This is a genomic window from Streptomyces sp. PA03-5A, assembly GCF_033792725.1.
GTDB lineage: Bacteria > Actinomycetota > Actinomycetes > Streptomycetales > Streptomycetaceae > Actinacidiphila.
Window position 1 is genome coordinate 1 of record NZ_JARAVL010000049.1, and the last position, 56,170, is coordinate 56,170.

The 56,170-nt window shown below is 74.0% G+C and carries 52 protein-coding genes and 1 riboswitch (1 of these 53 cut by a window edge); of the genes, 18 read left to right on the forward strand and 34 right to left on the reverse strand.

Annotation, left to right across the window (positions count from 1 at the left end):
• Positions 1 to 131 precede the first annotated feature (131 nt).
• Entirely contained in the window at positions 132 to 1,970 is a 1,839-nt protein-coding gene (locus PV410_RS39345) for a hypothetical protein (RefSeq protein WP_500331188.1), read from the forward strand.
• A gap of 165 nt (positions 1,971 to 2,135) precedes the next feature.
• Complete coding sequence (locus PV410_RS39350) at positions 2,136 to 3,977, forward strand: glycoside hydrolase family 15 protein (RefSeq protein ID WP_500331190.1); 1,842 nt, start codon at positions 2,136 to 2,138, stop codon at positions 3,975 to 3,977.
• On the opposite strand, the gene PV410_RS39355 is transcribed toward PV410_RS39350, so the two are convergent.
• The 3 genes from PV410_RS39355 to pdxR form a co-directional block, all read right to left on the reverse strand.
• Complete coding sequence (locus PV410_RS39355) at positions 3,974 to 4,735, reverse strand: N-acetyltransferase (protein WP_500331191.1); 762 nt, start codon at positions 4,733 to 4,735, stop codon at positions 3,974 to 3,976. The two genes, PV410_RS39350 and PV410_RS39355, sit on opposite strands and share 4 nt — an antisense overlap.
• Before the next feature lie 50 nt (positions 4,736 to 4,785).
• On the reverse strand, positions 4,786 to 6,024 hold the full coding sequence (locus tag PV410_RS39360) for an MFS transporter (RefSeq protein ID WP_500331193.1): 1,239 nt from the start codon (positions 6,022 to 6,024) through the stop codon (positions 4,786 to 4,788).
• 157 nt (positions 6,025 to 6,181) lie between these two features.
• Positions 6,182 to 7,669 carry a MocR-like pyridoxine biosynthesis transcription factor PdxR gene (gene pdxR / locus PV410_RS39365; protein ID WP_500331194.1) on the reverse strand — a complete coding sequence of 496 codons (1,488 nt, stop codon included), beginning with the start codon at positions 7,667 to 7,669 and terminating at the stop codon, positions 6,182 to 6,184.
• A 48-nt stretch (positions 7,670 to 7,717) separates the two neighbouring features.
• Between pdxR and PV410_RS39370 the strand changes: the two genes are divergently transcribed.
• Positions 7,718 to 8,635, forward strand: a complete 918-nt coding sequence (locus tag PV410_RS39370) for an EamA family transporter (RefSeq protein WP_500331196.1) — start codon at positions 7,718 to 7,720, stop codon at positions 8,633 to 8,635.
• 129 nt (positions 8,636 to 8,764) lie between these two features.
• Here the strand turns inward: PV410_RS39370 and PV410_RS39375 are convergent, their stop codons facing one another.
• Entirely contained in the window at positions 8,765 to 10,216 is a 1,452-nt protein-coding gene (locus PV410_RS39375; RefSeq protein ID WP_500331198.1) for an NCS2 family permease, read from the reverse strand.
• 212 nt (positions 10,217 to 10,428) lie between these two features.
• Here PV410_RS39375 and sigJ point away from each other — a divergent pair, with 212 nt between their 5' ends.
• The gene (gene sigJ, locus PV410_RS39380; protein WP_500331199.1) at positions 10,429 to 11,346 is read left to right on the forward strand and encodes an RNA polymerase sigma factor SigJ; all 918 of its coding nucleotides are present in this window, start codon (positions 10,429 to 10,431) and stop codon (positions 11,344 to 11,346) included.
• 201 nt (positions 11,347 to 11,547) lie between these two features.
• Positions 11,548 to 13,371 carry a tetratricopeptide repeat protein gene (locus PV410_RS39385; protein WP_500331201.1) on the forward strand — a complete coding sequence of 608 codons (1,824 nt, stop codon included), beginning with the start codon at positions 11,548 to 11,550 and terminating at the stop codon, positions 13,369 to 13,371.
• Between the two features lie 9 nt (positions 13,372 to 13,380).
• On the opposite strand, the gene PV410_RS39390 is transcribed toward PV410_RS39385, so the two are convergent.
• Positions 13,381 to 14,127, reverse strand: a complete 747-nt coding sequence (locus PV410_RS39390; protein ID WP_500331203.1) for an SDR family oxidoreductase — start codon at positions 14,125 to 14,127, stop codon at positions 13,381 to 13,383.
• 260 nt (positions 14,128 to 14,387) lie between these two features.
• On the opposite strand from PV410_RS39390, the gene PV410_RS39395 reads away from it, so the two are divergent.
• Positions 14,388 to 15,152 carry a GntR family transcriptional regulator gene (locus PV410_RS39395; protein WP_500331205.1) on the forward strand — a complete coding sequence of 255 codons (765 nt, stop codon included), beginning with the start codon at positions 14,388 to 14,390 and terminating at the stop codon, positions 15,150 to 15,152.
• Positions 15,153 to 15,207: 55 nt separating this feature from the next.
• Here PV410_RS39395 and PV410_RS39400 read toward each other — a convergent pair whose 3' ends face one another.
• Both PV410_RS39400 and PV410_RS39405 read right to left on the reverse strand, forming a co-directional pair.
• Positions 15,208 to 16,830: an alpha/beta hydrolase gene (locus tag PV410_RS39400; protein WP_500331206.1), complete on the reverse strand. Its 1,623-nt coding sequence runs from the start codon at positions 16,828 to 16,830 to the stop codon at positions 15,208 to 15,210.
• Between the two features lie 212 nt (positions 16,831 to 17,042).
• On the reverse strand, positions 17,043 to 18,200 hold the full coding sequence (locus PV410_RS39405) for an ROK family transcriptional regulator (protein ID WP_499510395.1): 1,158 nt from the start codon (positions 18,198 to 18,200) through the stop codon (positions 17,043 to 17,045).
• Positions 18,201 to 18,328: 128 nt separating this feature from the next.
• On the opposite strand from PV410_RS39405, the gene PV410_RS39410 reads away from it, so the two are divergent.
• From PV410_RS39410 to PV410_RS39425, 4 genes are all read left to right on the forward strand, one after another.
• Positions 18,329 to 18,775 (forward strand): hypothetical protein, encoded by a 447-nt coding sequence (locus PV410_RS39410; RefSeq protein WP_500331208.1) that lies wholly within the window; start codon positions 18,329 to 18,331, stop codon positions 18,773 to 18,775.
• A 171-nt stretch (positions 18,776 to 18,946) separates the two neighbouring features.
• Positions 18,947 to 20,290 carry a glycoside hydrolase domain-containing protein gene (locus tag PV410_RS39415; RefSeq protein ID WP_500331210.1) on the forward strand — a complete coding sequence of 448 codons (1,344 nt, stop codon included), beginning with the start codon at positions 18,947 to 18,949 and terminating at the stop codon, positions 20,288 to 20,290.
• A 9-nt stretch (positions 20,291 to 20,299) separates the two neighbouring features.
• Positions 20,300 to 20,443, forward strand: coding sequence for a 3,4-dihydroxy-2-butanone-4-phosphate synthase (locus PV410_RS39420; RefSeq protein WP_500331212.1), 144 nt, complete (start codon positions 20,300 to 20,302; stop codon positions 20,441 to 20,443).
• A gap of 4 nt (positions 20,444 to 20,447) precedes the next feature.
• A complete protein-coding gene (locus PV410_RS39425) occupies positions 20,448 to 21,134 on the forward strand; it encodes an HAD family hydrolase (RefSeq protein ID WP_500331213.1) in 687 nt (228 codons plus the stop codon).
• Positions 21,135 to 21,161: 27 nt separating this feature from the next.
• On the opposite strand, the gene PV410_RS39430 is transcribed toward PV410_RS39425, so the two are convergent.
• From PV410_RS39430 to PV410_RS39475, 10 genes are all read right to left on the reverse strand, one after another.
• Entirely contained in the window at positions 21,162 to 21,920 is a 759-nt protein-coding gene (locus tag PV410_RS39430) for a hypothetical protein (protein WP_500331215.1), read from the reverse strand.
• Positions 21,921 to 21,927: 7 nt separating this feature from the next.
• Positions 21,928 to 22,416, reverse strand: a complete 489-nt coding sequence (gene mug, locus PV410_RS39435; protein WP_500331216.1) for a G/U mismatch-specific DNA glycosylase — start codon at positions 22,414 to 22,416, stop codon at positions 21,928 to 21,930.
• A 68-nt stretch (positions 22,417 to 22,484) separates the two neighbouring features.
• Positions 22,485 to 23,918 carry an adenylosuccinate lyase gene (gene purB, locus PV410_RS39440; protein ID WP_500331218.1) on the reverse strand — a complete coding sequence of 478 codons (1,434 nt, stop codon included), beginning with the start codon at positions 23,916 to 23,918 and terminating at the stop codon, positions 22,485 to 22,487.
• Between the two features lie 674 nt (positions 23,919 to 24,592).
• A complete protein-coding gene (locus PV410_RS39445) occupies positions 24,593 to 25,363 on the reverse strand; it encodes an SGNH/GDSL hydrolase family protein (protein WP_500331220.1) in 771 nt (256 codons plus the stop codon).
• Positions 25,364 to 25,400: 37 nt separating this feature from the next.
• Complete coding sequence (locus tag PV410_RS39450; protein WP_500331222.1) at positions 25,401 to 26,426, reverse strand: hemolysin family protein; 1,026 nt, start codon at positions 26,424 to 26,426, stop codon at positions 25,401 to 25,403.
• On the reverse strand, positions 26,423 to 27,787 hold the full coding sequence (locus PV410_RS39455) for a hemolysin family protein (RefSeq protein WP_500331224.1): 1,365 nt from the start codon (positions 27,785 to 27,787) through the stop codon (positions 26,423 to 26,425). Before PV410_RS39455 ends, PV410_RS39450 begins: the two co-directional genes overlap by 4 nt.
• Positions 27,788 to 27,969: 182 nt before the next feature.
• A complete protein-coding gene (locus PV410_RS39460) occupies positions 27,970 to 28,401 on the reverse strand; it encodes a GNAT family N-acetyltransferase (protein WP_500331226.1) in 432 nt (143 codons plus the stop codon).
• An 81-nt stretch (positions 28,402 to 28,482) separates the two neighbouring features.
• Positions 28,483 to 29,442 (reverse strand): TIGR03621 family F420-dependent LLM class oxidoreductase, encoded by a 960-nt coding sequence (locus tag PV410_RS39465; protein ID WP_500331228.1) that lies wholly within the window; start codon positions 29,440 to 29,442, stop codon positions 28,483 to 28,485.
• A 59-nt stretch (positions 29,443 to 29,501) separates the two neighbouring features.
• Entirely contained in the window at positions 29,502 to 32,069 is a 2,568-nt protein-coding gene (locus tag PV410_RS39470; RefSeq protein ID WP_500331230.1) for an ABC transporter permease, read from the reverse strand.
• Positions 32,070 to 32,080: 11 nt separating this feature from the next.
• Positions 32,081 to 32,866, reverse strand: a complete 786-nt coding sequence (locus PV410_RS39475; protein ID WP_500331231.1) for an ABC transporter ATP-binding protein — start codon at positions 32,864 to 32,866, stop codon at positions 32,081 to 32,083.
• 243 nt (positions 32,867 to 33,109) lie between these two features.
• Here PV410_RS39475 and PV410_RS39480 point away from each other — a divergent pair, with 243 nt between their 5' ends.
• The 3 genes from PV410_RS39480 to PV410_RS39490 all read left to right on the forward strand — a co-directional run bounded on the left by PV410_RS39480 (position 33,110) and on the right by PV410_RS39490 (position 34,463).
• A complete protein-coding gene (locus tag PV410_RS39480) occupies positions 33,110 to 33,700 on the forward strand; it encodes a DUF3558 domain-containing protein (protein ID WP_500331232.1) in 591 nt (196 codons plus the stop codon).
• A gap of 167 nt (positions 33,701 to 33,867) precedes the next feature.
• Positions 33,868 to 34,095 carry a toxin-antitoxin system HicB family antitoxin gene (locus PV410_RS39485; RefSeq protein WP_499510378.1) on the forward strand — a complete coding sequence of 76 codons (228 nt, stop codon included), beginning with the start codon at positions 33,868 to 33,870 and terminating at the stop codon, positions 34,093 to 34,095.
• Positions 34,092 to 34,463 (forward strand): fic family toxin-antitoxin system, toxin component, encoded by a 372-nt coding sequence (locus PV410_RS39490; RefSeq protein WP_500331234.1) that lies wholly within the window; start codon positions 34,092 to 34,094, stop codon positions 34,461 to 34,463. The genes PV410_RS39485 and PV410_RS39490 overlap by 4 nt, the downstream gene beginning before the upstream one ends.
• Before the next feature lie 29 nt (positions 34,464 to 34,492).
• Here the strand turns inward: PV410_RS39490 and PV410_RS39495 are convergent, their stop codons facing one another.
• The 11 genes from PV410_RS39495 to bioB form a co-directional block, all read right to left on the reverse strand.
• Complete coding sequence (locus PV410_RS39495; RefSeq protein ID WP_500331236.1) at positions 34,493 to 36,496, reverse strand: YehQ family protein; 2,004 nt, start codon at positions 36,494 to 36,496, stop codon at positions 34,493 to 34,495.
• Positions 36,493 to 37,668 (reverse strand): VWA domain-containing protein, encoded by a 1,176-nt coding sequence (locus PV410_RS39500; RefSeq protein WP_500331237.1) that lies wholly within the window; start codon positions 37,666 to 37,668, stop codon positions 36,493 to 36,495. The genes PV410_RS39495 and PV410_RS39500 overlap by 4 nt, the downstream gene beginning before the upstream one ends.
• Entirely contained in the window at positions 37,665 to 40,034 is a 2,370-nt protein-coding gene (locus PV410_RS39505; RefSeq protein WP_500331239.1) for a DUF5682 family protein, read from the reverse strand. Before PV410_RS39505 ends, PV410_RS39500 begins: the two co-directional genes overlap by 4 nt.
• Positions 40,034 to 41,161 (reverse strand): ATP-binding protein, encoded by a 1,128-nt coding sequence (locus PV410_RS39510; RefSeq protein WP_500331240.1) that lies wholly within the window; start codon positions 41,159 to 41,161, stop codon positions 40,034 to 40,036. Before PV410_RS39510 ends, PV410_RS39505 begins: the two co-directional genes overlap by 1 nt.
• Positions 41,158 to 44,073 carry a DUF4132 domain-containing protein gene (locus tag PV410_RS39515; RefSeq protein ID WP_500331271.1) on the reverse strand — a complete coding sequence of 972 codons (2,916 nt, stop codon included), beginning with the start codon at positions 44,071 to 44,073 and terminating at the stop codon, positions 41,158 to 41,160. Before PV410_RS39515 ends, PV410_RS39510 begins: the two co-directional genes overlap by 4 nt.
• On the reverse strand, positions 44,055 to 44,795 hold the full coding sequence (locus tag PV410_RS39520; RefSeq protein WP_500331242.1) for a WGR domain-containing protein: 741 nt from the start codon (positions 44,793 to 44,795) through the stop codon (positions 44,055 to 44,057). The genes PV410_RS39515 and PV410_RS39520 overlap by 19 nt, the downstream gene beginning before the upstream one ends.
• Positions 44,796 to 44,920: 125 nt before the next feature.
• Entirely contained in the window at positions 44,921 to 45,484 is a 564-nt protein-coding gene (locus PV410_RS39525; RefSeq protein WP_500331244.1) for a TetR/AcrR family transcriptional regulator, read from the reverse strand.
• A gap of 40 nt (positions 45,485 to 45,524) precedes the next feature.
• A complete protein-coding gene (locus PV410_RS39530; RefSeq protein ID WP_500331246.1) occupies positions 45,525 to 46,202 on the reverse strand; it encodes a class I SAM-dependent methyltransferase in 678 nt (225 codons plus the stop codon).
• Between the two features lie 143 nt (positions 46,203 to 46,345).
• The gene (bioD, locus tag PV410_RS39535) at positions 46,346 to 47,077 is read right to left on the reverse strand and encodes a dethiobiotin synthase (RefSeq protein ID WP_500331248.1); all 732 of its coding nucleotides are present in this window, start codon (positions 47,075 to 47,077) and stop codon (positions 46,346 to 46,348) included.
• Positions 47,074 to 48,366 (reverse strand): adenosylmethionine--8-amino-7-oxononanoate transaminase, encoded by a 1,293-nt coding sequence (locus PV410_RS39540; protein ID WP_500331249.1) that lies wholly within the window; start codon positions 48,364 to 48,366, stop codon positions 47,074 to 47,076. Before PV410_RS39540 ends, bioD begins: the two co-directional genes overlap by 4 nt.
• Entirely contained in the window at positions 48,359 to 49,582 is a 1,224-nt protein-coding gene (bioB, locus tag PV410_RS39545; protein ID WP_500331250.1) for a biotin synthase BioB, read from the reverse strand. The genes PV410_RS39540 and bioB overlap by 8 nt, the downstream gene beginning before the upstream one ends.
• 147 nt (positions 49,583 to 49,729) lie before the next feature.
• Here bioB and PV410_RS39550 point away from each other — a divergent pair, with 147 nt between their 5' ends.
• Positions 49,730 to 50,878, forward strand: coding sequence for an 8-amino-7-oxononanoate synthase (locus PV410_RS39550; RefSeq protein WP_500331251.1), 1,149 nt, complete (start codon positions 49,730 to 49,732; stop codon positions 50,876 to 50,878).
• Between the two features lie 2 nt (positions 50,879 to 50,880).
• Here the strand turns inward: PV410_RS39550 and PV410_RS39555 are convergent, their stop codons facing one another.
• Both PV410_RS39555 and PV410_RS39560 read right to left on the reverse strand, forming a co-directional pair.
• Positions 50,881 to 51,132, reverse strand: a complete 252-nt coding sequence (locus PV410_RS39555) for a DUF397 domain-containing protein (protein WP_500331253.1) — start codon at positions 51,130 to 51,132, stop codon at positions 50,881 to 50,883.
• 15 nt (positions 51,133 to 51,147) lie between these two features.
• The gene (locus PV410_RS39560; protein ID WP_499510364.1) at positions 51,148 to 51,999 is read right to left on the reverse strand and encodes a helix-turn-helix domain-containing protein; all 852 of its coding nucleotides are present in this window, start codon (positions 51,997 to 51,999) and stop codon (positions 51,148 to 51,150) included.
• A 288-nt stretch (positions 52,000 to 52,287) separates the two neighbouring features.
• On the opposite strand from PV410_RS39560, the gene PV410_RS39565 reads away from it, so the two are divergent.
• Positions 52,288 to 52,722, forward strand: coding sequence for an ATP-binding protein (locus PV410_RS39565; protein ID WP_500331255.1), 435 nt, complete (start codon positions 52,288 to 52,290; stop codon positions 52,720 to 52,722).
• A gap of 12 nt (positions 52,723 to 52,734) precedes the next feature.
• On the opposite strand, the gene PV410_RS39570 is transcribed toward PV410_RS39565, so the two are convergent.
• From PV410_RS39570 to PV410_RS39585, 4 genes are all read right to left on the reverse strand, one after another.
• Positions 52,735 to 53,379: a GNAT family N-acetyltransferase gene (locus PV410_RS39570; protein ID WP_500331257.1), complete on the reverse strand. Its 645-nt coding sequence runs from the start codon at positions 53,377 to 53,379 to the stop codon at positions 52,735 to 52,737.
• A gap of 77 nt (positions 53,380 to 53,456) precedes the next feature.
• Positions 53,457 to 53,930, reverse strand: a complete 474-nt coding sequence (locus PV410_RS39575; protein ID WP_500331259.1) for a C40 family peptidase — start codon at positions 53,928 to 53,930, stop codon at positions 53,457 to 53,459.
• A 3-nt stretch (positions 53,931 to 53,933) separates the two neighbouring features.
• A riboswitch (cyclic di-AMP (ydaO/yuaA leader) is annotated at positions 53,934 to 54,087 on the reverse strand.
• 348 nt (positions 54,088 to 54,435) lie between these two features.
• A complete protein-coding gene (locus PV410_RS39580) occupies positions 54,436 to 54,741 on the reverse strand; it encodes a hypothetical protein (protein ID WP_500331261.1) in 306 nt (101 codons plus the stop codon).
• Between the two features lie 6 nt (positions 54,742 to 54,747).
• Positions 54,748 to 55,389 (reverse strand): ATP-dependent Clp protease proteolytic subunit, encoded by a 642-nt coding sequence (locus tag PV410_RS39585; RefSeq protein WP_500331263.1) that lies wholly within the window; start codon positions 55,387 to 55,389, stop codon positions 54,748 to 54,750.
• Between the two features lie 84 nt (positions 55,390 to 55,473).
• Between PV410_RS39585 and PV410_RS39590 the strand changes: the two genes are divergently transcribed.
• From PV410_RS39590 to PV410_RS39600, 3 genes are all read left to right on the forward strand, one after another.
• The gene (locus PV410_RS39590; RefSeq protein WP_500331264.1) at positions 55,474 to 55,767 is read left to right on the forward strand and encodes a type II toxin-antitoxin system Phd/YefM family antitoxin; all 294 of its coding nucleotides are present in this window, start codon (positions 55,474 to 55,476) and stop codon (positions 55,765 to 55,767) included.
• Positions 55,768 to 55,870: 103 nt separating this feature from the next.
• Complete coding sequence (locus tag PV410_RS39595) at positions 55,871 to 56,008, forward strand: hypothetical protein (RefSeq protein ID WP_500331267.1); 138 nt, start codon at positions 55,871 to 55,873, stop codon at positions 56,006 to 56,008.
• 115 nt (positions 56,009 to 56,123) lie between these two features.
• Positions 56,124 to 56,170 carry the 5' end (the start) of an urease subunit gamma gene (locus PV410_RS39600; protein ID WP_499510356.1) on the forward strand. The gene runs 256 nt beyond the window's last position, so only the first 47 of its 303 coding nucleotides appear in the window; it begins with the start codon at positions 56,124 to 56,126; its stop codon lies off the right edge, out of view.

Consider the following 56,170-nt stretch of genomic DNA (forward strand, 5'->3'; position numbering starts at 1 on the left):
CGAGTGGGGTGATCCGGTGGACGTATGCCTTCGCCGACCGACCGATGGCCGGGTTCGAGCGGGCATGCGCATTCTAGACGGCGGTCACGGCGACCGAGTTGTCGGAGCCCCGGGGCGACCGGGGTGAGTTCGTGACCCTGCTGCCCGAGACGGGCGACGCGTGTGTGAAGGCGCAGGGTGTCCTGTCCGGTGCCGGCGGCGCTCACCTGGACCTGGCCGCCGAGGACGTCCCCGCGCTGCTCGCCGAGGCCCGCAGGCTCAGCGCCGCCCAGCACCCCGGCGCGGGCGCCGCATGGGCCACCGCGGGCCGTGCCGCGGACAGCACCGGCACCGCCCTGGACGACCTGTCCCGCGCCGAGATCGCCGACCACGCCGGCATCGACGCCTTCACCGACCCCGGCACCGCCGTACCGCTCTTCGACACCGCCGCCGGGCTGTTCGAGGCGGCCGGCAAGCCCGGCGAGGCCGCGGCCTGCCGTGCCCGCGCCGCCTACGCGGTGGCCGTCGCGGAACAGAGCGGCCAGGCCCTGACCGCGCTCGACGCGGCCGTCGATGCCCTGCGCGAGCTGCACGGCACCGGCCGGGCCACCGCCCGCCAGCTCACCGGGGCCTGGCTGGCCCGGCTCCACGTCCGGCCGCCCGGCGCCGAGGGCGAGGCGGAACTGCTGCGGGTCATCGCCTTCGCCGAGGAGCACCGCGACGAGGACCGGATGGCCGGACGGCTCGCCGACGCGATCGCGCTGCACGCCCGGCACACCGCCGCGCGCGGCGACGTCGCGACCTCCGCCGAGCTCTTCGCGCGGGCCGCGCGCCTCCACCACGAGGCCGGAACCCCGTGGCACGCCGCAGAACCCGAGGCGCTCCTCGCCGACCTCTCCCTCCAGAAGGACGACCACACCAGCGCGGAGCGGTCCGCCCGCGCCGCGCTGGAGGACGGCGCCGCGGTCCTGGGCCCCGTGCACCGGGCCCACCTGCACACCGTGCTCGCCGCCGCGCTCGCCGAGCGCGGCGCCGACGCCGAGGCCGCCGACCACGCCCTGGAGGGCGCCCACTGGGCCGACGAGGGCGACATGTCCGAGGAGCTCGGCGCCTGGGCACGGCTCGTGCTCGGCGGGGCGTTGCTGCGCGAGGACAGGTCCGCCGAGGCGGCCACCGTCCTGGAGACCGCCCTGCCCGACCTGGTGCGCGCCCACCACGACGGGCGCGTCGTCCAGGCCCGCTGGTGGCTGGGGGACGCACTGCGCGACCTGGACGAGCCGCGCGTCGCCGCCGAGCAGTTCCTGCTGGCCGCGGAGATCGCTCAGGGCTGGGAGGAGCAGCAGGACCACGCCGTCCTGGCGAACCTCGCCGCCGACTGCCTGGAACGGGCCGGGCTGGCCGGCGAGGCCGCACAGGCGTACACCCGCGCCGGTGAGCTCTGGCGTGCCCTGGAGCGTCCCGTCCCCCTCGTCCGCTCGCTGCGCGCCCGGGCCTGGCTCGCCCTCCACGACGGCCAGGGCGGTCTCGCCGTGGGCCGCTCGGTGATGGCCGAGGCCGTCGCGGTGGCCGAGGAGGCGCTGGCAGCGGCGACGGCGGCCGGTGACGGGGACGCCGCGGCGCACCTGCGCGCCGAACTGGCGGGGACCCACCGGCAGACCGGCGAACTGGTCGTCCGCGCCTGCCCCGGCGAGCCCGGCGAGGACGACACGGACGGTTCGGCGCGCGCCGCGTACGAGGAGGGCCTGGCCTGCGCCGAGCGTGCGGTCGCCGTCTTCGAACCGGGTCCCGCGCGCAGCGCGGCCCAGCTGATGGCCGCCTGGCTCGAGGCCGATCTGGGACGGCACACCGCGGCCGCGGAGCGCGCCCGGGCCGTGATCGCCCTGTACGAGGGCGAGGAGGGCGGCCAGGAGGACGAGGTCGCCCGGCAGCGGCGGGCCGAGGCGCGCTCCGTCCTCGAATACGTCGGCGAGCGGTCCGCCGGACCGGAGTAGGCGGAGGGCGGAGAGGCACACGCCGGGGAAGCGCAGGCCGGGCAGGCACAGGCCGGGCAGGCGTAGGCCCGGCCGCCGGCACGGTCCCGACCGAGAAGGAGCAGGCCATGGAGGGTTAGTCTGAATGGTGGCTTTTGCCGCTTCCCGGTACGCGAGGAGGCCACCGTGACAGCCGAAGCCCTCCGGCCCGAGTTCCCACCGGCCGACGGCCGGTACCTGCCGATCGCCGCCCACGGGCTCATCGGCGACCTGCGCAGCGCCGCGCTCGTCGGCACGAACGGCACCATCGACTGGTACTGCTCCGGGCGCTTCGACGCCCCCAGCATCTTCGCCTCGATCCTCGACGCCGACCGGGGCGGCAGCTTCGAGTTGGCCGCGGACGTGCCCGCGCGCACCAAGCAGTTCTACTTCCCGGACACCAACGTGCTGATCACCCGGTTCTTCGCCGAGGACGGCATGGGCGAGGTGCAGGACTTCATGCCGGTGGTCGACGACTCCCACGAGGCCGACCGGCACCGCCTGATCCGCCGCGTGGTCTGCGTGCGGGGCGTGCTGCCGTTCCGGATGCGGGTGGCGCCGCGCTTCGAGTACGGCAGCGTGCCGCACACCGTCCACATGAACGGGATGCAGGCGCTCTTCGCCACCCCGGCCCAGACCCTCGCCCTCACCTGCTCGGTGCCGCTGGAGAACGACGGCCGGGACGTGTGGGCCGAGTTCAAGCTTTCCGAGGGCGAGACCGCCGTCTTCGCCCTGGACCAGGTCGGCGACGGTGTCGGCCCCCGCGGCTGCCCGCTGACCGAGGCGGAGGACCAGTTCGAGAAGACCGTGCGCTACTGGCGCCACTGGCTCTCCCAGTCGAGGTACCGCGGACGCTGGCGCGAGATGGTGCACCGGTCCGCGCTGACCCTCAAGCTGCTCACCTACGCGCCGACCGGCGCCATCATCGCCGCGCCCACCACCAGCCTGCCCGAGCGCATCGGCGGGGAGCGCAACTGGGACTACCGCTACGTCTGGATCCGCGACGCGGCCTTCTGCGTCTACGCGCTGCTCCGGCTGGGCTTCACCGACGAGGCCGAGGCCTTCATGAACTTCCTGTCGGACCGCATCTGCATGGGGGGACCCCGCTGCACCGCCGGCCCGCTGCAGATCATGTACGGCATCGACGGCCGCTCCGAGCTGCCCGAACGGGAGCTGGACCACCTGGAGGGGTACGCGGGTTCCGCACCGGTCCGGGTGGGCAACAACGCCGTCCACCAACTCCAGCTGGACATCTACGGTGAGCTCATCGACTCCCTGTACCTGTACGACAAGTGGGGCAAGCCGATCTCCAGCAGCCACTGGGACACCGTCTGCGAACTCGTGGACTGGGTCTGCGACAACTGGGACCAGCCCGACGAGGGCATCTGGGAGACCCGCGGCGGCCGCAAGAACTTCCTGTACTCGCGGGTGATGTGCTGGGTGGCGATCGAGCGCGGCATCCGCATGGCGAACCACCGCGGCCTGCCCGCCAACCGCGAGCGCTGGTACGGCGCCCGCGACGCCATCTACCGGCGGATCATGAGGAACGGCTGGTCGCAGGCGCGCGGCGCGTTCACCCAGAGCGAGGGCGAGGACGTGCTGGACGCGTCGGTGCTGATGATGCCGCTGTCCAAGTTCATCTCGCCGACCGACCCCAAGTGGCTCTCGACGCTCGACGCCCTCGGCAAGGACCTCGTCTCCGACTCCCTGGTCTACCGCTACGACCCCCTGTCGAGCCCGGACGGCCTGCCCGGCGACGAGGGCACCTTCTCCATCTGCTCCTTCTGGTACGTCGAGGCCCTCACCCGTGCCGGGCGCGAGGACGAGGCGCGCCTGGCCTTCGAGAAGATGCTCACGTACGGCAACCACCTCGGCCTGTACGCCGAGGAGATCGACCGCGCCGGCGAACTGCGCGGCAACTTCCCGCAGGCCTTCACGCACCTGGCCCTGATCAGCGCCGCCTTCAACCTGGACCGGGCGCTGGGCTAACCGCCCGTTCCGTGCCTGACCCACACGTTGGGCTCCACGTACACGGCGTGGTCGTGCGCGGTGTCGCAGTGCACGGGGACCAGGGCGCCGGGCACCTCGACGGCGCCGTCGCGGTCGAAGGGGAGCCCCGTCCAGCGCCGCCACTGGGCCAGCGTCCCGCTGACCGTCATGGAGGCCGGCGCGACCTTGACGACGACGCCGCCCGCCCTGACGTGCACCCGCAGCCAGGGGTCCTCGGGGAGCCCGTCCTCGCGCAGCAGGCCGACGTACTCGGTCATGGGGAGCCGTGGACGCAGGTGCTTGGCCGTGGGCCGGACCGGGGCGAGCAGCGCGTCGTGGCCCAGGTCCCGTGCGGTGTCGCGCAGCGCGGCCACCATGCGGTGCGACAGGCCGCGCCCCAGGTACCCGGTGTCGATGGTGATCTCCAGCGCGCTGACGGCCGTCGCCGGACGCCCGTCGCGCAGGTCGCCGTACGCCCACATCAGGACGCGGTCCCAGCCCTGGTCGGGCGTCTCCTCGCGGCCCTCGCGGGTGGCGTCGAAGGGGACGGCGAACCCGCGCGCCACGACGCGGTCGCCGTCGGTGGCGACGACGCAGTACCGCGGGAAGTCCTCGGCGACCCGGTGCAACAGGGCCCCGGCGACCGGGTCCTGGGGGACGAAGGCCGGCCAGTTCCCGGTGATCTCCCAGAGCCGGGGGACCAGGGCGGGGCGCTCGGCGAGCGGGGTGATGCGGAGGGTGCCGATGTCGTCGTTCACGAGGTGGCACCCTGCCAGACGCGCCACCGCCCCGGCATCCCGATTTCCCCTCAGGCCGCCCGGCTCACGTCCGAGCGGGCCACGTCCGAGCGGGCCACGACCGCGGCGGCGGCGCGACGGCCGGCCGCCACGGCGCCCCGGCCCCAGGTCCCGGAACCGGCGCCCCGGCCCACCGCGGTGAGCGGTACGGCGGCGAGGAGCAGCAGGCAGCCCAGGACGGCGCCCATCACCGGGAAGCCCAGCCGGGCGCCGAGCAGTGCGCCGGTCAGCGGTCCGCAGGCCACCCCGAGCGAGGACGCGGAACCGGCGTACACCGCCCAGCGGCCGCGCGGGTCGAGCGCGGCGGCCAGGCCGATCAGGTACGAGAGCACCACCGGGTGGACGGTGTTCCACAGCACCTCGCCGACCGCGAAGGCGACCGCGCCGCGGGCCGAGGCGCTGGCCGCCACGCACACGGCGATCACGACCGTGCCCAGGCCGACGGGCACCGCGCGCCCGATGCGGGTCCCGAGGGCCCCCGCGGCCACGACGCCGAGCAGCCCGCCCCCGAGGGCGACCGCGAACACCATGCCCACCGCGGCCTCCGACAGGCCCACGCGGTCCAGCCCGATGCGTCCGCTCACCCCCCACAGCGCGTTCTGGGCCAGTGACCAGCACAGCATCGACGCCGCGAGCACGCTCCCGGCGCCCGGGTGCGGCAGCGGCAGCCCGGTGTGCCGCGCCACGGCCGTGGTCCGCGGGCACGGCCGCGCGGGCAGCCGCCGGGTCAGCGGGAGGACGAGCAGGGCGGTCGCGGCGATGGCCGCGAACGGCAGGGCGTGGCCCCCGCCGAGCCGCGGCAGGACGAGGTACAGCGCCCCGGCCGTCGCCGAGGTGGTCAGCAGCGCGAGCACCGTGACCCGGTGGGGCTCCCGTTCACCGGCGATGCCGACGGCGGCCACCGCGGTCGACGTACCGGACCCGAAGCCGCCGGCGACGCAGCCGAGGACCACCAGGGGCACGTGGCCGGTGGCCGCGGCCGTCGTGAAGCCGCTCGCGATCAGCAGCAGGCCGTACCGGGCCAGCCGCGCCCGGCCGATCCGGTCGACCCGCGAGGCCAGCGTGAACCCGGCGCAGGCCGAGCCGAGCAGCAGCGTGCTGCCGACCGCCCCGGCCTGGGAACCGCTCAGGGCGAGACCGGTGGTGAGACGGCCGACGACGGTCGGCATGAGGTACGGCGCGAGGTAGCCGGCGCAGAAGAGCGCGACGAGCGGCAGCAGGGCGCGCGAGGGCGCGGTCCGCGAAGACATGGGCGTTCCTGGGTGAGGGACGGCCGAAGGCACGGCGAGCAGGTGGGGGGAGTGCGCCCATCGACGGACAGGAACGCGCGGAACCATGTGTATCAAGCAACGAGGCTCGGCGATAAGGGGGTATTCCCCGCTCAAACCTGCTGTTGCCGAATCGAGATCAAACGCTCGCGCGGAGCACACGCACACAGGTCTCGATGTCGCCCGTCGACAGGTGCGCGTAGCCGAGCACGAGCCGTACCAGGCCGTCCTCCTCCGCCTGCCCCGCGCCGGTCCCGGCGGTGTACGACGACAGCGGCCGCAGCGTCACCCCGGCCCGTGCCGCCCGCGCCAGGAACGCCGGCTCGGGGCCGTGGCGTTCGGGCAGCGTGGCCACGACGTGCAGGCCGGCCGCGATCCCCGACACCTCCGCGCCGGGGAAGTGCCGCTCCAACGCCCGCACGAGGACGTTCCGGCGCTCCCGGTACCGCCGCTGGCAGCGCCGCAGATGACGGTCGTACCGACCGGAGCGGACGAACTCGGCGAGCACCGCCTGCTCCGTCACCGGATTGCCCAGGTCCATCGTCCGCTTCCGCGCGGCCGCCTCCTCCGCGACGTCCGGCGGCGCCACCAGCCAGCCCAGCCGCAGGCCCGGTGCCAGCGTCTTGCTGACCGACCCGGCGTAGGCCACACGGTCGGGGGCCAGCCCCTGCAGCGCGCCGACCGGGGCCCGGTCGTAACGGAAGTCGCCGTCGTAGTCGTCCTCGACCAGCAGGCCGTCCACGCGCCGCGCCCACTCCAGCAGTGCGGCCCGCCGCCGCGGCGGACAGGCCGTCCCCGTGGGGAACTGGTGGGACGGCGTCACCACCGCCGCCCGGACGCCGGACGCCGCGAGCGCCACCGGGTCGAGCCCGTCCGCGTCCACCGGGACCGGCACCGCCGTCAGGCCCACGGCCGCGAACAGCGCCGCCTGCTCCGGGCTGCCCGGGTCCTCCACCGCCACCGACCGCACACCGCGCCCGGCGAGCACCAGCCCCAGCAGGGTCAGCGCCTGCGAGACACCTGAGCACACCACGAGCCGCCCCGGTCCTGCCGCCACCCCGCGCCGGCGGGCCAGCAGGTCGGCGAGCGCGCCGCGCAGTTCCGGCAGCCCGCGCGGATCGGGATAGCCCAGCGCCAGGTCCGGCAGCCGCCCGAGCACCCGCCGGTGCGCCGCCGCCCATGCCGCCCGGGGGAACAGCGCCAGGTCCGGCACTCCGGGACGGAAGTCCGCCGGACCGCCCCGCTCGTCCACGGCGGCCCCGTCCGGCACCGTGGCGACGGGCCGCGCCACGGCGCCGGCCACCCACGTTCCCGCACCCTGCCGGCTCAGCAGGTACCCCTCTGCCGTGAGCTGCGCGTACGCGTCCGTGACCAGCCCCCGTGACACCCCCAGATCCGCGGCCAGTTCACGGCTCGACGGCAGCGGCGTGCCCGCGGCGAGCCGCCCCGTGCGGACGGCCTCGCGCAGCGCCGCCTGGAGCACCCGGCCGCGTCGCCGGGCGGGCGCGGCGGCCGTCGGCAGCAGCAACTCCCATGCGGCCGTCCACGGACCGCCGCCTCCGCCGCCCCCACCACCCGTACCGCGCTCGCCGGCGTCCCCGCCCCCACTGGTCCCCGTAACCGTCATCGCATTGGACCTTAAACCGGACCGGCGGACCTTCCTAGCGTGCCTGGCATGGATCTCTCGTACCGCCGCGGGGCGCTGCTCGCGGCCCTCGCCTGCGTCCTGGTCGGCGGCTCCTTCACCGCGTCCGGGATCCTCGTCGGCTACCCCCACGCCGGGGGACAGGCACTGCGCTACGGCCTCGCCTTCCTGCTCCTGCTGCCCGTCGCCCGGCGCGGCGCCGGGCCCCGGCTCCGCGCGCTCGCCCCGCGGCAGTGGGCGCGGCTGGCGCTGCTGGCCGCCACCGGGATGGTGGCCTTCAACCTCGCGGTGCTGGGCGCCGAGCGCACCGCGGAACCCGCCGTGCCCGGGGTGCTGGTGGGCTGCGCGCCCGTCGTCGTCGCCGTCCTGGTGCCCGCCGTGGAGGGCCGGCGCCCCGCGACCCGGGTGACGGCGGCCGCCGTCCTGGTCGCGGCGGGGGCGTTCGTGGTGCAGGGCTGGGGCGCCACCGACGTCGCCGGGCTGCTGTGGTCGCTGGCGGCGCTCGGCGGCGAGGTCGCCTTCGCGGTGCTGGCCGTGCCGGTGCTGCGGCCGCTCGGCCCGAAGCTGCTGTCCGCGTGCGTGTGCGGCATGGCCGCGGCCGAGGCGGCACTGCTCGGCGTGGCCCTCGACGGCGCGGAAGCCCTCCCGGCGCCCACCGGCGCGCAGGCGCTGGCGCTGGGCTGGCAGGCGGCGGTCACCACCGTGATCGGCTTCGTCTGCTGGTACGCGGGCGTCCAGCGGATCGGCGCCGAGCGGGCCACGCTCTTCTCCGGGCTGATCCCGGTCTCCGCCGCGCTGACCGCGCCGCTCGCCGGCGTCGGCACGTACGGCACGGGGCAGCTGGCCGGCAGCCTGCTGGTCGCGGGCGGGGTCGCGCTGGGCGCGGGCGTGGGCCACGTCACACCCGGGGATCCGGAACGGGCGGGAACTCGCGCCCTGCGCCGGTAGTTCGACAGTTACGGGCCGCGTGCGGAGCGCCGGTCCGGCCAGCGGCCCCGACCGGGGGCCCCCGTCCCGGTCGGGGTCTTCATCGTGGGGCCGCGGGAGGCCGCATCGGCCCCCGCGGCCCACTGGGCCCTACTTGACCCCGAGCAACTGTTCGAGCGGGTCGATCGCGAAGTAGACGACGAAGAGCGCCGACACCGCCCACAGCAGCCAGTGCACCTGACGGGCCTTGCCCAGCACGGCCTTGAGCAGCACGAAGGCGATGAATCCGGCACCGATGCCGTTGGTGATCGAGTACGTGAAGGGCATCACGGCGATTGTCAGGAAGGCCGGGATGGCGATCTCGAAGTCGTCCCAGCCGATGTTCTTGACCTGGGTCATCATCAGGAAGCCGACCGCGACCAGCGCCGGCGCCGCCGCCTGGAGCGGCACGATCGTCAGCAGCGGGCTCAGGAAGAGCGCCACCGCGAACAGGCCGCCGGTGACCAGGTTGGCGAAGCCCGTACGCGCCCCCTCGCCGACCCCCGCCGCCGACTCGATGTAGGCCGTGTTCGACGACGAGGAGGCCGCGCCGCCCGCGACCGCCGCGGCACCGTCGATGAGCAGGACCCGGCCCAGGTTCGGGACCTTGCCCTCCTCGTCCAGCAGGCCCGCCTCGGCCGTGATGCCGACGACCGTGCCCATGGTGTCGAAGAAGTCCGACAGGATGAGGGTGAAGACCAGCAGCACCACCGTGATGAAGCTGACCTCGGCGAAGGCGCCGAAGAGGCTGAAGTGACCCAGCAGCCCGAAGTCCGGTGCGGCGAACACGTCGTCGGGCACCTTGGGGGTGGTCAGTCCCCAGCTCTTCACGTCCGCGACGGCGTCGACCACGATCGCCAGCACCGTCATGGCGACGATGCTGATCAGGATCGCGCCCTTCGCCTTCCGGGCCAGCAGGGCGATCGTCAGCAGCACCCCCAGGCAGAAGACGAGCACCGGCCAGCCCGACAACGCCCCGCTGCCGCCCAGTTGCACGGGCACCGTGGTGTTCGCGGCGTCCGGGATGCGGCTGACGAAACCGGCGTCCACGAAGCCGATGAAGGCGATGAACAGGCCGATGCCCACGCTGATCGCCTGCTTCAACGCCTGGGGTATGGCGTGCATCACCGCCTCGCGGAGCCCGGTCACCACCAGGACGCAGATGACCAGGCCCTCGATGACGATCAGGCCCATCGCGTCGTCCCAGCTCATCATGGGCGCGATCTGGAAGGCGACCACCGCGTTGAGGCCGAGGCCCGCCGCGATGGCCAGCGGCAGGTTGCCGCCGACGCCCATGACGATCGTCATGACCGCCGCCACCAGCGCGGTGGCGGTGACCAGTTGACCGGTCGACAGGACGTGGCCGAACTTGTCCTTCGCGCTCCCCAGGATGATCGGGTTCAGCACGAGGATGTAGGCCATCGTGAAGAAGGTGGCGAAACCGCCGCGCACTTCGCGGCCGAAGGTCGACCCGCGCTCCCCGATGCGGAAGTAGCGGTCCAGTGCGTTCTGCGGTGGTGGTGGCGGAGAGCCCTTCGCCACGTCGGTGGCCTGAGCGGACATGGTGCTCCTCGGGGTCGGTACGGCAACCGGATAAAGCTGCTGGAGGCTGGGGGGATTGTGTACGCCGGAACGCCCGCTCGGGTTTTGAATCCGTTTCCTTGTGTTAACGAATCGGCACCGCTGGGCGCCGCACCCGGACTCCGGCGTCGAAACCGGCACGCAGCGGCGTCCTGCCTGGACATGCCCTCCCGCCGTCCGGTGGGATGGGGACCGTGGGCGACCAGGACAGCGCGGCGGAGGAGTTCGAGCGGCACCGGCCCCTGCTCACGGGGATCGCGTACCGCATGCTCGGCCGTTTCGCCGACGCCGAGGACGTCGTGCAGGAGACCTGGCCGCGCTGGGCCGCCGCCGACCGCGCGACCGTACGCGACCCGCGGGCGTTCCTGGTGACCGCCACGACCCGGCTCGCCATCGACCGCCTGCGGCAGGTGCGGTCGCGCCGCGAGTCCTACCCCGGTCCCTGGCTCCCCGAGCCCGTCGCCACCGAATTCGGGCACACCGTGCCCGACGCCGCCGAACGCGTCGTCCTCGCCGAGTCCGTCTCGCTCGCCGTCCTCGTCCTGCTGGAGTCGCTCTCCCCGCTGGAGCGCGCCGTGTTCGTGCTGCGCGAGGCCTTCGCGTTCCCGTACGCGCAGATCGCCGCGGTCCTCGACAGGACCGAGCCCGCGGTACGCCAGCTCGCCGGCCGCGCCCGCCGCCACGTCGAGGACAAGCGCCCCCGCTACGACGCCGACCCCGCCGAGACCGCCCGGGTCACCGAGCGCTTCCTGGCCGCCGCGGTGGGCGGCGACCTCCAGGGGCTGCTCGCCCTGCTCGCCCCCGACGTGCGTCTGCTCGGCGACGGCGGCGGCGTGCAACGCGCCCCGCTCCGGGTCATCGAGACCGCCGGCAAGGTCGGCCGCTTCCTGCACGCCATCGCGCCCACCCCGATCGCCGAACCCGCCTTCGCCTTCCGCGAGGTGAACGGCGTCCCGTCGATCGTCGTCACTTCCCGCGGCCGCCCCCACACCGTGTTCAGCCTGGAGGTCACCGACGGCCTCGTCTCCACGGTCTACCTCCTCACCAACCCCGGCAAGCTCACCGGCGTCGCCACCGCGGCCCCCGTCCTCCGCGACAAGGGCAGGGCCTGACCGCCGGTCCCGCACGCGGCGGCGGTCCTCCCGCAGCCACGTCTCCGTGAACGGGAGGAGAAAGTAATGCGGGGGTCCAGAACATCAGGCCCGCCTCCCCACGGACTTCCCGCCGAGGCACTCCGACAGGCGGTTCGCCGCCGTCGCTTAGGGTGCCCCGGGGGCGGGGGCACCACGAGCGAAGCGAGGCGGGGAGCGGCTGTGCACGATCATCCGGAGGGCCACGAGGACGGGGCGCGCCTGGAGGCGGAGGGCGAAGTGGCCACGGCGCGCATCGCGCTGGCCGGGGGCGACCTCGAGCACGCCGCCCGGCACCTGGAGGACGCGCTGGCGCGTGACCCCGCGCTCCCCGAGACCCACGAGGCCATGGCCGAGTTCGCCGCGAGCGTCGGGGGCGCGGAGGCGGCGCTGACGTACTTCGCCCCCGAGGAGCGGGCGTTCATCGGCACCGTGGCCGCGCGCGGCCACCTCTGCGCGGTCGCGGGCCACTGGGACGAGGCCGTCGGCCTGCTCGCCCAGTGCGCCGGGCACGAGCCGCAGCGGCCCTGGCTGGACGTCGCGTGGCTGCGCCGCCCCGACATCGCGGACCTCGTCGCGCCGGACACCGTGGCCCGGGCGGCCGCGCGCGTCGCGCCGCAACTGCCCGACCCGGTGGAGGAGGAGCGGCGCGGCCCGCTGCTGCCGCTGCTCGACCTGGTCCGCGCGAGCGCCGCGCGCCACCCCGACCACACGATGCTGCTCTGGTGCGGTTCCACGCTCGCCCGCCGCATGGGCGGCTCCGAGGAGGCCGTGGGCTGGGCACGGCGCTCGTACGAGCTCGAACCCTCCCACCCCGCCGCGGTGATGCTCGGTTATGCGCTGCGCAGCGCCGGCCGCCCCGAGCAGGCGCTGGAGGTCTGGCAGCGCGAGGTCGCCCGCGACCCCTCCGACCTCGACCTGTACGTCGACGTCGCCGAGTTGCTGGGGTCGCTCGGCCGTCCCGCCGAGGGCGTGGCGTGGGCCGAGCGGGCGCTGGCCGCCGACCCCGCGCACCCCAAGGCGGGACCCGCGGTGCACGCGCTGCGCCACGCGGTGCGGCCGGACCTGCGGCACCTGGTGGCCCTCGCCGACCATCTGCGGGCCGAACCCGGACACGGCTACGCCGCGGACCTGCTCGCCCGGCTGAGCCAGGGGACGCCGTGGCTGAACTGGATACCCGGCGGCAACGAGGCCGTGGTCAGCCTGCTGCACCAGGCGCTCGGGCAGTCCGTGCCCGCGGACGCCGGACTGACGCTCACCGTCTCCGCCCTGGAGCCGCCGAGCGCGCTGCTCGCGCTGCGCGCCGCGTACCCGAACGCGGTCACCGAGATCCAGTCCGTGCCCGAGCCGGACCTGCGGATCGCCCCGCGCCCCGTCGAGGTCGCGCTCTGGGCCTACGAGGGCACCACCGCGCGGCCCGCCGTCCGTCCGCCGTCCCCGGAGGCGGCCGAAGCGGTGCGCCGCCTGGCCTGGCACGGCTGGCCGCACCTGGTCGCCGCCTACGACGACGCGGTGGCGCTCTCCGGGCTCGACCCCGAGGACCTGCTCGGCGTGCTGGTCCATCCGCCGGCCCCGCGCGAGGACGAGTTGGGCCGCGCGCTCTCCGCCCAGGCCCCCGACCTGTGGATACGGTGCGTGCAGGTGTGGGCGTGCCTGGGCCTGGCGCACCACCGCAGCGACGAGCCCTGGGCCGTCTCGCGGCGCCGTGCGCTCCTCGTGGACGTGCTGGACAACGCCGAGGACTGGGTGTGCGAGGCGGCCGCGCTCGCGATCGTCGCGACCGCCTGGACCGACCCCGCCGTGCGAAAGGACGCGGCAGAACTCGTCGGCCGCCGCCTGCTGGACGCCCTGGAGGCGAGGCGGAGCCGCGTCGTCACCCTGACCTGGTCGATGTGCCACCTCGCCCTCGCCACCCCGGAGCTGATCCCGCAGGTTGCCGCTCTCGCCACCGACGTGCTGCGCACGATCGACGCGGAGGACGACGCGGAGGCCGCCGCCCGGGAGTAGCGGGCGGCGCTACAGGCCGCCGGCGACGCGCAGCACCGCGCCCGTGGTGTACGACGCGTCCGGCGACATCAGCCAGGCCACCGCGCCGGCGACCTCGTCCGGCTCACCGGGCCGCCGCATGGGCACGCGGTCCGGATTGCGCCAGGGCCGCTCGGGGTCGCCCATCGCGGCGTGGATGTCGGTCACGATCATGCCGGGCTGCACGGAGTTGACGCGCACGCCGTCCGGGGCGAGTTCCTTGGCGAGGCCCACGGTCAGCGCGTCGACCGCCGCCTTGCTGGCGGCGTAGTGCACGTACTCCCCGGGGCCGCCGAGCGTCGCGGCACCGGAGGAGATGTTGACGATCGCGCCGCCCTGGCCGCCGTACCGGGTGGACATCCCCAGCGCCGCGCGGCGGGCGCACATGATCGCGCCCATCACGTTGACGTCGATCACCCGGCGCATGACCTCGACCGGGGTCTCGGTGAACCGGCCCAGCGGCCCCGTGACGCCCGCGTTGTTGACCAGGCCGGTCACCGCGCCGAGCTGTTCGCCCACGGTGTCGAAGAGCGTGTCCACCTGTCCGGCGTCGCTGGTGTCGACGCGCACCACGACGCAGCGCGCGCCCGCGTCCCGGACCTTGCGGGCGACGTCCTCGGCGGCGTCGGCGTCCTTCTCGTAACCGATGCCGACGGCGTGCCCCTCGCGGGCCAGCCGCAGCGCGACCGCCGCACCGATGCCGCGGCCGCCTCCGGTGACCACCGTGACCGGACCCATGCCAGCTCCCTCACTCGACGTGATCACGAACGCTACCAGCGCGCGAACGCCCCATGACGGGCCCATGACGGGCGCGAACACCTCGTGAACACCGCGCGACCGTGCCCGCCGGACGCGGCCGGGCCCCTGAGCATTGGTCTTGACCAAGTCGGAGGGCAGCTCTATCGTCGCCTAGTAGTGCAAGAACCTTTAATAAAGAGCCGTTCGGAAACAAGGCTGAACAAACCCCGGACGGCGTCAGGCCGATTGCGGAGGACAGGGTGGGGACCACGCAGCTCGAGAACGTGCCGGAGCCCAAGTACTGGCACCTCAAGACCGTCCTCATCGACGCCCTCGACTCCGAGTTCACGGTCGGTGAGATCCTGCCCAACGAGCGTGAGCTCGCCGCCCGTTTCGGTGTCGCCCGGGCGACCCTGCGCCAGGCCCTGGAGCAGTTGGAGCTGGAGGGCCGCCTGCAGCGCCGCCGCGGTGTCGGCACCACGGTCGCACCGCCGCGCGTGGGCGTCTCGGTCGGCCCGTCGAGCGGCAGCTGGCCCGGCGCCGCGGGTGACGCGTGGCGGACGGTGGGCTGCGTCGAGGCCGTCGCCCCCACCGCGGTCGCCGAGGTGCTGGGCACCGACGCCGACGAGGCGGTGCACACCGTCCGCCGGGTCCGCGCGATGGGCGGCCAGTCCGTCGCCACCGAGCTGCTCTACGTCCCCCGGGCCTCCGTCCCCGGCCTCGCCGGCGACCTGACGCCGGCCGGCCACGCCCCCGCCGTCCTGCGGGAGTTGCACGTCCTCGGGCTCGACGGCGACGACCGGGCCGTGGAGCTGGGCTCGGCCCGCGCCGAGGACGCCAAGCAGCTCGACCGGCTGCCCGGCGCCCCCGTGCTGGTCGTCACCACCCGTTACTTCAGCGGTGGACGTGTCGCGGCCGTTGCCGTCGCCACCTACCGCGCCGACACCTGCCGGCTGACCTTCGGCGACAGCGGCGCGATGGAGATCACCCACCACGGCCAGCAGCGGCACGCCGCCGCGTCGTGAACCCGGCTCCGGCGTCCGTGCCGCCCGGTCCGCCCGGTCCGCCCGGTCCGTCCGGTCAGTAGAAGCGGCCCGTGTTGGCGTCCTCGGCGCCATCACGGCCGGAGGGTGCGGGCAGCGGGTGCCCGGAGCAGCGGATGTCCCGGTCCCCGGTGGCGCCGGAGATCAGGTAGCGGTCGACGCGCGCGGTGACGCACTCGTTCCAGAAGCTGATCAGGCCGTGGGAGCCCCGCCCCTCCTCGGTGATCATCCGGGAGCCCGGCAGCCTGCGATGCAGTTCGACCGCGCCTTCGTACGGTGTGGCCGCGTCCCGCTCCGACTGGACGATCAGCACCGGCGGCAGCCCCGACCCGGGACGCGCCCCGACGTCCACCGCCCGCCCGCCCTGGACCGGCCACGAGGCGCAGGGCAGGTTCAGCCAGGCGTTCGCCCAGGTCTCGAAGGGACGCTGGCGCGCGATCCGTGAGTTGTCGCGGTCCCACACGCTCCAGTCGCGCGGCCATGCCCCGTCCGAGCACTCCACCGCCAGGTAGACCGCCTCGCTGTTCTCCTCGTCCTTGGCCTGCCCGGGGTCCGGGGCGGCCGCGTCGACGAGCGGGTCGTCGTCACCGTGCAGGTAGCGCGAGAGCAGATGGGCGAAGGAGGCCCAGCGCTGGTCGTAGTAGGCGGCCTGCACCGCCGCCGAGTGCAGTTCGCCCGCGCCCACCTTGCCGGCCGGGCGCTTGCCGAGCATCCGCATCGCCCGGTCGAAGCTCGCCTGCACGCGCCCGGGTGTCGCACCGAGGCCGTACACGCGGTCGTGCCCGGCGGCCCAGGTGCGCCAGTCCGCCCAGCGGCGCTCGAAGGCCACGTCCTGCGCGAGGTTGGCGCCGTACCAGACACCGCGCGGGTCGGGGTTGACGACGCTGTCGACGACCATGCGGCGCACGTGCGAGGGGAAGAGGGTGGCGTACACCGCGCCCAGGTACGTCCCGTAGGAGACGCCGTAGTAGTTGAGGCGCGGCTCGCCCAGGGCGGCGCGGATGACGTCGAGGTCCCGTGCCAGGTCCGCGGTGCGCATGTTCCGCAGCAGGGCGCCGCCTCGCGCGCCGCAGTTGTCGGCCGTGCGCCGGGCCTCCGCACGCTTGGCGGCCTTCACCGCGGCGGTGGGCAGTCGCGGATCGGGGCCGGGGGAGCGCTGGTGGCCCGCCGGGTCCTGGCAGGACAGCGGCGCGGAGTGGCCGACCCCGCGGGGGTCGAAGCCCACCAGGTCGTACGTCCTGGCCGCGGTCTCCCAGACCTTGCGGGTGACCGCGCCCACGCCGGGCCGGCCCACCGCCGGGAACCACAGCCCCGACGAGCCGGGGCCGCCCGGGTTGAACACCAGGGCACCCTGGCGCACCGAGGCCGGGCCCGCCGCGCGCAAGCGGCTCACCAGCAGGCCGATCGTCGCGCCGCCCGGCTCCGCGTAGTCCACCGGCACCCGGACGGTGCCGCACTGCACGGGCGCCTTGAGCCCGCTGTCGGCCGGGCACGCCCCGAAGACGATCCTGGTGGCCCCGGCCGTCCGGGCCGCGACCGTGGCCCCCGCCATCCGCAGCTGCTCGGCGACCAGGGGATCCGGGGAGTGCCCGGCGGCCGGGGCGGTCGCCGCGCCGGCCGCCAGCACCAGGGACACTGCCAGGACCACTGCTCGCCGCACGAGGGACGCCCTTTCGCCGGCCGCGCCCGCCGGCGCGGCACGCTCGCCGATGCGACGGATCGTCGGCTGGTCGGACAAACGGGCCAAGCAGGCAGGCCGGTGAGCCGCGGAATTTCGCCCGTATTGCCCTGGCCGGTGGTTCGCGTGGTCGGCGGTGGGGCGGGCCGGTGGGGGCCGGCCGATGGTGGTGCGGCCCGGCTCGCGTCGCGCGCTCAGCGGCCGAGCAGCGAGGTCCTGGCCACCGCGAACAACTGCTCCTCGACGTGGTCCAGCGCGAGCCGCAGGGCCCCCGTGGCCACCGCCTCGTGCCCCAGCGCCGACAGCGCCACCTCCGGCGGCCGCAGGCAGTAGCGCGCCAACTCCGTGCGCAGCGGCTCCAGTACGCCGTCCAGTCCGGCCGCCCAGCCGCCGATCACCACCAGTTCCGGGTCTATCGCCTGCACCAGCGCCGCCACGTCGTGCACCAGGCGCTGCAGGAACCGGTCGAAGGCCTCCCGCGCCTGGACGTCGCCCGACCTCGCGAGCGCGAACACCTCGGCCACCGCGGACTCGTCCAGCGGGTGCAGCGGTGTCCCCGTCGTGGACAGCAGCCGCTCCGGCCGGGCCTCCCGGCCCAGCAGGTGCAGCGCCCCGATCTCGCCCGCCGCCCCGCCGAAGCCGCGGTGCAGCCGGCCCCCGATCAGGGACCCGGCTCCGGGGCTCAGCCCCGCCAGCACGAACACCACGTCGTCGGTGCCGACGGCCGCGCCCTTCCAGTGCTCGGCGACGGCGGCGGCGTTCGCGTCGTTCTCCACCAGGACGGGGCAGCGGAACGACCGGCGCAGCCGCTCGCCCAGCGGCAGCCCCGTCCAGCCGGGCAGCGCCGTGCTCAGCCGGACCGCGCCGTCGGTCTCCACGATCCCCGGGCTGCCCACGCCGACCGCCCACAGGGTGCTGCGGGCCACGCCGGCCTTGCGCAGCAGCTCGGCGACGGTGCCGCGGACCCGCTCCAGGCGCTCCTCGGCCGGCAGGGTGTCGGCGACGTCGTGCGCCAGCGACCCCAGGACGCGACCGCTGAGGTCCGACAGCAACGTCCGGATCTCCCGGGCCCCGATCTCCACGCCCAGCAGGTGCCCCGCCTCCGCGTGGAAGCGGAACCTGCGCGCGGGACGCCCCTGCTTGCGCGCGTCACCGGGCTCCTGCGGCGCCTCCACCACCAGGCCCGACTCCGTCAGGCCCTCGATCACGCCCTCGACGGTCGGCCGTGACAGCCCCGTCGTCTGCACCAGTTCGGTCAGGCTCACGGCGGGCTCGCCGCGCAGCGCATGGAGCACCACCGCGGAATTGATCCGCCGGAGCAGGGACGGGTCCCCGCCGGTGAGCCGCCCCAACGTACGTCCTCCCAGCTTGCGCGCGTGTTGGCCGGATCGTACCCGTCCCGGCGGCCCGCGGCGAGTAGCTCCGGCACAGGGTTACTGACTCGATGTCAAGTGTCACAGGCGCGGGGTTTACTGGAGCCATGGACCTGCCCGGCCACGTGGCCGTCGTCGACGCGCTGCGCGCCCGCCCCTTCCCGGCGCGGCGCGAGCGCTGCGGCGCGGTCGACAGCGGCCCCGGCCACCACATAACGGACCTCCGGATCAGTGAGGACTTCTGGGACGCGGACGGGGACCCCGGGTACAGAGGGCAGGTCGAGGACGACATGGAGGCCGAGTGTCAGGCCCTGGTCGAGGTGCTCACCGAACGCTGGGGCGCGCCCGAGACGGTCGACCTCGCCGCCCACCTCGAACGCTCCTTCCACGGTGAGCCGGTTCCGCCGCCGCTGGACACCCTGTGCGGCTACGCCTGCGAGGCATGGGCCTGGCGCGTCGGGGACCGCTGGATAGGGGTGTGCGTCGGCCAGGGGGACCCTGAACTGCCCTTCCAGCTCATCGCCGCCGTCGGCGACGCCGCGGTCGTACCGTGACCGCGTCGCACTCCTCGACGCGGTCGCCGCACCCCCACTACCCTTTGTCCGCAACGGCCTGATGTGTCGTCATGCGCGACGATTCCCGCCCCGGGGCCCGGCACACACGGCGCGGACGGCTGACCCAGTGATTCCGGCGCCATGGCGCCGTGCCGTACCCGGGGGGCCGTCATGCCGAACCCGCACTTCCTCCACCGCGCCGCGCGAAGACTCCTCGCCGCCGCCTCCGCCCTGCTCCTGGGCGGCGCCACCGCCCTCGTCCTCGCCCCCGCGGCCTCCGCCGAGCCCGCCACCGCGGCCGGCTACCCCGCGGGGGCGGGCGCCACCCGCTACTCCGGGCTCGCCTTCGACACGTGCACCGCGCCGCCGCTCACCACGATCCAGGCGTGGAACGCCTCCCCGTACCGCGCGCTCGGCGTGTACGTATCGGGGGTCAACCGCACCTGCGCCCAGCCGCAGCTCACCGCCTCCTGGGTGACCTCCGTCGCCCGGCTCAAGTGGCGCCTGCTGCCCATACACAAGGGCCTGCAGCCGCCCTGCGGCGCCCGGCCCGGTGACGCCAAGATCAGCACCACCCCCGGCTCCGCGCGGACCGAGGGCACCAGGGCGGCCGGCGAGGCCGTCGCCGCGGCCAAGGCCCTCGGCATGCAGCCCGGCAGCGCCCTCTACAACGACATCGAGAACTACGCCCAGGACGACGCCGCCTGCCGCACCGGCGTCCTCACCTATCTGTCGGCCTGGACGAAGGAACTGCACCGGCTGGGCTACGTCTCCGGCGTCTACATGAACCTCAACCTCGGCGCCAAGCAGCTCGCCGACGTCTACGCCTCCGCCTCCTACGCCCGCCCCGACGCCCTGTGGATCGCCCGCTACGACGGCGCCGACACCCTCAAGGGCTGGACCGGCGTCGCCGACGCCAAGTGGCCCGTCCACCAGCGCGCGAAGCAGTACCGCGGCGGCCACGACGAGACCTACGGCGGCGTCACCGTGAACATCGACAACGACCGGCTCGACGCGCCCGTCGCCACCGTCGCCCTCGGCTACACGGTGACGAGCTCCACCGCCCTCAAGGCGCGCAGCGGCCCCTCGACGACCCATCCCGTCGTCACCACCCATGCGCCCGGCTCCGCCCTGCGCGTCGTCTGCCAGGCCCCGGGCCTGAAGGTGGGCACCACCTCCGTGTGGGACAAGCTCACCGACGGCACCTACGTCAGCGACCACTACGTCAGCACCCCGTCGGCCACGGGCTACAGCGCCCCCCTGCCCCGCTGCGTCCTGCCCTACCAGGTCACCGCGCCCGGCGGCCTCACCGAACGCAGCGGTCCCGGCACCTCCTACGCCGCCAAGGGCACCTCCCCGAACGGCGCGCTGGCCTGGGTCGTCTGCCAGAAGTCCGGATCCAAGGTCGGCGCCACCAAGATCTGGAACCGCCTCGACAACGGCCGCTACGTCTCCGACCACTACGTCGCCACGCCCGGCACGACGGGTTACAGCAAGCCGATCCCGCGCTGTTGAGCGGTCGGTGTGATCAGCGAGGTCTGCGAGGACGACGGTTCGGTCGCCCGTTTCGACCGGCTGCGGGCCTTCGCCGACCGGCACGGCCTGGCGCTCATCTCGATCGAGCAGCTGTCGAACGGGCCGCGCCTCGCGGACCCCGCGACGGTGTGACCGGATGAGCCGAGCGACGATCTTCGACCTGGACGACACGCTGGTCGACAGTGCGGACGCATGGGTCCGTGTCTGCGCGGCCTTCGCCGCCCGCCACGGTCACCGCTGGCGGGCGCAGGACACCGCCGCCCTGCACGGCAACGGCGGCTGGGCGGCGTACGTCGCCGGACTGTGCGGTGGCACGGCGAGCCCCGCCGAGGTGGTCCAGGCCTGCACCACCGCGGCGACCGGCGAGGTGGCCGCGGGCCGGGTCCGGGCGCTGCCCGGCGCCGTGGACCTGGTCCTCGAAGCCGGACGGCACGGCCCCGTGGGCCTGGCCACGGCCAGCCCGCGCCGCTTCGTCCTGGCGGTCCTCGACGGACTGGGCCTGACGGGACGGTTGAGCGCCGTCGTGTGCGGGGAGGACGTGGCCCGGGGCAAACCCGCGCCCGACCCCTACCTGCGCGCGGCGGCCGAGATCGGCATGCCGCCGTCCGGCTGCCTGGCCGTCGAGGACTCCCCGGACGGCATCCGCTCGGCGACCGCGGCCGGCATGCGCGTCCTCGCCGTCCCCCGCGGCGGCATGCCGCTGCCGCCCGACGTCGCCCACCTGCCCGCCGCCCAGGCCCCCACGACCGCCGCCGCCCTCCCGCTCCTGACCCGGCTGCTCGCGCCACGTCCCGGACCCCTGGTCCACGGGGGCACCCCGTGAGCGGCCTCCGGGACCGGGCGGGCGGTGTCAGGACGCGGCCCGGAGGGCGGCGTCCCACGCGCCGGGGCTGCGGTGGTGGTTCCGGTGCCCCGCGGACAGGACGAGGCGCAGCTGCGCCAGGTGCCGGGTGTCCGGGGAGAGTGCGAGCCCTGACAGCAGGGCGAGTGCCGCATCCGGGCGCAGGTCGCCGTGGAAGTCGTGGTACGAGGCCAACAGGCCCTTGAAGAGCGCCCCGTGCAGCGCGGGGAGGCATGCGGCCACGTCGTACGCCTCCTCCTTCACCGGCCAGGGCACCGGGCCCGAGCCGTCCAGCACTCGCCGGGCACGGAGCAGCAGGGCGGGGGAGGCGTCGTCCCGCAGGCGCTCCAGGTCACGCCCGAGGACCTCGGCGAAGGCCGTCGCGGCGGTGCTCCGGTCCTCGAACCAGTCGACCCACAGGGAGTAGGTGACGGGTTCGGCGTCCCGCTCCGCTTCCAGCCGCCGGCGGTAGCCATCCCAGAGCGCACCCGACGGCAAGGGGCCGTCCGGACCCCGGTCGGCCATGCGGATCTCGCAGGTCACCCAGTAGTCGTCGAGGAGGTCCAGCAGCCCGAACGCGAGCCGCACCTGGCCTTCGGCGTCCAGGTGTTCCTCGACGAAGACCTCGTAGGCCCGGGAGTGCGCGATCTCGTTCGTGGTGAACCGGCGGCCGGGGTGCTCGTCGTCGGTCCATGCGTCGTCACCGGCCTGCCGCACGCCGCGTGCGGCGAGCCAGCCCCGGGCCTCCTCCTCGGTCCCCGTACCCACGTGTGCATCATGCCTGCGACGCGTCGCGGAGGCGGCCGTATTCCTCCGTCATCGCCTGCGTCGACCAACCGGCGTTCAGGCCACTGGGGTTGGGCAGGGCCCAGATCCGGGTGCCGCCGACCGTGCGTTCCTGGGGGCCGATGCGGGCGCGGGGCTCGGCGAAGGCGACCCGGTAGGCGGTGACGCCCACGACGGCGAGCCAGCGCGGCTCGTGGCGCAGGACCCTCTCCGTCAGCAGCCGCCCGCCCTCCAGCAGTTCGTCGCGGGTCAGTTCGTCGGCCCGGGCGGAGGCGCGCGCGACGACGTTGGTGATCCCCAGCCCGTACGCCAGGAGTTCGTCCTGCTCCGCGGGGTCGAGCCGGCGCGGGGTGAAGCCGGAGGCGTGCAGCACGGGCCAGAAGCGGTTGCCGGGGCGGGCGAAGTGGTGACCGGTGGCGGCCGACATCAGCCCGGGGTTGATGCCGCAGAAGAGCACCCCCAGGCCGTCCGCGATCACGTCGGGGATGACGCGGTCGCGGGCGGCCTCCAGCTCGTCCTGGGTGGGGCGGGTGCGCCCGACCGTGGTCAGAGGATGGCCCCGGGGGTGTAGGCGGCCGCCTGCGGGTGGCGCTCGGCGACCTCGCCGACCCGGCGTACGACCTCCGCGACCTGGTCCGCTGCCGCACCCGTGAAGGAGAGGCGGTCGGCCATGAGCGCGTCCAACTGGGCGCGGTCGAGCGGGATGCGCTCGTCCTCGGCGAGCCGGTCCAGCAGCTCGTTGCGCTCCACGCCCTTCTCGCGCATCGCCAGCGCCGAGGCGACCGCGTGCTCCTTGATGACCTCGTGCGCCAGCTCGCGGCCGACGCCGGCCCGCACCGAACCCATGAGCACCTTCGTCGTGGCGAGGAACGGCAGGTAGCGGTCGAGCTCGCGGGCGATGACGGCCGGGAAGGCGCCGAACTCGTCGAGGACCGTCAGGAAGGTCTCCAGCAGGCCGTCGAAGGCGAAGAACGCGTCCGGCAGGGCGACCCGGCGCACCACGGAGCAGGAGACGTCGCCCTCGTTCCACTGGTCGCCGCCCAGCTCGCCCACCATCGACGCATAGCCGCGCAGGATGACCGCCAGGCCGTTGACGCGCTCGCAGGAGCGGGTGTTCATCTTGTGCGGCATGGCCGAGGATCCGACCTGGCCGGGCTTGAAGCCCTCGGTGACCAGCTCGTGGCCGGCCATCAGGCGGATCGTCTTGGCGAGCGAGGACGGCGCGGCGGCCAGCTGCACCAGCGCGGTGACGGCGTCGTAGTCCAGCGAGCGCGGGTAGACCTGGCCGACGGAGGTGAAGACCTCGGAGAAGCCGAGGTGCGAGGCGATCCGCCGCTCCAGCTCGGCGAGCTTGGCGGTGTCGCCGCCGAGCAGGTCGAGCATGTCCTGCGCGGTGCCGACCGGGCCCTTGATGCCGCGCAGCGGGTAGCGGCCCAGCAGGTCCTCGACCCGAGCGAAGGCCACCAGCAGCTCGTCGGCCGTGGTCGCGAAGCGCTTGCCGAGGGTGGTGGTCTGGGCGGCCACGTTGTGCGACCGGCCGGCCATGACCAGCTCCGCGTACTCGGCGGCGAGCCTGCCGAGCCGGGTCAGCACGGCGACGGTGCGGTCGCGCACGTGCTCCAGGGAGAGCCGGATCTGCAGCTGCTCGACGTTCTCGGTGAGGTCGCGCGAGGTCATGCCCTTGTGGACGTGCTCGTGCCCGGCGAGGGCGTTGAACTCCTCGATGCGCGCCTTGACGTCGTGCCGGGTGACCTTCTCCCGCTCGGCGATCGACGCCAGGTCGACCTGCTCCAGCACCCGCTCGTAGTCCGCGAGGGCCTGCTCCGGCACCTCGATCCCCAGGTCCTTCTGGGCCCGCAGCACGGCCAGCCACAGACGGCGCTCCAGCACCACCTTCTGCTCGGGGGACCACAGGGTGGCGAGCTCCGCGGAGGCGTAGCGGCCGGCCAGGACGTTGGGGATGCGGGGCTTGGAAGTCACGTAGCGAGATTCTACTGCGCGTCGGCGCAGGTCAGCGCCCCGCACCGGTCTATGCGCGTAGCGCCGTGGGGGCCCGGGAGTGCCCGGGGGGTACGCGGGCTGGGTCCGTTCGTCGCCGGACCGACCACCGAGGGCCACCCGGAAGGCTTACGGCGCCCGATAGGCCTGGCGGAAGGCCCGGGGCCCGCGCGACCTCCAGCCCGCCCGCCTCCCCGGCGGCAACGCCCGCCCCGGGCGGTCCCGGCGGTGCTGACGTCCGGACCTGGCACGACTGCCGGTCATCCGTCCGGCTCGGCCCGCGCGAGCTGGTGGAGATCGCGCCAAGCAGGCGCCCTGGTCGGTGGTCGACGGCAAGTTAGGTCATGCGCATGCCGTCATGGCCGAATGCGATCTAGTCGCCGGACATGATCCCCATAGCGTTTCCCCGACCCGGATCCGCAGATGAGGGGAGGGCACATGCGCGACATCGGATGGCCGGCGAACGACATCCAGTGGGGCTCCTACGACATCAACTGGTAGACCCCGCACATGACGAAGGCGCCCCGCCGTCCCGTGGGCCGGCGGGGCGCACCCGCGGGCCGGGCCGTGGCCAGGTGTTCCCGCATTGTTGCCCGCGGCGGAACGGACGGACGGGGGCTCGTCGGACCTCTTGCCGTGGCGCCGCCGGGGCCCGCTCAGAGCTCGAACGGCACCAGTTCGGCGCGCTTGGGCGGCAGGCCGTCGCCGGAGGAGCGGCCGGTCAGGCGGCGGCCGATCCAGGGGACGAGGTGCCGGCGCGTGAAGCGCAGGTCGGCGGCGCGGCGGGCGGGCCACGACAGGGGCACGTACGTGGGGAGCGGCTCGGTCCAGTCGAACTGCGGGGTGTGGCCGAGGGTCTGCCAGACCGCCTCGGTGACGCGGCGGTGGCCCTCGCCGTCCAGGTGCAGCCGGTCGTCCGCCCACAGCCGCGGGTCGCCCAGCACATGGGCGCCGTACAGGTCCACGACGAGCGCGTCGTGCCGGGCGGCGAGGTCGTCGACGAAGCCGAACAGCTGCTCCATGCGGGGCAGGAATCGGGTCGCGACCGGGCCCCGGCGGGCCGGGCTGCGCATCAGCACCAGCTGCCGGCAGTTCGGCGCCAGCCGCTCCACCGCCTCCTCCAGCAGCGCGCACACCCTCGCCACGTCGCACTTGGGGCGCAGCACGTCGTTGAGCCCGCCCACCAGGGTCACCAGGTCGGCCTCCATCGAGGCGGCGGTCTCCACCTGCTCGTCCACGATCTGCTGGATGAGCTTCCCGCGTACCGCCAGGTTGGCGTAGCGGAAGCCCGGCGCGTGGGCGGACAGGCGCCCGGCGAGGAGGTCCGCCCAGCCCCGGTAGGAGCCGTCGGGGAGCGCGTCGGACATGCCTTCGGTGAAGGAGTCGCCGAGCGCGACGAAGCTGGTGTGGGTGGCGTTCATCTGCATGGCGCGCGTGATCCTACCGGCCCCGCGGACCGTCGCTTCAGGCGGCCGGTGCGTGGCCCACGAGCTCCTTCAGCACGTCCTCCATGGTGACCAGGCCGATGCCGCGGCCCTGGTCGTCGACGACCGCCGCCAGGTGCGCGCCGCTGGCCCGCATCGCCGCCAGGACGTCGTCCAGCGGGGTGGCCGCGACGACCCGGGTGATCCGGCGCAGGGCGCCCCGCGGGAAGGGCTGGTCGTGGCGGCTGGGGCCGAGGGCCAGGGCGTCCTTCACGTGGAGGTAGCCCAGGATGCGGCAGGCGTCGTCGGTCACGGGGAAGCGCGAGAACCCGGACCGCGCGGCCAGGCGCTCCAGCCCCGCCGGGGTTATCCCGAAGCGGGCGGACACCACGCGCTCCCACGGGACGACGACCGCACGGACCGGGCGGCGGCCCAGTTCGAGGGCGTCCTGCAGGCGGATCGCGGCGCGCTCGTCCAGCAGCCCGGCCTGGCCGGCGTCGGTGACCATCCGGGCCAGCTCGTCGTCCGAGAACACCGCCGCGACCTCGTCCTTCGGCTCGACCCGCAGCAGCTTCAGCAGCCCGTTCGCGAAGGCGTTGATCGTGAAGATCACCGGGCGCAGCGCCCGCGCCAGGGTGACCAGCGGGGGACCGAGGACGAGGGCGGTCCGCTCCGGGGCGGCGAGCGCGATGTTCTTCGGCACCATCTCGCCGAGCAGCATGTGCGCGTACGTCGCCAGGGTCAGGGCGATCGCGAACGACAGGGCGTGGATGGCGCCCTGCGGTACGTGCAGCAGGTGGAAGAGCGGCGCGAGCAGGTGCTCGATGGCCGGTTCCGCGACGATGCCCAGCACCAGGGTGCACAGCGTGATGCCCAGCTGGGCGGCGGCCATCAGGGGCGACAGGTGCTGCAGACCCCACAGCACGTGGCGCGCCCCGCGCTCCCCGGCCTCCGCGCGGGGCTCGATCTGGCTGCGCCGGACGGAGATCATCGCGAACTCGGCGCCGACGAAGAAGGCGTTCACGACCAGGGTCAGCGCGCCGATGAACAACTGCAGGAAGATCATCGCGCACCCGCCGTCCCGTCGTCCGCGTCCTGCGGGGCGAGCCCGTTCTGCGCGCGCGGCGCCGGCGAGATCAGCCGTACGTGCGCCGCACGGTGGTGCGAGTCGTCGGTGACCTCGACCATCCAGCCGTTCACCTCGACGGTGTCGCCGGTGGCGGGGATCCGCCCGAGCCGCTCGGCCACCAGGCCGGCCAGTGTCTCGTAGGGGCCGTTCCCGGCCCGCAGGCCGATGTGCGCGAGCCGGTCGGTCCGCACCGCGCCGTCGGCGTCGTAGACGCGGCGGCCGGTGCGGTCCTGGTGGATGAAGGCCAGGTCGGGGGTCTCCTGCGGGTCGTGCTCGTCGCGGACCTCGCCGACGACCTCCTCCACGATGTCCTCCAGGGTGACGACGCCCGCGGTGCCGCCGTACTCGTCGATGACGACGGCCATGCTCATCGAGCCGGAGAGCCGGTCCAGCAGCCGGTCCACGCCGAGCGTCTCGGGGACCGGCACCGGCTCCCGCAGCAGCGGGGTGATGGGGTGGCCCTCGCGGCGTTCGTAGGGCACGGCCAGGACGTCCTTGATGTGGACGATGCCGATGACGTTGTCCAGGCCGCCGCGGTGCACGGGGAAGCGGGACAGCCCCGTGGCGCGGGTGATGTCGGCGACGTCCTGGCAGGTGGCGCCCTCCTCCAGGGCGACCACCTGGACCCGGGGGGTCATCACGTTCTCGGCCGTCAGCCCGGCCAGGCTCAGCGTCCGTACGAACAGCTCGGCGGTGTCGGCCTCCAGCGCGCCCGCCCGGGCGGAGTGCCGGGCGAGGGCCACCAGCTCCTCGGGGCTGCGGGCCGAGGCGAGCTCCTCGGTGGGTTCCATGCCCAGGCGGTGCAGCACACGGTTGGCGGTGTTGTTCAGGTGGCGGATCAGCGGGCCGAAGGCGGCGGTGAAGACGGTCTGCGGCGGGGCGACGGCCTTGGCCACCGGCAGCGGCCGGGAGATCGCCCAGTTCTTGGGGACGAGCTCGCCCACCACCATGAGCACCACCGTGGACACGCCGGTGCCGAGCACCAGGCCCAGCGACGCGGCCCCGGCGGCGGACATCCCCAGCGCGCGCAGCGGGCCGGCCAGCAGCTCGGCGATGGAGGCCTGCGCCAGCATGCCGATCACCAGGCCGGTGACGGTGATGCCGAGCTGGGCGCCCGACAGCTGCACCGTCAGGCTGCGCACGGCCCGCAGGGCCGCGGAGGCACCGCGCTCGCCCGCCTTCTCGGCCCGTTCCAGGTCGGTGCGCTCGACCGTGGTCAGGGAGAACTCCGCGGCGACGAAGACGGCGCAGGCCAGGGTCAGCAGCAGGGCGACGGCCAGGAGCAGCACTTCGGTCATCGGGACACCTCGGTCCCATGATCGGTCAGGCCGGGGTGGACCGCGCGCTGCAGGCGTGGGCGACGGGAAGGGAGACGTGACGGACTCGCAGGGTCGTCCATACGCCCATCGTAGGAAGCGCGGGCGCAACGGACAGCCCGGGAACGCGGCCAGGGAGGTGCGCCCCGGACCCGCCCGGCGCGCTACCGGGTGCGCTGGAAGGGCTTGGTCCAGCGGCGCCAGTGGTGCTCGGGCGCGTAGCCCGCCGAGCGCCAGGCGTGGTGGGCGCGCTCGTTGCGCTCCAGCACCATGGCGTCGCCACGCCGGCCGCCCAGCGCGGTGAAGCGCTCCTCGGCCGCCGCCAGCAGGGCCCGGGCGATGCCCTGCCGCCGCCGCTCGGGGTGGACCGCCAGCCGGTACAGATGGCAGCGCCAGCCGTCGAAGCCGGCGATGACCGTGCCGACGAGCACGCCGCCGTCCTCGGCGAGCAGCAGGGCCTCGGGGTCGCGTGCGATCAGGCGCGCCACGCCCTCCGGGTCGTCGCTGACGCTGGTGCCCTCGGCGGCCGTCTTCCAGAAGTCCAGCACCCGTTCGGCGTCGGCCGGTACCGCGTTGCGTATCCCGAGATCGTCCATGAGGGTCAGCCAACCATCCTCCAGGCCCGGGCGGCGAGCGTATGACGCCTCCCCGCGCTCTTCCCCGCGCTCCTACCCGTCTTACCCGTGCACTTCCTCGTGCCCTTCGCCTGCTTCGTCGCGGCGCAGCTCCTCGATCACCGGGGCGAACGCCTCCATCGAGGGTTCCAGCACCGTGACGTAGCTGAAGCCGAAGCGCTCGCGGCCCCGCCGCAGCTGCTCCGCGATCTCCGCGACCGTGCCGACGAGCAGCGTCGGCAGGTCGAGCAGCTCCTTCTCGTCCAGGTGCGGCGCGTGCGGGGCGAACTCCCCGGCCGCCGCCCCGCGGTCCTCGGTGATCACGACCCGCTGGACGAGGACGTTGAACTCGGGGTCGGTGCCGTACGACGTGGCGAAGCCGCGCGCGGTGGCGACCCGCTCCTCCACGGTCGTGGCGGACAGCAGCCGCAGCGTGCCGTCGTCCTTGGCCGGGTCGGCCTCGGCGCCGGTGAAGGCGACGACGGCCGCGTGCCGTGCCGCGAGGCGCAGCATGCGCGGGCCGTTCCCGCCCAGGAGCAGCGGGGTCAGGGGCGCACCGGCGCCGTCCGTTCTGCCTGATCCCGTTCCGTCCGTTCCCGTTCCGTCCGTGCCGTGCGGCCCCGCGAGCAGCCCGGTCAGCGCCTCGACGGTGCGTTCCAGGTGGTCGACCCGGTCGCGGGCGGTGCCGTAGGCCAGGCCCGCGCGTTCGGACTCGGCGCGCACGTACCCCGCGCCGAGGCCCAGCTCCAGGCGGCCGCCGGTGAGCCGGGCGGTGGTGGCGACCTCGCGGGCGAGCAGGACCGGGTTCCAGAACGCGGCGTTGAGCACGAAGGTCCCCAGCCGTGGGCGCCGCGTGGCGTTCGCCGCCGCGACCAGCGAGGGGAACGGCGCGGGCCAGTCCAGGTGGTCCGGCACCTGGAGGACGTCGTAGCCGAGTGCCTCCGCCCGGCGGCACTTGCGCTCCCACGCGTCGCCCTGCGTGGGCTCGAGCAGATTCACACCGAACCGGAACCGTCGTGCCATGACCGCCCCCTCGTCCCGACCCTTCCGCCGGTCAACGACCTTCCCCGCCCGCGGGTCGCTCACTCGTGGGCGATCGCGGCGAGGACGTTCATCCTGGAGGCGCGCAGGGCCGGCAGCAACGCCGCGACCAGGCCGACCACCACCGAACCGGCCATGACCGCCCCCACCGTGGTCCACGGGACGGTGAACGCCCGCATGCCCTCCAGCGCCAGCACCTCGTGCGTGACCACGCCCCAGACCAGCCCCAGGGCGAGCCCCAGCACCGCGCCGAAGACCGCGATCACCACGGACTCCAGCCGGATCATCCGGCGCAGTTGCAGCCGCGACAGACCGATCGCCCTGAGCAGCCCGATCTCCCGGGTGCGCTCGATCACCGACAGGGCGAGGGTGTTGACGACCCCCAGCACGGCGATGATGATCGCCAGGCCGAGCAGGGCGTACACCAGGTTCAGCAGCACGGAGATCTGGGTGCGCACCAGTTGCTTGTAGTCGGCCTGGTCACGGACCTCCACCTGCGGGTACGGCTTGAGAGCCCGTTCCAGGTTCGCGCGTAGCGTGGGCTTGTCGGTGCCGGGGGCGGCGTTCACGTAGAGCGCGGCGTCCTGGCCGCGGGGGAGGAACCGCTCGGCGGTGGCCAGGCCCATGGTGAGGGTGGCGTCGTCCCCGAGCAGGGTGCTCTGGCTGGTGGTCAGCGCGCGCAGGGTGAACGTCGTGGAGCGGCCGTCGACGAAGCGCACGGGGATGCGGCTGCCCACGCGCAGCCCGTGGTGGGCGGCGTACGCCGCGGAGAGCGAGAGGCTGTCGCGGGCCAGGGCGTGCGCCGTGTCGCCCGCGGCGTAGTCCAGGTTGAGCGCCCGGTCCGCGCCGGGGCCGATCGCGGTGCCCGTCAGCTTGGTCGTGCGGTGGTCGGGCAGGGTCATCAGGACGGAGACGTAGCGCACCCGCACCACCTCCCCGGCCCCGGGCACCTTCCGGACGCGGTCGGTGATCTCCGGGGAGAAGGGCGCGAAGTGGTCGCCCTGCACGACGTAGTCCGCGCCCAGGGCCTTGTCGATCTCCTGGTCGAAGGAGCTCGCCATCGACGTGCCGGCGATGGACATGCCGGTGACCAGGGCCAGCCCGATCATCAGCGCGCCGGCCGTCGCACCCGTGCGGCGCGGGTTGCGCAGCGCGTTGCGCTGGCTCATCCGCCCCACAGGACCGAACACGTGGGGGAACGCCCCGCCGAGCACCCGGATCACCGGCCGTACCAGCAGCGGCCCCACGACCACCGCCGCGATCAGCGAAAGACCGATGCCGATCCCCAGGAACGTCGCCGCGTCACCGGTGCTCCCGGCCACCGCCGCCCCGGCCAGCGTCCCCGCGGCCACCAGCGTCGCGACCGCGCCGCCCACCGCCCGCGACCGCAGGCTCCGCCCGCTCCCGGCGACCTCGGCGTCGGACAGCGCGGCCATGGGGGAGACCCGTGCCGCCCGGCGCGCCGGCAGGTAGGCCGCGACCAGCGTCACCAGCAGACCGACGGCGTACGCGGCGACCGGCACGCGCCAGCGGATGACCATCTCGGCGGCGTCGATGTTCATCCCGAACACCCCGAGCAGCCGGAAGAGGCCCGCCGCGAGTCCGACTCCGCAGACCAGGCCGACGGTGGAGCCCACCGCCCCCAGCAGCAACGCCTCCACCAGCACCGACCGCCGCACCTGTCCGCGGTCCGCCCCGAGCGCGCGCAGCAGGCCGAGTTCCCGGGTGCGCTGGGCGATCAGCATCGAGTAGGTGTTGACGATCAGGAAGACCCCGACCAGCACCGCGACCCCGGCGAAGCCCAGCATCACGTACTTGATCACGTCCAGGAAGGTGGCCAGGCTCTCCACCGCCGACTTCGCCTGCTCCGCCTGGGTCGTGTACGTGTAGCGCGGACCGAGCGCGGCGGCGATCCGCTTCTTCAGCACGTCGTCCGAGACCCCGGGTGCGGCGTCGGCCTGCACCGAAGTCGCGACACCGGTCCGGCCCAGCAGGCGGGACTGCGAGGTGGGGGTGTCGACGAACAACAGGGCGGCGCCCGGATTGGTCGTGGTGAAGGTGGCGATGCCCACGAGCCGGACCGAGAACGCGCCCGGCTGTGCCAGCACCCGCAGCCGGTCGCCGATCTCCAGGTGACGCTTCGCCGCGGTGTCGGCGTCGATCAGCGCCTCGTCGGGGCCGTGCGGCGCGTGCCCGCTGGTCAGCCGGACGGGACTGCGCGGGTTCCCCGACCAGTTGGTGGCCACGGTGAGGGCGCCGGTGGTCGGCTCCACCGGCCGGCCCTCCGCGTCGACGACGGTGGTGTTGTGCACGGTGACGTCGATCCGCGCGTCGGCGACGCCCCGTACCGCCTTCACCCGGTCCAGCAGGGACGCCGGCAGGGTGCGCACCTGGCCGGAGGCGAACTGCTGGTCCTCGCTGAAGGCCTCCGGGGGGCCCACCGTCACATCGGCGGCCGTCGAGGCGAACAGGCGGTCGAAGGTGCGGTTGACGGTGTCGGAGAAGATCATGCTGCCGGTGACGAAGGCCACCGACAGCAGGACGGCGAGCGCGCTGAGCAGCAGCCGGCCCTTGTGGGCCAGGAAGCTGCGCAGCGTCGCCCGGAGCATTTCGCCGGTGCCTAGCCGTGCTTGCGCAGCGCGTCGAACCGCTTGAGCCGTTCCAGGACGCCGTCCGCGGTGGGCCCGTGCATCTCGTCGACGATCCGTCCGTCGCCCAGGAAGAGCACCAGGTCCGACCAGGCCGCCGCGGTGGGGTCGTGGGTCACCATCACCACGGTCTGGCCGAGGGCGTCCACGGCCTCGCGGAGGAAGCCGAGCACCTCGGCGCCCGCCTGTGAGTCGAGGTTGCCGGTCGGCTCGTCGGCGAAGATCAGCTGCGGCCGGGAGGCCAGGGCGCGGGCGCACGCCACACGCTGCTGCTGCCCGCCCGACAGCTGCGCGGGACGGTGCCCCAGCCGGTCGCGCAGGCCCAGGGTGTCGATCACCCGGTCCACCCACTCCCGGTCGGGCCTGCGGCCGGCGATGTCCATGGGCAGCGTGATGTTCTCGGCCGCCGTGAGCGTCGGCAGCAGGTTGAACGCCTGGAAGACGAAGCCGACCTGGTCGCGGCGGAGCCGGGTCAGTTCGCGTTCCGCCAGACGGGTGATCTCGGTCTCGCCGATCCAGACCTGCCCCGAGGTGACCGAGTCCAGCCCCGCCAGGCAGTGCATGAGCGTGGACTTGCCGGAGCCGGACGGCCCCATGACGGCGGTGAAGCGGCCGCGGGCGATCTCCACGTCCACCGCGTCCAGCGCCACGACCCGTGTCTCGCCCGTCCCGTACGCCTTCGTCAGCGCGGTCGCCCGCGCGGCGGGCTCCGCTCCCGCCTCGATGCCCTCTGTGTCCGCTGCCGTCCATGTCGACACGCTTGCCCCCCAAGATGAGGAAGTGCGTACTTGTCCGTATGCGACCCGAGCGTAGGTCGTCGGGTGCGGTGCCGCATCGTCCCCGAGGGTGAGCGCCGGGGGCGCGCGGGCGGCCGCCGTGCGACCGCGAGTTCGTCCGGCCGAAACCGGCCGGCCGTCCCGGTACGTCTGTAGGTGCACCCGGGCAGGGCACGGTGTGGCCGGGTGGGGGACGAGGGCCAGTACCGAGGGGGGACCGAATCGATGGTGCACGCACGTATCCGGACCGGGTCCGGTGACCGCAGGCGCACGCGGGCCTGGGCGGTGGCGCCCGTGGTGGCGCTGCTGGCCCTGGCGCTCCAGGGGTGCCAGGACCCGGCTGCCGACGACGCCGGCGACGAGCCGTCCGCGACCGCGCCGGGCACCCCGGGCGCGGCGGGGTCGTCCGCGGCGTCCCCGGGGCAGCCGTCCGCGTCGTCGCCGGGCGGGACGGCCGGCGACCCGTGCGCCCTGGTGACGCAGGAGGAGGCCGAGCGGCTCGCCGGTACGGCCCTCGAACCCGGTCAGGACCTGGAAGGGACCTGCACCTACCCCGCACCGGAGTCCGGCCCGACGGCCCAGGTCGAGGTCTTCGCGGGGGAGTCGGGGAAGAACTACTACGACGCCGAACGCGGGCTCGGCCACGAACTGAAGCCGCTCGACGGCATCGGCGACGAGGCCTGGCTGGAGGACGGTTCGGTCTTCCTGCGGGTGTCCGGGCAGTGGGTCGCGATCCGGCTGGTCCGCAACGAGGAGCCGTCCCGGTTCGACGAGCCGCTCGAGGAACTGGCGCGCACGGTGGCGGGCCGCCTCTGAACGCGCTCCCCGTGCCCCCCCGGGCCCCCCGTGCCCCCCGGGCCCCCCGTGCCCCCCGGGCCCCCCGTGCCCCCCGGGCCCCGTCGGGCCCCGGGGCGCACGGGCCCAGGGCGGATGCGCCCGGGAGCCGCTTGTCACTGCTAGTGCATCGGCGCTAGCTTGAGGGTATGGCCAAGACGCAGTTGAACGTGCGGGTGGACGAGACCACCGCCGCGGCCGCCCGCGAGCGGGCCGCGCAGCGGGGCGTCAGCGTCAACCGGTACATCGAGGAACTCGTCCGGAAGGACGCGGGGGAAGCGGGCCGCAGCTTCGTCGAGGCCGCCGCCGACTTCATGCAGCGCTACGAGTCCGTCTTCGCCGAGGAGTTCGGCACGGAGCGCGAAGGACGCCGTTGACCCTGCAGATCGACCTCGCCTGGCTGCTCATGGTCGCCGAGCGCAACACCCCCGGTGACCCCCAGGTGACCGACTGGGGCGCCCTCGTCGCCGCGGTCGGCCGCCACCAGGCGGAGATATTCGGCGTCCCCGTCTACGCCGACCCCCACGAGCGCGCCGCGTGCCTGCTGCAACTGCTGGTCCACGTACCGGCCCTGGAGCGGTCCAACGCGCTCTTCGCCTCCGCGGTCGCCTACGCCTACCTGGTGGCCAGCGGCCTGAAGGTCGCCACGTCCCCTGAACGGGTGCGCGACCTGGCCCGGCTGGTCAAGGGCGGCACCGCCGACGTGCACGAGATCGCCGACGAGCTGCGCTCCTGGTGCGTCTGAGGCCCGGCCGCAGACCGGGTCGGCCGTCGTCAGGCATCGGCCTCCTGGTGCAGTTCGAGGCTGACCAGAAAGTGGATCACGGCGTCCACCCACGGAGCCGTCGCTGCCCCGGCTGTTTCCCCGTCCAAGCTCCTGGCGAGCGAGTCGAGCAGCGCCGCGGCGGACTGGAGCCCGGTACGGCGGAGTCCTGCGGCCGCCCCTGCGAGCCGGTCGCGAGCCGAAGGACCGCGGCCGCGCAGGCCGCTGTGCGCGATGTCCGCGAGGGCGGACAAGCCCGATTCGAGTGCCTGGGCGATCGGGTCGGAGGTGCGCGGAGCAGCCTCGGCGAGTGCACCCGTGCCCTCGCCCGCTTCGAGGTCGGGTACGACGAGTCCGTCCTCGGTGAGGACGGCCAGCGGGTCGAGCACGGGACGGCCGCCCTCCCGGCCCAGCAGGCCGCTCACGAATCGGACCCGGGGGCTGCCGAGTGCGGTGGCCAGCGCGTCCAGGCCGCCGGGACAGGCGGGGTTGTGGTCGGCACGGACCACCGCCGCGTTGCCCGACGGATCCCGGACGACCGCTTCGAGTCGTTGCTGGGCGGCGTCGTAGCCGACGGACTCGACGCAGGCCACGGCCAGTACCCGGGCGGTGTCGGCCTCCACCCTGGGCCGGATCAAGTGCGGTGGCCGGCCCGCCCAGGAAGACAGCGCTGCGGCGAGATCGCTGATCAGGAGGGTGTCGGGGAGATCGGCCCAGGCCGAACCGAGCGGCGTGACACTCGTGGCGGCGATGCGTCCGCGTCCGATGGTCACGGTGCGGCTGGGACTGCGGGAGATGTGCTCGCTGACGACGTTGGCCCCGGACAGCGCCCGCAGCGGGGATCCGAGCAGGCGGCGTGAAGCCAGGTCGTGGCCGGTGAGGGAGTGGCCTTCCGCCACCTCCCAGCGCTTGCGCAGGACCAGGGCGATCCCGGCGGCCGGGTGCGCGAAGTACACCTCGGCGGTGCGCTCCGACGCCGTCCGGCCGGTGACCCGGCAGCCGAGGGAGACCAGCCGTACCCGGCGCAGCGGGGTGTCGGCCGGCTCCTGCGTACCGAGCACGCCGGGGCGGTCGGACCCACCCGCGCGACGGCGGGCGTGCAGTTCGGCGAGGAGGTGGGCCACACGCCCGGCCTCGTGGTGGGCATCGCGCCCGGCGTAGGCGTCGACCTGGCGGCGCAGGTCCGCCATGATCGCGGCGGGCCAGTGGAGCGAGGCATGCGACAGCTGCGCGCCGGCGCGGGCCAATTGCGCTGCGAACACCGGGGTCGTGTGCGCGATGCCGTCCAGCAGCAACTCATCGGCCAGGGCGACGGCGGCGTCGAGCGCGTCGTCCGCGTCCGGCGCGGCGGGCGGGCGTCCGCCGACGACGACCTGCGCGTCCGCGCCGGCCGCGGCGTCGCCGTCCGCGGCGCGGAAGGCCCAGACCGCAAGCGTGATCATCTCCCCGCGGCGCGGGGCCGCGGCGTCGGTGAGGGCGTAGCCGAGCTGGTGCGGGACGGGGAAGCGCACGGTGCACGTCGGCAGATCGACCGTCGGCACGGGCCGCACCGCGTTCGGGCGGTGCACGGTCGCCGAGAAGCCGCGGTCCCGAATCCGGCGCGCGGCCAGCAGAGCGGCCCGTCCCAGCCCGGCTTCGAGTGCGGCGTCGTCGAACTCGCCCGGCGACCACGCGGCCACCTCCGGGCCCGTGGGTTCGGCGGTACCGTCCAGCCGCTGGTACGCCAGTACCAGGCCGATCCGATGGCGGCACACCCCGGTCGCCCCGCAGCTGCACTCCGCAGCCTCCAGGCCGGTGCCGACGGGCAGCCGTGTCCGGGTGCCGTCCGGGTAGGTGCCGCAGACGGTTCCGTCGGCCTCGCAGCTGACGTCCGGCCCCGAGCCGGCATCCACATCCTTGGCGGCGCGCTTCACCAAGCCGCGGTTGGAGAGGGAGGCGAGCGTGTCGGTGCTGAGGGCCAGCAGATCCTCGCGCGGCGGCGCGCCGGCAGCCGAAGAAGTCGTCGTACCGCTCACCGGGCCACCTTCTCGGCGACGAACTCGGCCAGCCGCCCAGGGGTCATGGCACCCACGTGGGCTCCCTCCTGGGCCAGCCGGGCCGCGAGTGCCCGGTCGTAGTCGGGGTTGGCCTCCTCGTCCAGCGCGGCCAGGCCGAGCACGGTGGCGCCCTGCTGGACCAGGCTGCGCACGGTGCGGACCAGCCGATGGGCATCGCCGCCCTCGTAGAAGTCGGACACGATCGCGACGATGGTGCGGCGCGGGTTGTCCACCAGGTCCGCGGCGTAGGCGACGGCGCGTGCGATGTCCGTGCCGCCATCGAGCTGGACCCGCATCAGCAGCTCCACGGGGTCGGTGACGTCCGCGGTCAGATCGACCACCTGGGTGTCGAAGGCGACGAGGTGCGTGCGGAGACCGGGCAGGCTCCACAGACAGGCGGCGGTGACCGCAGAGTGGATGACCGAGCCCGCCATCGAGCCGGACTGGTCCACCAGCAGGATCAGCTGCCACTGCTGGAGGTGCCGCCGAGTCCGTGAGTGGAAGCGCGGCCGCTCGATCAGTATCCGGCGCTCCGCGGGCTGGTAGTGGGCCAGGTTCGCCCGGATCGTGCCCCGGAAATCGAAGTCCCGCGCCAGCGGCAGCCGGCTGGGGCGGCGCGAGCGGGCGCCCGCGAAAGCCTGACGCACCTCCGGGCGCAGCCGTTCCATCAGATCCCCGACCACCGCCTCGACGATGCGCCTGGCCATCGCCCGCACCTGCGGGTTCATCAGGTGCTTGGTGCGCAGTACGGCGCGGAGCAGGGTCGCGTTCGGCTCCACGCGGGAGAGCACGTCGGGGTCGGTGACGATCTCGTTGATCTCGTACTGCTCCACGGCGTCGCGCTCGAGCCGCTCGACGGTCTCCTTGGGGAACAGCCGGTGGACGTCGTCGAGCCAGTCCACCGCGGTGATCCGGGAGGCCCCGTCACCGCCCTCCCGTCCTGCGGAGGCGCCACGGCGCACCCCGCGTCGCTCCAGGTCCGGGTCGCGGCCGTAGAGCCAGTCCAGTGCCACGTCGCGGGCGGCGGCCTGCGGGCCGAGCGGGCCCGTGCAGCGGTCGGCCGGCGCCCCCAGGATCAGCCGCCACCGCTCCAGCCCGGCGTCGGGGAGCTGCGGGGCGGAGCCGGCCGTGGGGTGGTTGCGCTCGGTCATCGCTTCGCCTGCCCGGCTCGCAGACCGTACCTGTCGAGCAGGCGGATCACGTTCTCCTCCAAGGCGCGGGCGCGGGCGAGGACCAAGGGGTCGGCGGACGTGTGCAGCAGTGAGCGGGCCGAGCCGCGCCGGCCGCGACGCTCCAGCAGATGCTCCGCGATGCGCTCGCGCTCACGGGGCGGGAAGAAGGCGAAGGCCTGCCGCAGCGCGGGCAGGCCGATCAGGAAGTCCGTGTCCGCCATGGAGACGACGATCTCGTCGAGCACGTCCAGCAGGGAGGGGCCCGACCCGTCGGCGACCGTTCCACCGCCGGCCGTCAACTCGTCCCGGGCCAGGGCGAACAGTCCGGCCAGCCAGTCGCCGAGCTCCTCGGGATCCGAGGTCGCGAGGAGACGTGCCTGGCCGACGGCGTCGTCACCGGCCGGACCGAGGGACAGCCGCAGGCCCAGAGCCGCGCCACGCAGGTCCGCGGGGGCGGCGGCGTCGGCACCGATCCGCCGGGCCGTGTCGGCCGCCGCCGTCGGGGAGAGCGTCAGAAGGCGCTCCGCGTGCCGCAGTGCGTCGCGGGCGGCGGACAGGGCCCGCAGCCGGGCGAAGTCGACGCCCTTGCCCCCGTGCAGGCCCTCGGCCAGCCAGAACACCCGGTCGACCGCCTTGTCGACGACTTCGCCGAGCAGGGGATTCCCGGCCATGCCGTACACGCGGTCGTGCCGCCACAGCTGGAGCGCGGTGGTCAGCACCGCACCAGCCGGGCCGAGCTCACCGAGCCCGCCCACGCGAGACGCAAGGGAGCCCAGCAGCTCGGTGGAGAGCGTGTCCGCACCGCAGAGCACCGCGTCGAAGAGCACCTCCGACAAGGTGGCCGTGGCCGAATCCGGCGACCCACCGGGTGTGCCCCCCGCGGACCGCACGCGCGCCGACAGCGCCACGGCGGCGGCCTCATCCAGTCGCGCGCCGTACGCACCAGCCTCGATCAGCGCGGCCTCGCGTCCGTGTGCCGGGCCGGGCTCCCAGCGTTCGGCGAAGACCGGGTCCGATCCGGTCGCGGGGCCCGAGGTGCGGACGTGCCCCGGAACGCCCAGGACACGCAGCCGGTGCAGCAACCGGCTGCGGGCGAGACCGGCCGGCTCGGTCAGGTCGGCCGTGACCCGTTCTCCCAGGACGATCCCGCACTGCTGCAACTGGGCCGCCACATCCAGGACGAGCGGCGGGGCGGGCGTGTCCGGATGCAGGAGGCCGGTCCGGTCGCCGGTGCTCGCGGCGACCATCTCGACCACCGCCGGATCCGTGCCCGGCGTGAGCGTGCCGTGCCCGGTCCAGGGCAACGGCTGCTCCAGAGCATCGCTGATCACCGTGGCCGCCAGGCCGTCGAGCACATCGGTCCGGGCCGGCAGCGGGTGCCCTCGCATCGCGGCCAGACCCTGGGAGAGGCTCCTGGCCGCGATCAGATCGGCGGTCGACACCGGAAGGCGTCGTCCTCGCAGCCGTCCGACGACCTGTTCCAGCAGTCCGTCCGCCGCCGCAGCGGGGCCGTGCTCCCACAGCAGTTGGTAGTAGCCGGGCGAGGGCATACCGGACTGGTAACCGGCGAAGGCGTCGAGCTGGTGGAAGGAGTACGGCACCAGGAAGCTGCCGCCGACGGCCCCGGCGGGCGGTTCGGGAATCCCGGGCCACGGCGCCGACGTGGTCCCCGGTGCGTCCGTGGTGCGGACCGGTGGCGCGGCCAGCGCACGCAGCGCCGGCGTGTGGAATCCGCCGGTGACCACGAGCACCGGCCGCTCCTCCGCCCGGGCGGCCGCGGCGCGGATCCAGGAGGCCATGTACTGCTCCCGCGCCCGGTCGCCCTGTTCGGCATCGGAGTCGCCCCGAACCAGGTCGAAGTAGGCGTCGAGCCGCCGCTGGAGCCCCTCAGGACCGGCGATCTCGAACAGCCGGTCCCACAGCGCGTCGACGCAGTCCACGTCGAACCGGCTGCACAGGCGCTGGGTCGCCGCCACGTAGCGGGCCTCGGCGTCTGCGTAGCGGTTGGCCAGCGGCTCGGGGCGCCCGGTGAAGGCCGGGTGCCAGGCGGGCAGGTCGATGAAGCGCACCTGTGCGCCGACGGCCCGGCCGGACCGCAGCGCGACCCACTCGGGGGAGTAGTCGCACAGCGGTGTCCAGGACGTCGCCGTGCGCTCTTCGTCGCGGTAGTGGCTGAACACGGCGATCGGCAGCTCATGGCCCAGCAGCAGCTCGTCCAGCCGCCCGTTCATGTCGGCCGGCCCCTCCACCAGTACGTAGGCCGGCCGGAGCGCCTCGATGGTGCGGGCCACCAGGAGGGCGCAGGCTGGCGAGTGGTGGCGAACGCCGATGAAGACCGTGGTCATCAGTCGGCCAGCAGGTGTCGTGCCTCGTGGAGGGCCTGCCACTGGGCGCCGTGCCGACGCCCTGCCTGCTGGTCGAGGAACCGGCGCAGCCGGGCCAGGTCCTCCGGGCTGTCCTTGGCCGCGGTGCCGGCCAGGCAGGTGACCAGATCGGCGGCGTCGCCGGGCTCCCCGCGCAGGAACCAGCCGCGCACGCCCACCGCGTGCGCCACCGAGACGGCCTCCGCGGTGCTCATCACAGCGGAGAGCCGCTCGCCGGACGCCTGCTGCCCGCGCAGCTCGCGAAAGGTCCCCACCAGTACCTCGAGCACGTCGCGGTCCGGCGGCGCCTCGACCCCGGACCGGCGCAGCAGGGCTCCCGCCTCCGCTTCGACGAGTGCGAGCTCGGTGTCGAAGTCCGCGATGGGGAAGACCGTCTCGAAGTTGAATCGCCGCTTGAGCGCGGCGCTCATCTCGTTGACGCCCCGGTCACGGGTGTTGGCGGTGGCGATGACGTTGAATCCGCTCCGCGCGAAGACCATTCCCTCGGGACCGTCCAGCTCCGGAACGGCCAGGACGCGTTCGGACAGCAGCGAGAGCAGGCAGTCCTGCACCTCCAGCGGACAGCGGGTGATCTCCTCGAAGCGGACGATCCGGCCCTCGGCCATGCCGTGCAGCATCGGCGCGGGCACCAGCGAGCGCGGTGAAGGCCCCTCGGAGACGAGCAGCGCGTAGTTCCAGGAGTACTTGATCTGGTCCTCGGTGGTGGCCGCGCCGCCCTGGACGGTCAGCGTCGAGGTGCCGCTGACCGCCGCGGCGATCAGCTCCGACAGAAGCGACTTCGCCGTGCCCGGCTCGCCGACCAGTATCAGGCCGCGGTTGGTCGCCAGCGTCACCAGCGCGCGCTCGACCAGGGAACGGTTGCCGACGAACTTGCGGCTGATCCCGGCCTCCGCGTCCCCGACGATGAAACGGCGCGCCGCCCGCAGGCTCAGCTGCCACCCCGGCGGGCGGGGGTCCTCGTCCCGGGCCCGGAGAGCCGTCAGTTCCTCCGCGTACCTGACCTCGGCAGGGGGGCGCTGCAGCGGGGGGCCCTCCGGATCCAGGGCCCGGTCGGGCCGGGTCGCGGATGCGTCGTCGACGGCGGTCACCGGGCCGTCACCCCTTCCAGGTCGGCGAGCAGTTCGGAGGCGGCGATCGGGTCGAGGTCGCCGAAGCGCAAGGGGTACTCCCGGCTGGGCCAGTGGTCGCAGGGCTCCGTGTCCAGCCAGACCGTCTCGAAGGTCTGGTCGGGGAACATGTCGACGACGCCGACGGCGATGCCCTCGTCCAGGGCGATGACCAGGTGACAGCCCTCGGCGAGCCGCTTGGAGAACCACCGCTCGACGCCGGCGTCCTGCGGCTCCCCCCGCTCCCACCCCCGCTTGGTCAGTCCGAGCAGGCGGCCCACCGGCACCTTGCACCCCTCGAACCGGTGCAGGCGGTTGGCGGTCTCCTCCTGCGGCGTCAGCCGAAGTACCGGTCGGCCGAGCTGCGGGAAGGGCTGGAGGATCTCGTAGTCCGCGAACAGCTCGGACCACTCCGGCACCGTGTCGCCCAAGTGCAGCGGATGGGCCAGCCGGACCGTCGCCTCGGCGGCGAGCGTGAACTCGTCGTCGTCGACGTCGGCGAAGCTGCGGTCCTCGGCGACCCTGAAGGCCGTCGCCGCGCCGGCCGCGTCGGCGAGCCAGACCAGTCGGCGCACCAGGTGCCAGACCAGAGGGTGCTGCACGAACAACTCACGGAACTCCGCCGCGGTCCAGGTCCGCTGCGTGACCATGGCCGCCTCCAGACGGCGGATCTGGTCGGAGGCGATGGTGCGGACGTCCTTCTTCAACGCCGCGAAGCGTTTGCGCTCGGCCGGGGCGAGCTCCTGGTCGTCCTTGACGCCGGGGGCGGGCAGATCCTTGCGGCGCTTCCCGTCGGCGTCCAGCACGAAGGGGCGCAGCTGCTCGTCGAAGCCCACGGTGAAGCGGCGCGTGCCGTAGTCGACGACCGTCGTGCCGTCCGGGTCCAGTCCGAGATCGGGCACCAGTCGGTCCGCCAGCTGCTCGCCGGTCAGCCCGAGTCCCTCCGCCACCTCGGAGATCTTCTCCTGGGCCCGGACCTTGAGCGCCTTGAACTTCACCCGCTGGGCGACGCCGTGGAGGTGCATGAGGGCGACGTCGCTGCCGATCTCGGCCAGCACGTTCAGGCCCTCGACCGCGCGGTGGTGCGCCCCCTGACCCGGCCAGTCGCGCAGGATCGGAGTGAGCCGGCGCACCGTCTCGTCGTCCCCCAGCCGACCGAGCGCGTGCAGGATCCAGCTCTCCTTGGCCGGCATGGCCGCCTGCCGCCACTCCTCGAACAGGGCCCAGACGAAGGCGGCCAGCGAGTCGGCGCGGCACGCCTCTCCGACGACGGCGACCCCGGGGTACGGGTCACCGGGTTTCGACAGGGCGAGCATGGTCAGCACGTGGCGGACCGCCTCCTCCGGCAGTGCCTCGCCGGAGGGGAGCAGGATCTGCGGGAGGACCGAGGGCTGCACCCAGCTGGGCAGGGCCGGTATCCGGGCGGGGAGCGCGATCTCCAGGGGGTCCGCGGCCAGCGTCTCGGCGACGATCTCGGCCGCCTCGCCGCCGTGTGCCGCGGTCACGGCGGCCAGGACGGCGTCCGTCCCCTCGGCGGACGCGACCAGGCGCAACGCCTGTTCGGCCGCCTTCCGGGCCGGGCCGGGCTGCCCGACGGCGTCCGGTACGAGCAGCAGGCCCGCGTCGATCCCGTACCGGGCGAACCAGGAGCGGGCCGTCATCTGCACCGACTTGAGCCGGACCAGCCCGTCCGCCATCAACCGTGCCGCGCCCAGGTCGAGGAAGGGCATCAGGAGCGGGGTGAGGTGCGCCGGCTTGGCCGAGGCCACCTTGAGGGCGAGCGGCAGCGCCGCCATGCCGTATTTGGCGACGACAGGCTTGAGGAGGTCCACGCCACCCCAGAGGTCCTCCGGCGACCACTTCTCCAGCCAGGGCGAGAGCACGTCGAGTGGGCCCTGGACGAAGAAGCGCGTCGAGTGCCACAGGCCCGATTCGCGTCCGACGATCTTGCGGGCCTCCTGGTCCCAGTCGGTCGTCCGGGGGTATTCCCAGCCCCAGGACGGGTGCCCGGCCCAACGCTCCCTTTCACCCTCGCGCCACGCCAGCCGCCGCGTGCCGTCCGGCAGCAGGCCCGTGAGCACCCGTGGCTTGAGGGGCGTTCGCCTGCGCGTCCAGGGCGGTGAGACGAGCAGCGCCGGCAACACCTCCGGTGCCGCCTCGGTGACGCGCTCGCGCGCACCGTCGAGCGACCGCACCAGCTCCGCCTCCGCGGCGCCGAGTCGCGGCAGCAGCTCGGGCAGCCGGGCGTTGTTCAGCATCACGTGCGTGTTGAGGAGTTGGCGTGCCGCAGGGGCGTTCTTCCCGTCCTTCAGGCCCGCTTCGGCGAGCAGACGCAGGGCCCGGCCCGGGTAGCGCTGCATGGCCTCCTGTATGGCGGGGCGGATGTGCTTGTTGTCCAGACGGGACAGCAGCAGCCTGAAGGCCTCGTCGGTCGGGAAGTTCGCCACCGCCATGGTGATGCTCCGGAACTGGTCGGAGTCCCAGGACCGTTCGATCGCCTCGTCGAGGAAGGGCACGCACTCCGTGCCCAGGCCGTCGGCGAGCGTGGCGACCAGTGTCACGGACCAGCCGCGCCAGACGAGTTTGGGGGCCGTGCCGAGCCGGCCGACCTGCCCGGGATCGTCGAGCGCGCAGAGCAGCAGCGGCCGGAGCACGTCACCGCCGGATCCGTATCCGGGCTCCTCGGCGATGCACTCGTCGGCCCAGCCGGGCGTGCCCGGCGCGAGATAGGCGGCGACGACCCGGCGCCGCGCGGTGGTGCGGCACTCACGCAGCGCGGTGACGGTCTCCCGGTAGGTCTCGTCGTCCGTGCAGGCGAGCAGCGCACGCACCCGGTCCGCCAGCTGACGTGCGGGTTGGGGCGTGATGTGGTCGGTCAGGCCCCGGAAGCGCAGTGTCGGATGCTGTGACCCTGTCGATACCGCTGGCCGGCGTCGATGTCGAAGACCTCCACCACCGACCGGGCGGCGAAGGCCGGCCCGTGGCTCGCGGCCCACGCGTCGGCGAACGGGAAATCCTCCCTTGCGGCGGGGGGCCAGACCGGCGTCACCAGGTTCGCCAGGACGGCTGCCCCGCGGGGGTCCGGCTTCCCCGCCAGATAGGCGCGCGCTGCCTTGACCAGCGCCGGATCCGCCTGCTGTGCGGCGAGAACCTGCTCGATCCAGTCCAGCTCGGCCACGATCCGTTCCTGGACCTGATCGATGGCATCCGGCGCCGGCACGGCGGCGGGCCGCCGAACCCCGCCGCGGCGCGGGTGCAGCACCCGGCGCCATGAGCCGGGCAGGACGAACGTGTCCTCGTCGGGAAGTCCGCCCTCCGGCGGCGCCTCCGGCAGCGGCTGTGATTCCGGCTTGGCCGCTGCCGCTGCCGCTGCCGCTGCCGCTGTCGGCTCCGGCTGCTGCGGTGCCGACGAACCGACCTCGAGGTAGCCCTTGCGCTCCTTCTCGGCGACCAGCTTGCCGAAGTGCAACGATGCCGCTTCGGCCGACCCCAACTCCTTCTCCTGGAGCCGCCCCTCGGCACCTATCCGGCCGTAGCGCACGGTCACCAGCGCGCCGTCGACCGCCGCTTCCCAGAATTTCGCGGATCCACCACCGACAAGTTCCCAGCGCCGCACAGCAACCCCTCCCACCCACGACCGCACACCGGAGGCATCACTCGTCCGGTGATCAACGGGCGTCACCCTAGTAGTCGCCTGTGACAAGCGGTCCGGCGCAGGGGCCGTCCCTCGCCGGACGCCGCTCAGGCCCGCTGTGCCAGCAGGGCGAGCGCGCCGCTGACGGCCTGGTCGAAGGGCGCGGCCGAGCCGGCCGCGCGGGCGAGCACGTAGCCGCCCTGGAGCACGGCCACGAGCGCGGTCGCGATGTCGCCGGTGTCGAGGCCGGGCGCGATCTCCCCGCGCGCCTGGCCCTCGGCGAGCACGTCCGCGAGCCGGCCGCGCAGCCACTCGAAGGTCTCGTCGAGCGGCGCCCGCAGCTGCGGGCTGGCGACGACCTCCGGGTCCTGGGTGAGCCGCCCGATCGGGCAGCCGCGCAGCACGTCGCGTTCGCGGCGCAGGTACCGCGAGACCCGCTCGACCGCCGAGCCCGGGCCGGCGAGTTCGCGCTCGGCGGTCTGCCGCATCTGCTCGGCGGTACGGCGCACGGCGGCGAGCGCGAGCTCCGGCTTGCCCGAGAAATGGTGGTACATGCTGCCCTGGCCGACGCCGGAGCGTTGCTGGATGGCCTTCGGGCTGGTGCCGACGTAGCCGCGTTCCCAGAGCAGTTCGCGGGTGCTCTCGATCAGGCGTTCCGACGTCGTCTCCATGCCGGCAGTGTACATACCAGTAGGTACAGGGCGGTGGAGCTCAAGCGGGGCGGCGCGCGGTGGCCAGGATGTGCGGGGCGCTCGGCACGGGCAGGGTGAGGCCCTTGGCGCGCTCCGGAACACGGAAGCGGCGCAGCTCCAGCACTTCGAAGCCGGTCGCCTCGACCGCGGTGAGCGTGTCCCGCCCGGTCCGGCAGCCGCCGAACAGCAGCGGCCACACGGTGCGGTCCACCGCCCACTGCAGCGCCGCGTGCGCTCGGCCCTCGGCCCGGCAGTGCTCCAGCAGCCGCAGTTCCCCGCCCGGGCGCAGTACCCGGCGGAGCTCGGCCAGGGCGCGCTCTTGGTCGCGTACGGAGCACAGCACCAGCGAGGCGACCGCCGCGTCGAAGGCCTCGCTCTTGACCGGCAGTGCCTCGGCGACCCCGGGTACGACGTCCACCGGCACCTCGGCGTGCTGCGCGGCGTCGACGGCCAGCCGGCGCAGATGCCGTTCCGGCTCGATCGCCACGACCTCGGCGACGGTGCGCGGGTAGTGACGGAAGTTCAGCCCCGAGCCCGCGCCGATCTCGATGACCCGGCCGGTGAGTCCCGCGAGCACGGTCCGCCGGTGCGCGCCGAAGCCCGCGCGGGCGTCCATCACCGGACCGCAGCGGGCGTAGAAGCGGGCGAACAGCGGGTGGTGGACGGCTTCGCCCGTCACTCCGGTACGGCTCCTCATGGCCGGACCCCCTTCGTCTCGGCACCCCTCACTTCCGATTCTGCCGCTTCTGAGCCCGTCCCAAGCCTCCCCGTTGCGGGGCAGATCCGGCGTGTCGCCCGCCGTCCGCCCCGGACGCGGCCGGGGCCGGACGGCGGTGCGGGTCAGGCGGGGTCGGCGGGCGCCCAGTACGAGGTGAAGGCGGCGGTGTCCCAGATGCCGCCGATGCGGGGGGAGAGCCAACCGGGCGCCGCCTGCCGGAAGTCGGCGGGGTCGAGGGCGGCCGCGCCGACGGGCAGGGCGCCCACGAGCGGGGCGCCGGTGACCTCGGGCAGGTCGGCGAGGTTGCAGCGGGCGGCCAGGTCCGCGTCGTCCGGCCAGCTGCCGATGACGACGCCCGCGCACTTCAGGTCCCGCGCCTTCAGGGCCTCCGCCGTCAGCGCGGCACCGTTGAGGGTGCCGAGCCCGGCCGGGGCGACCACGAGCACCGGGGCCGCGAGCATCCGTGCCGCGTCCGCCAGCGTCGAGCCCGTGTCGTCGAGACGGACGAGCAGCCCGCCCGCGCCCTCGACGAGGACGATGTCGTGCACCGCCGCCAGCTTCGCCGCCGCCTCCGCGATGTCGGCCGGGCCCACCGGGGCGAGTCCGGAGCGTCGCGCGGCCGTGGCGGGCGCCAGCGGCTCGGGGTACCGGGCCAGTTCGACGCCGGTGACCTCGGGACCGGCCAGCCGGGTGACCTCGGCGGCGTCGCCCGGCTCGCCGGGGCCCACCCCGGTCTGCGCGGGCTTCAGGTAGGCGACGCTGTACTCGCCGAGCAGCACCGTCGCCGCGATCGCGGCCGTCGTCACCGTCTTGCCGATCTCCGTGCCCGTACCGGTCACGAACAACACCGTCATGCCGCCTCCGCCGCCGCGCGCACCGCCGCGCAGATGCGCGCGACGTCCTCGTCCCCCGTGACGTACGGGGGCATCGTGTAGATCAAGTCCCGGAACGGCCGCAACCATACCCCGCTGCGGGCGGCGGCCCGCGTCGCGGCGGCGAGGTCGACCTGGTGGTCGAGCTGGACGACACCGATCGCGCCCAGCACCCGCACGTCGCGTACCCCGGGGAGGCCGGCGGCGGGTGCGAGCCCTTCGCGCAGCCCGGCCTCGATCCGCTTGACCTCCTGCGCCCAGTCCTGGCCGAGCAGCAGGTCGAGAGAGGCGCAGGCGACGGCCGCGGCCAGCGGGTTGCCCATGAAGGTCGGGCCGTGGGCGAGCACCGGCACCTCGCCGCGGGAGATCCCGTCGGCGACGCGCGCGGTGCACAAGGTGGCGGCCATCGTGAGGTATCCCCCGGTCAGGGCCTTGCCTACGCACATCACGTCCGGTGAGACGCCCGCCTGGTCGGCGGCGAACAGCGTCCCGGTCCGCCCGAAGCCGGTGGCGATCTCGTCGAACACCAGCAGCACGTCGTGCTCGTCGCAGGCCTCGCGCAGCACCCGCAGGTAGGCGGGGGAGTGGAAGGTCATGCCGCCCGCGCCCTGCACGACCGGCTCGACGACGACCGCGGCGAGTTCGTGCGCGTGAGCGGCGATCGTCTCCCGCAGGTGGCCGGCGTACGCCTCCTCGTACGCGGCCGGCGGCGCGTCCGCGAAGACCTGCCGGGGCAGGACGCCGGACCACAGCCCGTGCATGCCGCCCTCGGGGTCGCAGACGGACATCGGCTGCCACGTGTCGCCGTGGTAGCCGCCGCGCCAGGTCATCAGGCGCTGCTTCTCCGGCCGTCCGAGCGAACGCCAGTACTGCAGGCACATCTTGACCGCGACCTCGACCGACACCGAGCCGGAGTCGGCGAGGAAGACGTGCCGCAGCGGATCGGGGGTGATCTCGACCAGGCGGGCGGCGAGCCGCACGGCGGGCTCGTGGGTGAGCCCGCCGAACATCACGTGGCTCATCCGGTCCAGCTGGCCGCGGGCGGCCTCGTTGAGCACCGGGTGGTTGTAGCCGTGGATCGCCGACCACCAGGACGACATCCCGTCGACGAGTTCGCCCGCGCCTTCGAACGGCTCGGCGAGCCGCAGCCGGACCCCGGCCGCGGACGCGACGACGAGCGGTTCCTGACGGCCCGGCATGGGCCCGTACGGATGCCAGACGTGCTGCCGGTCCAGTGCCAGCAGCTCGCCCGGGGTGAGCGGCTCAGGCATTGGGCGGCAGGTCCGTGCCGGTGCCGCGGCGGCGCACGGCCACCAGGTCGGTGCGGGCGGCACCGGTCGTCGCGGGCTGCGCGAGGTCGCCGTGGCTGTCGCCGTGGGCGTGGCCGCCGCAGGGGCCGCAGCCGCCGCCCGCGCCCTCGCCGTGCGAGCCGCAGCCGGCGGAGGAGTGGGAACCGCAGCCCCCGGCCGCGGCCGCCACGTCCGCCCGGTGCTCGGGCAGGGTCACCTCGCCGGCGCCCTCCACCTCGAAACCGGCGTCCGCGATCATGTCGAGGTCGGTCTTGCCGGCCTGGCCCTCGCTGGTGAGGTAGTCGCCCAGGAAGATCGAGTTCGCCAGGTGCAGCGCGAGCGGCTGCATGCTCCGCAGGTGCACCTCGCGGCCGCCCGCGATGCGGACCTCCACATCGGGACAGACGAACCGGACCATCGAAAGAATCCGCAGGCACCGCTGCGGGGTGAGGTTCCACTCCTTCGCCAGCGGGGTGCCCTCGAAGGGGATGAGGAAGTTCACCGGGACGGAGTCGGGGTCCAGCTCGCGCAGCGCGAAGACCACGTCGACCAGGTCCTCGTCGCTCTCGCCCATGCCCGCGATCAGTCCGGAGCAGGCCGAAAGGCCCGCCGCCTGGGCCTGTTGCACCGTTTCGACCCGGTCCGCGTAGGTGTGCGTGGTGGTGATGTCCCCGTAGGTGGCCTCGGAGGTGTTGAGGTTGTGGTTGTACGCGTCGGCGCCCGCGCCGCGCAGCCGCTCGGCCTGCCCGTCGGAGAGGAGGCCCAGGCAGGCGCAGACCTCGACGGCCTCGTTCTGCTCCTTGATGGCCTCGATGGTCTTGGAGACCCGGTCCACGTCGCGGTCGGTCGGGCCGCGTCCGCTCGCCACCAGGCAGACCCGCTTGGCACCGCCGGCGACCCCCGCCGCCGCGGCGGCCGCCGCCTCGTCGGGCTTGAGCCAGGTGTACTTGAGGATCCCGGCCTCCGAGCCGAGCCGCTGCGAGCAGTACGAGCAGTCCTCCGGGCACAGTCCCGACTTGAGGTTGACCAGGTAGTTCAGCTTCACCCGGCGGCCGAACCACGCGCGGCGCACCTTGCCGGCCGCGGCCACCACGTCGAGGAGTTCGTCGTCGGAGGTCGCCAGCACGGCGAGCGCCTCCTCACGGGTGGGCAGCTCGCGGCGCAGGCCCTTCCCGACCAAAGCATTCAGCAGATCCATGTCGCGATCCTGGCGTACCGCACGCGCCCGGGCCAATGGGGCATCCCACAAGACCGCTCGCTCAGGGTGTGTGCATCACCACACCGTGCGAGACGATCCGGCACACTACGGTGGCGCCGAACCCTCCGCCGACCCCAGGGGACGACCATGAGCCGCGACCCGTTCGACTGGATCGACGCGCACGCCGAACGGCGTCGCGCGGCCGGGCTGGTGCGCACCCTGCGGCCGCGGCCCGCACGGTCGCCCCTGCTGGACCTCGCCTCCAACGACTACCTGGGGCTCGCCCACCATCCCGAGGTGACCCGGGCCGGTGCGGACGCCTGCCTGCGCTGGGGCGCCGGCTCGACCGGTTCACGGCTGGTCACCGGCAGCACCGAGCTCCACGCCGAGCTGGAGGCCGAACTGGCCGCCTTCTGCGGCTTCGAGGCGGCGCTGGTCCTGGCCTCCGGGTACGCCGCCAACCTCGCCGCCGTCACGGCGCTCAGCACCGAGCCGGGCACGCTCCTCGTCTCCGACAGCGGCAACCACGCCTCGCTCATCGACGGCTGCCGGCTCTCCCGCGCCACCACCGAGGTCGTGCGGCACGCCGATCCGGACGCCCTGCGCAAGGCGCTGACCGGCCACGACGGCCCCGCCGTGGCCGTCACCGACTCGGTCTTCTCGGTGGACGGCGACGCGGCCCCGCTCGGCGCGCTGGCCACCGCCTGCCGCGAGCACGGCGCCGCGCTGCTGGTGGACGACGCCCACGGGCTCGGGGTGCTCGGTCCCGGAGGCCGGGGGGCGGCCGCGGAGGCGGGTCTGGCGGGCGCGCCCGGACTGGTGTGCACCGCCACGCTCTCCAAGTCCCTGGGCAGCCAGGGCGGCGTGGTGCTGGGACCGGCCCGCGTCATCGAGCACCTGGTCAACGCCGCGCGGACGTTCATCTTCGACACGGGCCTCGCCCCGGCGGCCACCGGCGCGGCGCTCGGTGCGCTGCGTCTGCTGGGGCGTGAGCCGGAACGCGCCGTACGGGCCCGGGCGGTCGCCCGCGAGCTGTACGAGCGGCTGGTGGGGGCGGGCCTGGACGCCACCGCGCCGGACGCGTGCGTGGTGTCGGTGCGGGCGCCGTCGCCCGAGGCGGCCGTCGCGTGGGCCGGGGCGTGCCGTGAGGCGGGTCTCGCCGTGGGCTGCTTCCGGCCACCGTCCGTGCCCGACGGGATCTCGCGGTTGCGGCTCACCGCGCGGGCGGACCTGACGGACCGGGAGATCGGCGACGCCGTGGGGACGATCGTCCGTACGGCGCCGCCGCGCCCCTGAGTTCAGGGGCGTTCGGTCAGGCTCCCCGTCGTCACGGCGGTGAGGAACTCCGCCCAGGCCGCCGGGGGGAAGAGCAGGGCGGGGCCGCGCACATCCTTGGAGTCGCGTACGGCGAGCTGTCCCGAGAGCGGCCCGTCCCCGATGAGGGCCGTCTCGACGCAGTTGTTCGCCGCCGTGCTGTAGCTGCTGCGTCGCCAATTCACACCTGAGAGGGACGCACTGGAGGTGACGTACTGAGGCAGAGCGTTGGACATGGGGGGTGTGCCTCCTTACGCGCCTTTGCCGATGCCGGAGATGAAGGACAGCGACTGCTCACTCGACAGGGCATGGGAGCGCAACCGATTGAAGGCAGCACCGTACGCCCTGACGTCCTCGTGCTGATCTAGATAGAGACTACTCGTCAAATGGTCGAGAACAACCACGTCGAGATCAGCAATGCGCGGAAATGAGAAGATTACGAAAGGGCCTGTGACGCCTATATGCCCACCGGCCGAGAAAGGCAGCACCTGCAGATGCACATGAGGCAGTGAACCCAGCTCCACAAGATGGCTCAATTGCGCCGCCATCACTCCGGGACCCCCGACCCTGCGGCGTAGCACCGCCTCGTCCAGCACCGCCCACAGCTCCAGCGGAGGATCGGCGCGCAGCACCGCCTGGCGGGCCATCCGCACCTGCACCAGGGTCGCGATCTGCCGCGGACCGAGCTGCGGCAGGACGGACCGGGTGAGCTCGCGGGCGTAGTCCGGGGTCTGCAGCAGTCCCGGCACCACCGTCGTCTCCAGGGTCCGCGCCCGGCAGGCGTCGGTCTCCAGGGAGATGAAGTCCCGGTAGGCGGACGGGAGTTCCTCGCGGAACTCATGCCACCAGCCACGCCGGTCGCCCTCGCCCGCCAGCGCGGAGAGCATCTCCCGCAACCGCTGGTCGCGCACCCCGTACACGTCCAGCAGTGCGGTGACGTCCTCGGGGCGCACGCCGCTGCGGCCGGTCTCGATCCGGCTGACCTTGGACTGGTGCCATCCCAGGCGCTGGGCGGCCTCACCGCTCGTGAGCCCCGCCGTGTCGCGCAGACGACGCAATTCCGAGCCGATCTTGCGGCGGCGTACCGCCGGCACCTGCTGCATGGTGTGTGCACCTCCCGGTTCCCGGCACCCCCGCCGGTCCCCGGGCGAAGTCTGCCGCGCAAATACGTTCTCTCGTAGCAGAGTTCACCGCTTTGGGCGACAGATATATGCATATAGCTGTGGTGACACCCGATTAAGGGCACGATGAGTGACACTCTGGCGCGTGAGTGCCGAACGGGGACGTGCCGCGCGGAAGGCGGGGCACGGCGCCGCCGGCCGTCGCGCGCGCGGCCACGGGCGCGGCAGGCGCCGGCGTCCTGGTCACGGCGGGAAAGGGACAGCGTCGCCATGGCAGACCACCAGGAAGCATCCGTCACCCTGCCGAGCGACCCTGCCTCGGTCCCCGCGGTACGTCGCTACGTGAGCGAGCTGCTGGTGGAGTGGGGCATGCCCGAGGACTCGGACCCCGCCGACTCCGTCCGGCTCATCGTCTCCGAGCTCGCGACCAACGCCGTGCTGCACACCCTCGGCCAGTCCCCCACCTTCACCCTCGACGTCCAGTTGGACCGGGACGAGCAGCTGCGCATCGGTATCACCGACAGCCACCCCCGGTGGCCCCAGCGGCTGCCCGCCGCCGTGCAGCAGGACAACGGCCGCGGCATGGTGATCATCCGTCACCTCACGGCGGAGGCGGGTGGCACGCTCCTGGTCACCCCCACCGCGGAGGGCGGCAAGACGGTGTGGATCAGCCTGCCCTGGGCCACCGCCGCCGCCGTCGAGTGACCCCGGCGGCCCTCAGCCCTCCCGGGTGAGCAGCAGCGCCTCGGCGCCCATCGGCACGAAGCCCGCCGCCGTGAACGCCCGCACGCTCGCCGCGTTGCCCGGGGCGATCTGCGCCCACACCGTCCCGCCCTCCGGGACGAGATGACGTGCCGCCAGCGCGAGCCGGCGGCCGAGGCCCGCACCGCGCGCCCCCGGATCGACCTCCACGGCCGCCTCCCAGCGGCCCGCCACACCCCGGCCCGTCAGCACGGTGCCCCCGGGCACCGTCCACGCCCGTACCCCGTCACGGTGCCGCAGGGCCCGGACGATCCGCGGATGACCCCGGTCGGCGGTCTCCCGCAGGGGCAGGCCCAGGGCGGCCGGCGGAGGCCCCGGCAGGGCCGGGGCGGCGGTCAGCAGGTCGACGTTGTTCACCGTGCGGTCCAGCAGTCCGCACAGCGCGGTGAGGAACGGCGGATTGAGCGGCGCCGAGAGGTCGCCGGGCGGGAGCAGTCCGCGGATCCGCTCCGGATCGGCGTCCGCGAAGACCACGGCATGGGCGGTGAAGGCGATCACCCCGGCGTCGCGCGGCGCGGGCTGCGGCACGACCGTCACCGAGCCGTCGGCGGGCGGGAAGACGCCCGCGGCGGCGTCGGCGAGGATCCGTATCAGGGACACACCGGCACGCTACCGGCACGTCCGCGGCGCCGGCCGCGTTGCCCGGGAGCCCCGGCTCCCGGGCAACGCGACCGGGGTCACTTCACCCGGCCGTACCAGACGCTGCGGCTCCAGATCTTCTCCAGCCGCACCCGCCCGCCGGGTTTGGGGGAGTGCCAGATCTTCCCGTGCCCGGCGTACATCCCCACGTGGTACACGTTGCTCCCGTAGTGGAAGAAGACCAGGTCACCACGGGTCCGTGAGGACTTCCGGATGTGCCGGACGCTGTTGTACTGAGCGCCCGCGGTGCGGGGGAGCTTCTTGCCCGCCTTCTTGAAGGAGTAGAAGGTGAGCCCGGAGCAGTCGAACCTGCCGGGGCCGGCGGCCCCGTACTGGTACGGCGCGCCCCTCTTGGACGCCGCGATCTTCAGCGCCTTGGCGGAGACCGCCGCCGCGTCTGCCTGCTGGGCGAGCTCCGGCAGTACGGCGGGACCGGCCACGGCGGCCGCCGTGAGGGCGGAGACCGCTCCGAGCCGGCACAGGACCCCGGACATGGCTGTTGGCGCACTCATGCGCAACCCTTCGTCGTCCGCCTGCGAAGGATGACCTGTCGGGTTCGGGCAGGCGAAGATGCCCGGCCGCGCTTGCGGCTTCACCCCAAGGGTCCGGCGACCGGACCCGTACTGCTCGGGTCCTCCGCTCCTGCCGATGAGTCGTCGTCGACCTGGCATCCGCGCGGCGGCAGGATTCGGCGTCCGCACGGACCGCCCCGCCGGGATGACGGGGGCTTGTCGTCGAAGGGATGATCACCCACCGAAGCGGCCGATTCCCAGCACAACCGGTCGAATGTGAGTCTGTTCACGACTCACCTATTCGGGTGGACTCCGCGACACGGGACCCGGACTGACGACTCGAAAGGAGTCGAACACCAGGGACGGAGCGTCAGATTCCGGATGTGTGCGGCCATATCGCGCAACTCGGGGCCACCCGGCCGTCCACGGCAGATACAACGATCGGGCGAGTCCATTCGGTTCGAGTTCGCGCCGCCCGAACGGACCAGTGTGTCGTGACGCTCCGTCAGCACGGCCGTGGTGGCGGCAAGGTGACCTGACCGGTGCGCCGTTCGCCGTCCAGCACCCGCAGCGCCCGTTCCATCGTCGCCGTGTGCACCTCGCCCTCCCCGCGCATGTGCATCAGCGTCAGCGCGTCACGTAGCTCGGCCGCCCTCCCCACCAGGGCCTGCGCGGCGCGCAGCGCCCCGTAGGTGTCCCGGGAGCGGGACGGGTTGATCCGGCCCAGCAGGTCCACGACCTGCAGGTAGGTGTCGATCAGCTCGCCCTCGGCCCGCGTCAGTGCGGGGAGCGGGGGAAGTTCGGGCACCACGGCCGGTCACCGCAGGGCGCGCGGGGCGCGGCCGGCGCCGTCCTTGCGGCTCAGCGTCAGCCGGTCCACCAGGCCGTAGGCGAGGGCCGACGGTGCGTCAAAAATGGTGTCCCGTTCGATGTCGGCCCCGATCCGCTCCGGTGCCTGACCGGTGTGGCGTACCAGCAGCTCCTCCAACTGCTCCCGACGGCGGAGCAGTTCCCGGGCCTGGATCTCCAGGTCCGCGGTGGTGCCCTGGATCACCTCCGCGAACGAGGGCTGGTGGATCAGCACCCGCGCGCCGGGGGTCATCAGCCGCTTGCCGGGCGCTCCGGCGGCGAGCAGGACGGCCGCCGCCGAGGCCGCCTGGCCGACGCACACCGTCGACACGTCGCAGCTGACGAACTGCATGGTGTCGTAGATCGCGGTCATCGCGGTGAAGGACCCGCCGGGAGAGTTGATGTAGAGCGAGATGTCCTGGTCCGGGGCGGCGGCCTCCAGGTGGATGAGCTGGGCCATCACGTCGTTCGCCGAGATGTCGTCGATGGGCGTCCCGAGTAGGACGATCCGCTCCTGGAGCAGCTTGGAGTACGGGTCCATGGTCCGTACGCCCTCGCTGGTGCGCTCGGTGAACTCGGGCAGGACGTGGCGGGCGGTCGGTCGAAGCATCGCTGCACCTCCGTGGGCACCCGGGCAGGGGTGCCCGTCGCTGTAAAAAATGTACAGGACGTACATCTCGTTATGATGGGGAGCATGGCCCATGAAGTCCCGGTGACACAAGCGCGTGCGGAGCTGGCGGAACTGATCAACCGCGTCGTCTACGGCGGTGAGCGGGTGGTCGTGACGCGTCACGGCAAACCGCTCGTCGCCCTGGTATCCGCCGCTGACCTGCAACGACTCCAAGAACTGGACGCCGCTCCCGAGGAGGCGGTGGTCAGTACGGTCTCCTCGGTGCGCGGGGTGGTGTCCGCCACGGGCGAACGCCGCCGGTTCGGCATCGCCGCGGAGCACCGCGGTACGACGGACGCCCATCACGACGGGGTCTGAGCGGTTCGTGGCGGCGCGGACCTGAGGGAGCCGATCCGCCGGCCGTCCCCGAGGGGGTCGTGTGTGCCGGCTCGCCCGGCGGCCGGGGCAGGGGTGCGCCCGGGTGGTCGCCGGACTCGTGTCGTACGCGGAGGAGCGGGAACGCCGTGGCATGCTGCCGGAGGAGGCCGGGCCCGACGAGGTCGCCCGCACCCCGCTCCCCCGCGCGCCCGCCGGCTTCACCCCGGAGCCCGGGAGTTAACGCGGACGAAACGCCGCCGAACTAGCCTGCGGCTGCCGGACAACGGCAGGGCGGATCCGCCGGCCGGGGACGCCCCCGTGGGTCCGTTCACCCGGGACGACTGCGAGGTGTGGCCATGCAATTGACCCCCCACGAGCAGGAACGCCTGCTCGTCCATGTCGC

What these genes read in the sequence shown, in the direction of transcription:
- PV410_RS39450 (WP_500331222.1), bottom strand. Translation starts at nt 26,426, where the DNA reads ATGATCTTCCTGCAGTTGTTCATCGGCGCGCTGACCCTGGTCGTGAAC.
- PV410_RS39390 (WP_500331203.1), bottom strand. Translation starts at nt 14,127, where the DNA reads ATGGGTCCGGTCACGGTGGTCACCGGAGGCGGCCGCGGCATCGGTGCG.
- PV410_RS39585 (WP_500331263.1), bottom strand. Translation starts at nt 55,389, where the DNA reads ATGCTTCGACCGACCGCCCGCCACGTCCTGCCCGAGTTCACCGAGCGC.
- PV410_RS39540 (WP_500331249.1), bottom strand. Translation starts at nt 48,366, where the DNA reads ATGCCTGAGCCGCTCACCCCGGGCGAGCTGCTGGCACTGGACCGGCAG.
- PV410_RS39505 (WP_500331239.1), bottom strand. Translation starts at nt 40,034, where the DNA reads ATGACCACGGTCTTCATCGGCGTTCGCCACCACTCGCCAGCCTGCGCC.
- PV410_RS39425 (WP_500331213.1), top strand. Translation starts at nt 20,448, where the DNA reads ATGAGCCGAGCGACGATCTTCGACCTGGACGACACGCTGGTCGACAGT.
- pdxR (WP_500331194.1), bottom strand. Translation starts at nt 7,669, where the DNA reads ATGACGGTTACGGGGACCAGTGGGGGCGGGGACGCCGGCGAGCGCGGT.
- PV410_RS39360 (WP_500331193.1), bottom strand. Translation starts at nt 6,024, where the DNA reads ATGTCTTCGCGGACCGCGCCCTCGCGCGCCCTGCTGCCGCTCGTCGCG.
- PV410_RS39560 (WP_499510364.1), bottom strand. Translation starts at nt 51,999, where the DNA reads ATGCAGCAGGTGCCGGCGGTACGCCGCCGCAAGATCGGCTCGGAATTG.
- PV410_RS39500 (WP_500331237.1), bottom strand. Translation starts at nt 37,668, where the DNA reads ATGACCGAGCGCAACCACCCCACGGCCGGCTCCGCCCCGCAGCTCCCC.
- PV410_RS39370 (WP_500331196.1), top strand. Translation starts at nt 7,718, where the DNA reads ATGGATCTCTCGTACCGCCGCGGGGCGCTGCTCGCGGCCCTCGCCTGC.
- PV410_RS39410 (WP_500331208.1), top strand. Translation starts at nt 18,329, where the DNA reads ATGGACCTGCCCGGCCACGTGGCCGTCGTCGACGCGCTGCGCGCCCGC.
- PV410_RS39525 (WP_500331244.1), bottom strand. Translation starts at nt 45,484, where the DNA reads ATGGAGACGACGTCGGAACGCCTGATCGAGAGCACCCGCGAACTGCTC.
- PV410_RS39590 (WP_500331264.1), top strand. Translation starts at nt 55,474, where the DNA reads ATGGCCCATGAAGTCCCGGTGACACAAGCGCGTGCGGAGCTGGCGGAA.
- PV410_RS39480 (WP_500331232.1), top strand. Translation starts at nt 33,110, where the DNA reads ATGGTGCACGCACGTATCCGGACCGGGTCCGGTGACCGCAGGCGCACG.
- PV410_RS39555 (WP_500331253.1), bottom strand. Translation starts at nt 51,132, where the DNA reads ATGTCCAACGCTCTGCCTCAGTACGTCACCTCCAGTGCGTCCCTCTCA.
- PV410_RS39575 (WP_500331259.1), bottom strand. Translation starts at nt 53,930, where the DNA reads ATGAGTGCGCCAACAGCCATGTCCGGGGTCCTGTGCCGGCTCGGAGCG.
- bioB (WP_500331250.1), bottom strand. Translation starts at nt 49,582, where the DNA reads ATGGATCTGCTGAATGCTTTGGTCGGGAAGGGCCTGCGCCGCGAGCTG.
- bioD (WP_500331248.1), bottom strand. Translation starts at nt 47,077, where the DNA reads ATGACGGTGTTGTTCGTGACCGGTACGGGCACGGAGATCGGCAAGACG.
- PV410_RS39445 (WP_500331220.1), bottom strand. Translation starts at nt 25,363, where the DNA reads ATGCAGATGAACGCCACCCACACCAGCTTCGTCGCGCTCGGCGACTCC.
- PV410_RS39485 (WP_499510378.1), top strand. Translation starts at nt 33,868, where the DNA reads ATGGCCAAGACGCAGTTGAACGTGCGGGTGGACGAGACCACCGCCGCG.
- PV410_RS39455 (WP_500331224.1), bottom strand. Translation starts at nt 27,787, where the DNA reads ATGACCGAAGTGCTGCTCCTGGCCGTCGCCCTGCTGCTGACCCTGGCC.
- PV410_RS39565 (WP_500331255.1), top strand. Translation starts at nt 52,288, where the DNA reads ATGGCAGACCACCAGGAAGCATCCGTCACCCTGCCGAGCGACCCTGCC.
- PV410_RS39375 (WP_500331198.1), bottom strand. Translation starts at nt 10,216, where the DNA reads ATGTCCGCTCAGGCCACCGACGTGGCGAAGGGCTCTCCGCCACCACCA.
- PV410_RS39550 (WP_500331251.1), top strand. Translation starts at nt 49,730, where the DNA reads ATGAGCCGCGACCCGTTCGACTGGATCGACGCGCACGCCGAACGGCGT.
- PV410_RS39465 (WP_500331228.1), bottom strand. Translation starts at nt 29,442, where the DNA reads ATGGCACGACGGTTCCGGTTCGGTGTGAATCTGCTCGAGCCCACGCAG.
- PV410_RS39470 (WP_500331230.1), bottom strand. Translation starts at nt 32,069, where the DNA reads ATGCTCCGGGCGACGCTGCGCAGCTTCCTGGCCCACAAGGGCCGGCTG.
- PV410_RS39530 (WP_500331246.1), bottom strand. Translation starts at nt 46,202, where the DNA reads ATGAGGAGCCGTACCGGAGTGACGGGCGAAGCCGTCCACCACCCGCTG.
- PV410_RS39415 (WP_500331210.1), top strand. Translation starts at nt 18,947, where the DNA reads ATGCCGAACCCGCACTTCCTCCACCGCGCCGCGCGAAGACTCCTCGCC.
- PV410_RS39460 (WP_500331226.1), bottom strand. Translation starts at nt 28,401, where the DNA reads ATGGACGATCTCGGGATACGCAACGCGGTACCGGCCGACGCCGAACGG.